At 61.2% G+C, this 56,431-nt stretch carries 53 protein-coding genes (2 of these 53 only partly in view); 14 read left to right on the forward strand and 39 right to left on the reverse strand.

What is annotated here, in order from left to right; translation table 11 throughout:
* Positions 1 to 335, forward strand: partial view of an alpha/beta hydrolase gene (locus WC421_03580; GenBank protein MFA5161305.1) — the 3' portion only. The gene continues 523 nt to the left of window position 1, outside the view; only the last 335 of its 858 coding nucleotides appear in the window; its start codon lies beyond the left edge, outside the window; the stop codon is at positions 333 to 335.
* 91 nt (positions 336 to 426) lie between these two features.
* The gene (locus WC421_03585; protein MFA5161306.1) at positions 427 to 1,077 is read left to right on the forward strand and encodes a ParB/Srx family N-terminal domain-containing protein; all 651 of its coding nucleotides are present in this window, start codon (positions 427 to 429) and stop codon (positions 1,075 to 1,077) included.
* Here the strand turns inward: WC421_03585 and WC421_03590 are convergent.
* Both WC421_03590 and WC421_03595 read right to left on the reverse strand, forming a co-directional pair.
* The gene (locus WC421_03590; GenBank protein MFA5161307.1) at positions 1,062 to 1,835 is read right to left on the reverse strand and encodes a glycosyltransferase; all 774 of its coding nucleotides are present in this window, start codon (positions 1,833 to 1,835) and stop codon (positions 1,062 to 1,064) included. The two genes, WC421_03585 and WC421_03590, sit on opposite strands and share 16 nt — an antisense overlap.
* Before the next feature lie 298 nt (positions 1,836 to 2,133).
* A complete protein-coding gene (locus WC421_03595) occupies positions 2,134 to 2,448 on the reverse strand; it encodes a hypothetical protein (protein MFA5161308.1) in 315 nt (104 codons plus the stop codon).
* A gap of 487 nt (positions 2,449 to 2,935) precedes the next feature.
* On the opposite strand from WC421_03595, the gene WC421_03600 reads away from it, so the two are divergent.
* The 4 genes from WC421_03600 (at position 2,936) to WC421_03615 (ending at position 8,069) form a co-directional block, all read left to right on the forward strand.
* Positions 2,936 to 4,315: a clostripain-related cysteine peptidase gene (locus tag WC421_03600; protein ID MFA5161309.1), complete on the forward strand. Its 1,380-nt coding sequence runs from the start codon at positions 2,936 to 2,938 to the stop codon at positions 4,313 to 4,315.
* A 110-nt stretch (positions 4,316 to 4,425) separates the two neighbouring features.
* Positions 4,426 to 6,069, forward strand: coding sequence for an acyl-CoA dehydrogenase family protein (locus tag WC421_03605; protein ID MFA5161310.1), 1,644 nt, complete (start codon positions 4,426 to 4,428; stop codon positions 6,067 to 6,069).
* Position 6,070: 1 nt separating this feature from the next.
* Positions 6,071 to 6,865 (forward strand): electron transfer flavoprotein subunit beta/FixA family protein, encoded by a 795-nt coding sequence (locus WC421_03610; protein ID MFA5161311.1) that lies wholly within the window; start codon positions 6,071 to 6,073, stop codon positions 6,863 to 6,865.
* Positions 6,858 to 8,069 (forward strand): electron transfer flavoprotein subunit alpha, encoded by a 1,212-nt coding sequence (locus tag WC421_03615; GenBank protein MFA5161312.1) that lies wholly within the window; start codon positions 6,858 to 6,860, stop codon positions 8,067 to 8,069. The genes WC421_03610 and WC421_03615 overlap by 8 nt, the downstream gene beginning before the upstream one ends.
* An 83-nt stretch (positions 8,070 to 8,152) precedes the next feature.
* On the opposite strand, the gene WC421_03620 is transcribed toward WC421_03615, so the two are convergent.
* From WC421_03620 to WC421_03665, 10 genes are read right to left on the reverse strand one after another with little or no spacing between them, the layout of a single operon-like run.
* Positions 8,153 to 9,409 carry a DUF1015 domain-containing protein gene (locus WC421_03620; GenBank protein MFA5161313.1) on the reverse strand — a complete coding sequence of 419 codons (1,257 nt, stop codon included), beginning with the start codon at positions 9,407 to 9,409 and terminating at the stop codon, positions 8,153 to 8,155.
* A 7-nt stretch (positions 9,410 to 9,416) separates the two neighbouring features.
* Positions 9,417 to 10,517 (reverse strand): hypothetical protein, encoded by a 1,101-nt coding sequence (locus WC421_03625; protein ID MFA5161314.1) that lies wholly within the window; start codon positions 10,515 to 10,517, stop codon positions 9,417 to 9,419.
* 4 nt (positions 10,518 to 10,521) lie between these two features.
* Complete coding sequence (locus tag WC421_03630; GenBank protein MFA5161315.1) at positions 10,522 to 10,998, reverse strand: hypothetical protein; 477 nt, start codon at positions 10,996 to 10,998, stop codon at positions 10,522 to 10,524.
* Positions 10,995 to 11,642, reverse strand: a complete 648-nt coding sequence (locus tag WC421_03635) for a hypothetical protein (GenBank protein ID MFA5161316.1) — start codon at positions 11,640 to 11,642, stop codon at positions 10,995 to 10,997. The genes WC421_03630 and WC421_03635 overlap by 4 nt, the downstream gene beginning before the upstream one ends.
* A complete protein-coding gene (locus WC421_03640; GenBank protein MFA5161317.1) occupies positions 11,639 to 12,652 on the reverse strand; it encodes a site-specific DNA-methyltransferase in 1,014 nt (337 codons plus the stop codon). The genes WC421_03635 and WC421_03640 overlap by 4 nt, the downstream gene beginning before the upstream one ends.
* Positions 12,653 to 12,658: 6 nt before the next feature.
* Positions 12,659 to 13,765, reverse strand: a complete 1,107-nt coding sequence (gene ftsZ, locus WC421_03645) for a cell division protein FtsZ (GenBank protein MFA5161318.1) — start codon at positions 13,763 to 13,765, stop codon at positions 12,659 to 12,661.
* A gap of 3 nt (positions 13,766 to 13,768) precedes the next feature.
* A complete protein-coding gene (gene ftsA, locus WC421_03650; GenBank protein ID MFA5161319.1) occupies positions 13,769 to 15,013 on the reverse strand; it encodes a cell division protein FtsA in 1,245 nt (414 codons plus the stop codon).
* An 11-nt stretch (positions 15,014 to 15,024) separates the two neighbouring features.
* Positions 15,025 to 15,819 (reverse strand): cell division protein FtsQ/DivIB, encoded by a 795-nt coding sequence (locus tag WC421_03655; protein MFA5161320.1) that lies wholly within the window; start codon positions 15,817 to 15,819, stop codon positions 15,025 to 15,027.
* A gap of 24 nt (positions 15,820 to 15,843) precedes the next feature.
* Positions 15,844 to 16,446, reverse strand: a complete 603-nt coding sequence (locus tag WC421_03660) for a sulfite exporter TauE/SafE family protein (GenBank protein ID MFA5161321.1) — start codon at positions 16,444 to 16,446, stop codon at positions 15,844 to 15,846.
* Positions 16,425 to 17,507, reverse strand: coding sequence for a 4Fe-4S binding protein (locus tag WC421_03665; protein ID MFA5161322.1), 1,083 nt, complete (start codon positions 17,505 to 17,507; stop codon positions 16,425 to 16,427). The genes WC421_03660 and WC421_03665 overlap by 22 nt, the downstream gene beginning before the upstream one ends.
* Before the next feature lie 25 nt (positions 17,508 to 17,532).
* Here WC421_03665 and WC421_03670 point away from each other — a divergent pair, with 25 nt between their 5' ends.
* Positions 17,533 to 19,524 (forward strand): hypothetical protein, encoded by a 1,992-nt coding sequence (locus WC421_03670; GenBank protein ID MFA5161323.1) that lies wholly within the window; start codon positions 17,533 to 17,535, stop codon positions 19,522 to 19,524.
* Positions 19,517 to 20,950 carry a tetratricopeptide repeat protein gene (locus tag WC421_03675; protein ID MFA5161324.1) on the forward strand — a complete coding sequence of 478 codons (1,434 nt, stop codon included), beginning with the start codon at positions 19,517 to 19,519 and terminating at the stop codon, positions 20,948 to 20,950. The genes WC421_03670 and WC421_03675 overlap by 8 nt, the downstream gene beginning before the upstream one ends.
* On the opposite strand, the gene hydG is transcribed toward WC421_03675, so the two are convergent.
* The 6 genes from hydG to WC421_03705 form a co-directional block, all read right to left on the reverse strand.
* The gene (hydG, locus tag WC421_03680) at positions 20,908 to 22,380 is read right to left on the reverse strand and encodes a [FeFe] hydrogenase H-cluster radical SAM maturase HydG (GenBank protein ID MFA5161325.1); all 1,473 of its coding nucleotides are present in this window, start codon (positions 22,378 to 22,380) and stop codon (positions 20,908 to 20,910) included. The two genes, WC421_03675 and hydG, sit on opposite strands and share 43 nt — an antisense overlap.
* Entirely contained in the window at positions 22,371 to 22,622 is a 252-nt protein-coding gene (locus tag WC421_03685; GenBank protein ID MFA5161326.1) for a TM1266 family iron-only hydrogenase system putative regulator, read from the reverse strand. The genes hydG and WC421_03685 overlap by 10 nt, the downstream gene beginning before the upstream one ends.
* A 140-nt stretch (positions 22,623 to 22,762) precedes the next feature.
* Positions 22,763 to 24,583 (reverse strand): NADH-dependent [FeFe] hydrogenase, group A6, encoded by a 1,821-nt coding sequence (locus WC421_03690; GenBank protein ID MFA5161327.1) that lies wholly within the window; start codon positions 24,581 to 24,583, stop codon positions 22,763 to 22,765.
* Positions 24,580 to 26,181: an NADH-quinone oxidoreductase subunit NuoF gene (nuoF, locus tag WC421_03695; protein MFA5161328.1), complete on the reverse strand. Its 1,602-nt coding sequence runs from the start codon at positions 26,179 to 26,181 to the stop codon at positions 24,580 to 24,582. The genes WC421_03690 and nuoF overlap by 4 nt, the downstream gene beginning before the upstream one ends.
* 2 nt (positions 26,182 to 26,183) lie before the next feature.
* Positions 26,184 to 26,612 (reverse strand): NAD(P)H-dependent oxidoreductase subunit E, encoded by a 429-nt coding sequence (locus tag WC421_03700; protein ID MFA5161329.1) that lies wholly within the window; start codon positions 26,610 to 26,612, stop codon positions 26,184 to 26,186.
* Complete coding sequence (locus WC421_03705) at positions 26,609 to 27,262, reverse strand: redox-sensing transcriptional repressor Rex (protein MFA5161330.1); 654 nt, start codon at positions 27,260 to 27,262, stop codon at positions 26,609 to 26,611. Before WC421_03705 ends, WC421_03700 begins: the two co-directional genes overlap by 4 nt.
* A gap of 53 nt (positions 27,263 to 27,315) precedes the next feature.
* On the opposite strand from WC421_03705, the gene WC421_03710 reads away from it, so the two are divergent.
* From WC421_03710 to WC421_03725, 4 genes are all read left to right on the forward strand, one after another.
* On the forward strand, positions 27,316 to 29,700 hold the full coding sequence (locus WC421_03710; GenBank protein MFA5161331.1) for an AAA family ATPase: 2,385 nt from the start codon (positions 27,316 to 27,318) through the stop codon (positions 29,698 to 29,700).
* 8 nt (positions 29,701 to 29,708) lie between these two features.
* Positions 29,709 to 29,999, forward strand: a complete 291-nt coding sequence (locus WC421_03715) for a hypothetical protein (protein MFA5161332.1) — start codon at positions 29,709 to 29,711, stop codon at positions 29,997 to 29,999.
* Positions 30,000 to 30,096: 97 nt separating this feature from the next.
* Entirely contained in the window at positions 30,097 to 30,819 is a 723-nt protein-coding gene (locus WC421_03720; protein ID MFA5161333.1) for a hypothetical protein, read from the forward strand.
* Positions 30,820 to 30,894: 75 nt separating this feature from the next.
* Positions 30,895 to 31,437 (forward strand): hypothetical protein, encoded by a 543-nt coding sequence (locus WC421_03725; GenBank protein MFA5161334.1) that lies wholly within the window; start codon positions 30,895 to 30,897, stop codon positions 31,435 to 31,437.
* Positions 31,438 to 31,665: 228 nt separating this feature from the next.
* Here WC421_03725 and WC421_03730 read toward each other — a convergent pair whose 3' ends face one another.
* Positions 31,666 to 31,821 carry a hypothetical protein gene (locus WC421_03730; protein ID MFA5161335.1) on the reverse strand — a complete coding sequence of 52 codons (156 nt, stop codon included), beginning with the start codon at positions 31,819 to 31,821 and terminating at the stop codon, positions 31,666 to 31,668.
* Between WC421_03730 and WC421_03735 the strand changes: the two genes are divergently transcribed.
* Both WC421_03735 and WC421_03740 read left to right on the forward strand, forming a co-directional pair.
* Positions 31,813 to 32,148: a hypothetical protein gene (locus tag WC421_03735; protein MFA5161336.1), complete on the forward strand. Its 336-nt coding sequence runs from the start codon at positions 31,813 to 31,815 to the stop codon at positions 32,146 to 32,148. The two genes, WC421_03730 and WC421_03735, sit on opposite strands and share 9 nt — an antisense overlap.
* Before the next feature lie 330 nt (positions 32,149 to 32,478).
* Positions 32,479 to 32,766, forward strand: coding sequence for a helix-turn-helix transcriptional regulator (locus WC421_03740; GenBank protein MFA5161337.1), 288 nt, complete (start codon positions 32,479 to 32,481; stop codon positions 32,764 to 32,766).
* A gap of 33 nt (positions 32,767 to 32,799) precedes the next feature.
* Here WC421_03740 and WC421_03745 read toward each other — a convergent pair whose 3' ends face one another.
* From WC421_03745 to WC421_03840, 20 genes are all read right to left on the reverse strand, one after another.
* Positions 32,800 to 33,366, reverse strand: a complete 567-nt coding sequence (locus tag WC421_03745; protein MFA5161338.1) for a hypothetical protein — start codon at positions 33,364 to 33,366, stop codon at positions 32,800 to 32,802.
* Positions 33,367 to 33,502: 136 nt separating this feature from the next.
* A complete protein-coding gene (locus WC421_03750) occupies positions 33,503 to 34,237 on the reverse strand; it encodes an OAM dimerization domain-containing protein (GenBank protein ID MFA5161339.1) in 735 nt (244 codons plus the stop codon).
* The gene (locus WC421_03755) at positions 34,234 to 35,787 is read right to left on the reverse strand and encodes a lysine 5,6-aminomutase subunit alpha (GenBank protein MFA5161340.1); all 1,554 of its coding nucleotides are present in this window, start codon (positions 35,785 to 35,787) and stop codon (positions 34,234 to 34,236) included. The genes WC421_03750 and WC421_03755 overlap by 4 nt, the downstream gene beginning before the upstream one ends.
* Positions 35,784 to 37,343 (reverse strand): hypothetical protein, encoded by a 1,560-nt coding sequence (locus tag WC421_03760; GenBank protein ID MFA5161341.1) that lies wholly within the window; start codon positions 37,341 to 37,343, stop codon positions 35,784 to 35,786. The genes WC421_03755 and WC421_03760 overlap by 4 nt, the downstream gene beginning before the upstream one ends.
* The gene (locus WC421_03765) at positions 37,321 to 38,163 is read right to left on the reverse strand and encodes a hypothetical protein (protein ID MFA5161342.1); all 843 of its coding nucleotides are present in this window, start codon (positions 38,161 to 38,163) and stop codon (positions 37,321 to 37,323) included. Before WC421_03765 ends, WC421_03760 begins: the two co-directional genes overlap by 23 nt.
* Entirely contained in the window at positions 38,160 to 39,704 is a 1,545-nt protein-coding gene (locus tag WC421_03770) for a fumarate hydratase (protein ID MFA5161343.1), read from the reverse strand. The genes WC421_03765 and WC421_03770 overlap by 4 nt, the downstream gene beginning before the upstream one ends.
* A complete protein-coding gene (locus WC421_03775; protein MFA5161344.1) occupies positions 39,701 to 40,468 on the reverse strand; it encodes an exodeoxyribonuclease III in 768 nt (255 codons plus the stop codon). The genes WC421_03770 and WC421_03775 overlap by 4 nt, the downstream gene beginning before the upstream one ends.
* Entirely contained in the window at positions 40,462 to 41,757 is a 1,296-nt protein-coding gene (locus WC421_03780) for a glycosyltransferase family 2 protein (protein ID MFA5161345.1), read from the reverse strand. Before WC421_03780 ends, WC421_03775 begins: the two co-directional genes overlap by 7 nt.
* Complete coding sequence (locus WC421_03785; protein ID MFA5161346.1) at positions 41,754 to 42,437, reverse strand: ATP-binding protein; 684 nt, start codon at positions 42,435 to 42,437, stop codon at positions 41,754 to 41,756. The genes WC421_03780 and WC421_03785 overlap by 4 nt, the downstream gene beginning before the upstream one ends.
* A complete protein-coding gene (locus WC421_03790; GenBank protein ID MFA5161347.1) occupies positions 42,434 to 43,594 on the reverse strand; it encodes a metallophosphoesterase in 1,161 nt (386 codons plus the stop codon). Before WC421_03790 ends, WC421_03785 begins: the two co-directional genes overlap by 4 nt.
* A gap of 8 nt (positions 43,595 to 43,602) precedes the next feature.
* Positions 43,603 to 44,169, reverse strand: a complete 567-nt coding sequence (locus tag WC421_03795) for a hypothetical protein (GenBank protein MFA5161348.1) — start codon at positions 44,167 to 44,169, stop codon at positions 43,603 to 43,605.
* A gap of 113 nt (positions 44,170 to 44,282) precedes the next feature.
* Positions 44,283 to 45,290, reverse strand: a complete 1,008-nt coding sequence (locus WC421_03800) for a phosphatase PAP2 family protein (protein MFA5161349.1) — start codon at positions 45,288 to 45,290, stop codon at positions 44,283 to 44,285.
* Positions 45,291 to 45,322: 32 nt separating this feature from the next.
* Entirely contained in the window at positions 45,323 to 51,259 is a 5,937-nt protein-coding gene (locus tag WC421_03805) for an MG2 domain-containing protein (GenBank protein ID MFA5161350.1), read from the reverse strand.
* A gap of 40 nt (positions 51,260 to 51,299) precedes the next feature.
* Positions 51,300 to 52,334: a tetratricopeptide repeat protein gene (locus tag WC421_03810; GenBank protein MFA5161351.1), complete on the reverse strand. Its 1,035-nt coding sequence runs from the start codon at positions 52,332 to 52,334 to the stop codon at positions 51,300 to 51,302.
* Positions 52,300 to 53,028, reverse strand: coding sequence for a hypothetical protein (locus WC421_03815; protein ID MFA5161352.1), 729 nt, complete (start codon positions 53,026 to 53,028; stop codon positions 52,300 to 52,302). The genes WC421_03810 and WC421_03815 overlap by 35 nt, the downstream gene beginning before the upstream one ends.
* Positions 53,025 to 53,408: a response regulator gene (locus WC421_03820; protein ID MFA5161353.1), complete on the reverse strand. Its 384-nt coding sequence runs from the start codon at positions 53,406 to 53,408 to the stop codon at positions 53,025 to 53,027. Before WC421_03820 ends, WC421_03815 begins: the two co-directional genes overlap by 4 nt.
* Positions 53,398 to 53,913: a gamma carbonic anhydrase family protein gene (locus WC421_03825; protein ID MFA5161354.1), complete on the reverse strand. Its 516-nt coding sequence runs from the start codon at positions 53,911 to 53,913 to the stop codon at positions 53,398 to 53,400. Before WC421_03825 ends, WC421_03820 begins: the two co-directional genes overlap by 11 nt.
* On the reverse strand, positions 53,913 to 54,977 hold the full coding sequence (locus tag WC421_03830; protein MFA5161355.1) for a lysylphosphatidylglycerol synthase transmembrane domain-containing protein: 1,065 nt from the start codon (positions 54,975 to 54,977) through the stop codon (positions 53,913 to 53,915). The genes WC421_03825 and WC421_03830 overlap by 1 nt, the downstream gene beginning before the upstream one ends.
* 221 nt (positions 54,978 to 55,198) lie before the next feature.
* The gene (locus tag WC421_03835) at positions 55,199 to 55,591 is read right to left on the reverse strand and encodes a hypothetical protein (protein MFA5161356.1); all 393 of its coding nucleotides are present in this window, start codon (positions 55,589 to 55,591) and stop codon (positions 55,199 to 55,201) included.
* 267 nt (positions 55,592 to 55,858) lie between these two features.
* A protein-coding gene (locus WC421_03840; GenBank protein ID MFA5161357.1) for a glycosyltransferase crosses the window boundary here: on the reverse strand, positions 55,859 to 56,431 show its 3' portion. Its footprint extends 525 nt past the window's final position; the window shows 573 of its 1,098 coding nt (coding positions 526–1,098); its start codon lies beyond the right edge, outside the window; its stop codon occupies positions 55,859 to 55,861.

Raw genomic sequence — 56,431 nt, forward strand, 5'->3', positions numbered from 1 at the left:
CTGAGATTTACGCGGAAAGGCCGGATTTCGCCGAGGCCGCCGTAAAGGCGGCCAGCGGCTATCAATACCTTCCCTCGCCGGATAAGTTCGCAAGGCAGGCCGGGCTTGCCGCCGCGTTCAACGGCGCGGGCATTCTGAAAAAGATAAAAGCCCCGGCTCTGGTCATCTCAGGGGAGCGGGATATTCTGATAACCCCGCATGAAAGCCGCGCGCTGGCCGCCGGCATCGCTAAAGCGCGTTTTACGCTTATGCGCGGGGCGGGGCATATTCCCCATCTGGAGCGTCCCGCCGCCTTCTGCCGGCTGCTGTCGGATTTCCTGGCAAGGCATCCCTGACCCCCTCCGCGCCGCCGTCCAACCGCACTTTCCGAATACATCGGGACTTTGGACCCATGCGCCGCCCGCGGATTTTTGGGAAAATATTGCCATGAGATATATAGCGGCAATACTACTGGCGGCGCTTCTCCCCTCCCGCGCGCTGTGCGGCGGCATTGAAAAATGCGACATGGCGGACCTGCGCCCTACGCAAATTTCAGTCGGCATGAAGGAAGTCAAAAAGAAGGCGCGCAAGCTGGCCGAACTGGGCAAACAAGAACTGCGCGGCTTTGAAAAGGAAAACCCGGAACCCGCAGTGCTGGGACCGAAAGGCAAATACTATATCGTGGACCACCATCATCTGGCCCGCGCGCTTTTTGAAGCCGGGGCGGATTCCACTTATTGCAGTATCATAGCGGATTTTTCGGAATACGATAAAGACGCCTTCTGGAACGAGATGTCCGCCAGGCGCTGGGTGTACCCGTACGATGAAAACGGACACCTGCGCCCCTATTCCGACATACCCAAACACATACAAGGGCTTAAAAACGACATTTACCGCAGCCTGGCCTATTTCGTGCGCAAGGCGGGCGGCTACGATAAAAGCGACAGGCCCTTCGCCGAATTCCGGTGGGCGGATTTTTTCAGAAGCCGCATTTCGCGCGGCGAGCTTGAGGATGATTTTGACGGCTCCGTGGAAAAAGCCGTGGAGCTTGCCCATTCCCCGCAGGCGCGGGAACTGCCGGGCTACCGGGAGCGATAACCCCCCCGCCCTGAATTTGCAGTTGGACAGCGGGATTTGCCGGCGGGGACGCGGCGTTTTAGCGCGCGCATGGCTTTGAGGTATTCCAGCGAGAGGGGGATTACGTTCACGCGGCTGTCGCTGCTGTCGGTCCAGTCAACCGGCAGCTCGCACATGCGCAGTCCGGCGCGCTGCGCGGCCATCAGCAGCTCGGTGGCGAAAAACCAGCCGTCGCTTTGCGCGCCCGCGCCAAGCAGGGTTTCATAGACGGAGCGTTTCAGGAATTTGAAGCCGCACTGCCCGTCCGAGAATTTCGCGCCCAGATAAGTCCTTAGCAGCAGGTTGAAAACGCGGGATGTTGTCTCGCGCCAGAGGCTGCGCCCGTATACCCTGCTGTCCCGGTGCAGCCGCGTGCCATAGACCAGGTCACAGCCTAATTCTACCGCCTCCACCGCCTGGCGGACATGGCGCAGGTCCGTGGCAATATCCAGGTCGAAATAGCCGATTATATCGGCGCGGGAGGCGCCCCAGCAGGTTTTCAGCGCAAGCCCCACCCCCGCGCGCTCCACCCGCACAAAGCCGACCCGCACCGGAAAACGCGAGGCAAGGCCCGCCGCTATCCCGGACGTGCCGTCGGAGGAGCCGTTGTCGGCTATTATCAGCTTCCAGTCATGGCGCTTGTAAAATTCCTCGCCTTCCAGCCGGGACAGCATTTTAAGAATGCTGGGTTCCAGTTCCCTTTCCTCGTTAAGAACGGGGACGGCTATTTCTATTTTCATCCAAGACAGGCTATCAAAAAGCGGCGCACACTTACAAAAAAGCGGATTCGGAAACACCACAGAAGCATCCGCAGAGTGTTGTTTATAAAGAAAAGTCCGGATAATCTGTGAAAATCTGTGATCAATCTGCGGATTGCCCGTTAACCTGAAAGTTTCAGTTGGCGCGAGGACCGAGGCGAAAAAGCGCGAAATAATACCGAGCAAAATTATCCGCGCGCGCCTCACTGCGCGAAGGGATAATTTTGTGAAGGCAGTATGAAGCGATTTTTCGCCGAATTCCGCAATCCAACTGAAACACTCAGTTTATGCCCTCAAAGCCGAAATCGCAATAGGAGCGGATATTGGCCAGTTCCGAGGGCGACATAACATTGAGCGAGCTGTCATTTTTCTGAAGCTGTAGCGCGCGGTAGTAAAAAAGCGCGGCGCTGTAGAGCATGTCGTCGCCGTCCCCTATCGCTTCCTCGACTTCTTTCAGTTTCGGCTCGGCTCGCTTGAAATAGCGCGTTATCATGTCCTCGTCCGCGCGATAGCCGCTCAGCGGCGCGCCGTCGGAGAAGGCCAGATAGCCCTCGCCATCGATTACCGGCGCGGCAGTTTCGCCGGCCAGCGCCACGCAAGCCGGCAGGCTCAGGCACAAAAAAACCGCGGGCCATGCCCGTTTGGATATTCCTGTTATTGTGTTCGTGTCGTCTTCTCCCTCAGACGGACTCTGACCTGAATGTTTCAGTTGGATTGCGGAATTCGGCGAAAAAATCGCTTCATCTGCCTTCATAAAATTATCTTTTCGTGCGATAAGGCGCGCGCGGATAATTTTGTCCGGCATTATTTTGCCATTCCTCGGCTCTCGCAACCAACTGAAGCATTCATGTAAATGAATTATCTCACAAAGCCGCTTTTTGCGCATGGACCAAAGGACCCGGAAAAGTAAAATGGATTTGTTCCCGAATAAGAGGATTTCCGGCCTGCCGACAATTTCCGGCAAAAATGCGCGTTTTGCAACAGGCCCGGCTTATGAACTTGTTTTTGAAGCGGAAGCCGCGTGTCGGGCGCCAACTGTATTCGGATGATGAACAAAAGCGGCATGTTTGCTATAATGAGCCATGCTCAACAAAGTCTCCAAGACGGCGGCATTATGCTCCGCCGTTATCGCATTGTGCGCGCTTTCGGCGCGCGCCGGCGGCAGCTTCGGACTGGACAAGCTGTCGCTCAAAGACATGAGGCAGGGCCGCGTGGCGCTGTCCGATGTCGCTACTCCGCAGCAGTCGGACGGCAGGACCTTCACCGTAAACCCCAAACCGCTTCCCGCCAAAGACCTTACGGTGATGATATTCCTCAACGGCAAGAACAACCTGGAGCAGATAGTCTCCACCCACCTCGACAACATGAAGCAGGTAGGCTCCACCGACAAGATGAATATCGTGGTAGAGGCCGGCATATTGTCCAATAAAACGGTTAGAAGAATACTAATCACCAAAGGCGGCGAGACGGTGTACGAAACCCAGCAGGCCGATATGGGCGATTACAAGGAAGCCGGCGATTTCATACGCTGGTCCAAGGCCGCCTTTCCCGCCAAGAAATACATTTTCATAATATGGGACCACGGCATCGGCTATCTGGACCCCAAGCCCAAGAAAGGCGAAATGCCGGACAGCAGAGGCATTTCCTTTGACGACGACACAAAAAACTATATCCGCACCAGCCAGATGGGCGAGATATTCAAAATCGGCGGACATGTTGACATTTTCGCCGGCAACTCCTGCCTGACCCAGATGGCCGAAGTCGCCTACACCATGAAAGACGGCGTGGACCTTATCATAGGCTCGGAAGAGGTGATGTCCGGCATGTGCTTTGAGTACCAGAAAGTTCTCGGCTGGCTGGCCGAAAACAGCGGCGCCAGCAACGAGGATTTCGGCAAGCAGATGAACGTCTTCTACGGCGAGGCTTACGAAACCTGCCTGTGGGGCGTCATCTGCCCGCTTAAAGACAAGGGCGGCACGTTGTCCTCCATCCGCTCCGACAGACTGGACGCGCTTCCGGGCAAGCTGGACGCCTGGGCCAAGGCCGTGCAGGGCGGCAGCGAGGAAGAGGCCGTCAAATACGCGATGGGCTCCGTCATCCGTTTCGCCATAATGCCGGACAAGGACAATGACAAAAAGCTCACCCCATACGCCGATCTGGGCGATTTCGTGCTGCGCGTGGATTCCAAGGCGAAAAGCCAGGCCGTCCATGAGCAGACCGAACAGCTTATGAACTTCATAGACACCGAGCTGGTGTCCAGCAAAATCGGCGTCCACTCCGACAAGCACGGAGACGATTACAGCAAGACCCACGGCGTCGCCATCAACATGGCGATGGAAGCCAAGCCCGTGCCGGACAACCTCAAGAATGCTTTTGAGGGCAAGTATTCCGACCTGGCTTTCGCCAAGGCGGGCGGCTGGTCGCAGTTTGTGGACTGGGTCTCGGCAGTCTGGAACAAATAACGCAATACGCGCCATTCAACCGCCCCGTCCATCCGGACGGGGCGGTTTTTTTTGCGCCGAAAGCGGGCAATCTGGTATCATAACGGAGTGCCGTATTTACGGAGGCTTTGATGCCGGCTTTAGACACCATTTCCCGCGGGCTTATGCTGGACAGCCTCCGGGAATACGCAAAACGCAAAATCCCCTTTGACCTTATAAGGGAGCTGGACCAAAAAAACGAATTCCCCGCCGATATTCTGGAGGAGATGTATAACCACGACATACTGGGGATACATCTGCTGCTCATCCCGCGCGAGCATGGCGGGCTGGGCGGCTCCACGGTGGATATTTACAGGGTATGCGAGGCGCTGGCCCGCATTGACCTGGGCATAGCCACATCGGTTTTTGCCACATTCCTGGGAACCGACCCGCTGCGCGTCGGCGGCACCGAGGAGCAGAAAAGCCGCTGGATGCGCCGCATAGCGCAGGACAACCTGCTTGTCGCCTACGGCGCCACCGAGGCGGACGCGGGCAGCGACCTGGTCAATCTGCGCACCCGGGCCGAGCATGTCATCACGGACGGCAAACTCTCCGGCTACAAAATAACCGGCAACAAGCAATGGATTTCAAACGGCGGCGTGGCGGACCTCTACACCATACTGGCGCTGACGCCGGGCGGGCCGTCGTGGTTTCTGGTGGAAAAAGACGCGCCCGGCTTCTCCACCGACAAGCACGAGGACAAGCACGGCATACGGCTGTCCAATACGGCGGGCCTTTCTCTGGACGAGGTGGTGGTCCCGGCGGACCGGATTATCGGCGGGGTTGAGGGGCAGGGGCTTGTGCAGGCGCAGGCGGTGTTCGGATACACGCGGCTTATGGTGGCCTCCTTCGGGCTGGGCTGCGGCTGCGAGGCGGTGGAAACCGCAATCCGCTACAGCCAGCAGCGCATACAGGCCGGCGGGCCGCTTTCCAAAAAGCAGGGGTACACCCACAAGCTGATAGTGCCGCACATGGTGAAGCTGGAGGCCGCGCGCGCCTTCATCCACGAGACCGCGCTGCGCCTGGACGGCGAGGAGCACGGTTTGCAGACCGAGGGCGCAATCGGCAAATACTACGCCACCGAGGCCGGCAACGCCGCCGCCGAGGATTCCATTCAGGCTTTGGGCGGCTACGGCTACACCCGCGATTTCCCGGTGGAGAAAATCAAGCGCGACGTCAAAATCGCCTGCATTTACGAAGGCACCAGCGAGATAATGGAGATGACCATTTACCGGGGCCGCTGGCAGGAACATCTCAAGAGCCGGGGGCAATTTTATATCGGAATGGCCGCGGAGATGGACGCTCTCCACTCGCGGCAGCCGGACTGCGGCGCCGACAGCGCCGCGCTGGGGCTGCGCGCATTGTCGGTTGTGCTGGAGGAATGCCGCGCCCAGCGGCTTACCCGCCACCAGCATGTAACCTTCAAGCTGGGCGAAATAATAGCGGGGGCCGAGGTGGCCGCCGCCTTCTGCCGCGCCGCCGCCGCTAAGGAATACAACGAGGGCGTCCGTTTTGACAGGGAAGCCGCGCTGGCCATGTCGCGCGTCTGCGCGCGGCAGACGGCCTTTGACACCGCCTCCCAGGGCATGAAGCTGGTGCTTGGAGCCGGAACCGGCAATGCGGAAGAGCTGTCCCGCGCGGCGGGCTTTGCCGCCATAATGGACAAGACCCGCGGCATAACCGACGACATGGATTTAATCGCCGCCAAAATAAACGAAACGTTCAGGCCCAAATAACATGAATATCACAGTCTGCCTAAAGCAGGTGCCGGATTCGACGCAGGTCAAGGTTGACCCGCAGACGGGAACCCTCATCCGCGCCGGGGTGCCAAGCATACTAAACCCTTACGACCATTTCGCGCTGGAAACCGCGCTCGCGCTTAAAGAGAAAACCGGCGCGCAGGTAACCGCCATCACCATGGGGCCGCCACAGGCCAAATCGGTATTGCGGTTGGCGCTGGCGCTGGGCGCGGACCGCGCGGTGCTGCTGTGCGACCGGGCTTTTGCCGGCTCCGACACCTGGGCAACATCGTATGCGCTGGCAAAGGCCGTGAAAAAACTGGGCAAAACGGATGTCATCCTCTGCGGCATGATGGCCATAGACGGCGACACCGCCCAGACCGGCCCCGGCATCGCGCAGCAATTGCGGCTGCCGCAGATAACTTTCTGCGAATCCGTGTCCGTAACCGGCAGAAAGCTGGCCGCCCGGAAACTTATAGACGGCGGCCACGAGATAGCGGAGGCGAATCTTCCCGTGCTTTGCACCATGGTGATGCCGCACGGCTACGCGCCGGCGCAGCCGTCTTTCCTTAAAATCGCGCAGTCGCAGGAAAAGCCGCTGGAAAGCTGGACCGCCGCCGACATCGGCGCAGACGAAAATTTGACGGGCCTCAAAGGCTCGCCCACGCGGGTGGACAGGGTTTACGCCCCCCCGCAGCGCAAACGCGGCGAGGTGTTCCAGGGAACGTCCGCGGAACTGACGGAGAAGCTGCTGGCCATACTTGAAAAGGAGAATTTCATCAGCCATGATTGAAATATCTGCATCCTGCATCGGCTGCGGCAAATGCCTTTCCGCCTGCCCGTTCGGCGCGTTAAGCATGGACGGCAAGCTCGCCAAAATAAACGAAAAATGCACGCTCTGCGGCGCCTGCGTTCAGGCCTGCCCGGTTGCGGCCATCACCATCACCCGCAAGGATGAGGCCGCCGACCTCAGCGCATACAAGGACATCTGGGTATTTGCCGAGCTTTCAGATTCCCCCGGCGGCAAGACAGTCCGCCCGGCAACTCACGAACTGCTCTCCTGCGGCAGGCGCCTGGCCGACGAGCTGGGCCAGAAGCTCTGCGCCGTGCTGATGGGCCACAACGTATCCGCTCTGGCGGACACGCTTGCCTCCTTCGGCGCGGACAAGGTGTATCTGGCCGAGCATGAGGCGCTCTCCGAATACAGCACCGACGCCTGTTCCACCGTCATGGTCGCGCTGATTTCCAAATACAAGCCGAACGCGGTGCTTTACCCGTCCACCTATATCGGGCGGGACCTGGCCCCCCGCGTCGCCAGCGAGCTTTATGTGGGATTGACGGCGGACTGCACCGGCCTTTCAATAAAAGACGGCAATCTGCTGCAAACACGGCCCGCCTTCGGCGGCAATATCATGGCCGATATTCTAAGCCCCAGCACCCGCCCCCAAATGGCCACGGTGCGCCCCAACGTGATGAAAAAAAACGAGCCCAAGCCCGGCGCGAAGGCGCAGGTGATACGGGAATCCGTCGCGCTGGATAAAAACGCCGCCCGCGTCAAAACCGTGGAACGTTGCGTTGACCAGACGCACGGAACCGGCAGCATAGCCGGCGCGGGCATAATAGTTTCCGGCGGGCGCGGCATGAAAAACAAGCGCGGATTTGAAATGCTCTCCGAACTGGCCGAGGAGCTGGGCGGCGCGGTGGGTTCTTCGCGCGCGGCGGTGGATATGGGCCTTATGCCCAAAAGCCATCAGGTGGGGCAAAGCGGGACAACGGTTTCGCCCAAGCTGTATCTGGCCTGCGGCATTTCCGGCGCGGTGCAGCATATAGTGGGCATGAGCTCGTCCGAGGTTATCATAGCCATCAACAAGGACCCGTCGGCGCCCATATTCAATGTCTGCAAATACGGCTTCGTGGGCGACGCGGCGCAAATCGCCCCCAAACTGGCCGAGGCCGCCAGAAAACTCAAAAAAGGCAAATCCTGCCGCCCGGCCTGAACCGGCGCGGCGCGTCCGCGCAATTGCGGACTGTCAGAAAGGCAGGAGTCAACAGCTGCAATTTCCGGGCGGTAACACCCGTGTTATACCAGCGGGTTGGAGACCAGGCCGTCGGCCAGTTTCGGCTCGAACCAGGTGGATTTGGGCGGCATCACTTGATTAACGTCCGCCACGGCCACAAGCTCGCCCACCGACGTGGGATAAAGCGCGAAGGCGGCCTTCATCTCGCCGCTGTCAACGCGCTTTTCCAGCTCGCCCAGGCCGCGTATACCGCCCACGAAATCTATTCGGTCGGATTTGCGCAGGTCCTTTATGTCCAGTATCTTGTCCAGCACAAGGCCGGAGAGCACGCTCACATCCAGCGACAGCACTGGGTCGCCCTCCGGCGTATGCACAGACGGCTTGAGCAGATACCATTTCCCGTCCATGTACATGCCGAATTCTCTGCGGGCGGCGGGCTTTGCCCGGCCCTGCGCCTCCTGCACCGAAAAGCTTGCGCGCAGCTTTGCCATAAACCCGTCCGGCGTCAGGCCGTTTAGGTCGCGCACCACGCGGTTGTAATCCCAGATTTTCATCTCGTCCACCGGGAACGCGGCGGCCAGAAAACAGTTGTAGGGCTCCGCGCCGGTGTGCGCGTCCTCGCGCTCCTGCGCCATCATTTTTTTAACTCGGGACGCCGCGGCGGAGCGGTGGTGCCCGTCGGCTATGTATACGGCTTTCTGCCTTTCAAACGCTTCGGATATGGCGGCAATGTCGCCGTCGCCGTCAATAATCCACATGGTGTGGACTACGCCGCCCGGCCCGGTGGCTGAAAAAACGGGCGCGCCGGCAGAGACCCTCTTTATTATCGCGTCCACCTCCGGAATCTGCCTGTAGGCCAAAAGCGCGGGGCCGGTCTGCGCCCGGACGGCTTTTATCTGGCTGACGCGGTCGTTTTCCTTGACGGGGCGGGTGAACTCGTGCTTTTTTATGCGGTTGGAATCGTAATCGTCAACGCAGGCCCCGGCCACAAGCCCGGTCTGCACATGGCTGTCCATCTTGAGGCGGTAGACGTAGAAGCAGGGTTTTTTCTCGCGCACGAGAATGCCCTCGTCCAGCATCCTGTTGAAATTTTCCGCCGCTTTCGCGTATACGGCGCCGGAGTAGGCGTCGGTCCCCTCCGGCAGGTCTATTTCCGCCTTGGAGACATGCAAAAAGCTGTGCGGCCTCCCCCTGGCAAGCTCGCGCGCCTCGGCGGAATCCAGCACGTCGTAGGGCGGAGCGATAACGTCCTGCGCACGGCCTTTGGCGGGCCGGATGGCGCAAATCGGGCTGAACAGGGGGAGCTTTGTTTTTATCATAAGCACCTCAGTAGTTGGCTTTAAGAGCAAGCTCGCGCTGCGACATGCTCTGCATGTATACCGCAAACGGCGGGTTCTGGCGCAGCAGCATGGCCGCTAGCTCGTCGCCGGACAAATCGCGCGCCCGGAGCAGGAAACGGGCGTCGCCGTTGGAATAGGATGTGAGCGATATTTTCTCAAGCCGCGGCACCGCGCGCAGCATGTCCTGGAAGCGGCGCAGCTGCTCCAGCCCCGTCAGCCCGGTGATTTTCAGGGTGATGGACGGCGTTTCGGCGGCGGCGCGCTCCAGCCGGGCGGGTAAATCCTTTGCGGCAAGCTCCGCGGCGGCGGCGGCGGCCCTGCGCGCGGCAACTGCGGGCGCGGCGTCCAGCGCGCTGGCTTCTTTGACGGATTCCGCGACCAGCTTCCGGGAGGCAGCCGAATAAACCCTCACCGCCGCCCGCGCCCGGTACGGGGCCAGCCCGCCGCCAAGCTCCGGCATAGGCTCCACCTTATATGAATCCGCCGCAACCGTAACGGCGAAATCCGCATTCGCGGAGGAGGCGGCGTCCAGCGCGGAGGCCGCGTCGGCGGCGTTTGCCGGCGCGTTGGCGGCCACAATGTCATAACCCGCCTTTGAAAGCGCCGCGCCCGCGGCGGAGGCCGCGTCGGAAGAGGAACCCGGCCTGCCGTCCATTGTCTCAACCGAAAAAACGGCGGCTGTCCGCGCGCCGTCGCGCATTTTATCCAGCGCGGAACTGATATCGCTGACTTTCACGACGGCCTTTATTTTGACGGTGTAATACCCGGCTTCCTGGCGTTCGTTGAGGATTTTATAGCGTTTTACAAAGCCCTGTGTCCCCGCCATCAGCTTGCGGCTTACGGCGACGGCGTCCTGCACCCGCGTGCTGCCTGAGACGAAAACGCCCACCACCTGCTCCACCGCGCTTTCCTGCGCGGCGGCTATGGCGTTGGCGCGCGCCAGCGCCATGTTGCCATTGAAGGGGGCCATCCCCTCGGCAATGACCTGTTCGCCGTCCTTGTCCGGGCCGGTCTGCACAGAGGCGCAGCCGCCCAGCGCCAGAGCCAGCAAAACCGCCGCCGCGCGCGCCTTCAGCGTGAAAGACATGCCGCTATTTCCCGGCGGGGCAGCCGGCCTCGCCTTCCTGGCAGAGCGTTATCCCCAGGCCGCTTAACGCAGAGCGCGGCAGCCGGATGATGACGGTGCAGCCGTCGTCGGACATATACTCGGACGAGAAAACCTCCGCCCCGCGCACCGCGCCGTTGACGCGGGTTTCAAGCGTGGAATCGCGGGAAACGGCGTCTATCACCCTGGCCTGGGCGATTACGCCCGCGCCCTTTATATATTCCACCGCGCGCTGGTAGCCGTTGGCTATGGCCGCCTCGCGCGACATCGCCATGCGCTGCGTTTTGCTGGTATGCTCCGGGTTGGCCGCGGCTATGCCACGCACCCAGAGATAATTCTTGTCAACTTTCGTGTCGGCAAATGCCGGGGCAAGCTCGCCTTTTACCACCGCGCTTTTAAGCCCGCCCGAACACCCCGCCAGCGCCGCCGCCAGCAGCGCCGCCGCAACCAGTCTGGTTTTCATGCGACCTCCTGTTTAGCTTCCCAAAGCCTCTTCACTTTATCAAAGTGCCTTTTGCGGTGTCTGATTTTTTCCACTTCCTTTGGATAAAAAGTAAAAAGCTTGTTGCACAACTCCAACATCCATGCTTTGCGACGATTACCAGGATTGATATTCACACAACAGGCATTGGCAATTTGAATCTGTCCCCACCCCAAAGCTCCGATACGAAGACAGTCCCAGCAGAAAAATTCTATCGGCGCAAGTGCAACGCTCCTTACGACTATTTGGCGGGGGCCCGCATTCTCATAATCAATATTCAAAATGAGGAAATAATTCTTATCGCTTTGTCCATAGAATTCCGCCAACCGTTTGACTGAAGTCAGATTAGGCATGTGAAACCCTTTTTCCAGCAAATGGGTTTTCACATCCACATGGTAAACGAAGCCATCTCGGTCAGTAAAGGAAAAATCCGCCATTGCTTTGCGTGAAAGGGGATAGTGGTATTCTGCCGCAGGGCTGCCGGCAGCGTCAAGAATTTCTCTGAATTCCCGTCCGACCATGTCCGCCAACCTGTCGCCGACTTCGCGGGGAGTTCCTGCGCTAATATTTCGACTGCGCATCAATTCCAGCAGGCGCCCAGAAAGAACGTCATAGCGGATGGTCATAATGGCATGGCCGTGAACAAGCCCTCGGATAGTTCGGGAGTGTTTTTACCAACGCGAACGCCGGTCCGCGGGTTAAGGCTGTTTCGCTCCCAGAACATCCCATCGGAATAACCCTGTATAGTTTTATCATGCTCAACTACGGCCAGCCTCTTTTCGGCCAGCAGGGCGTAGCGCTCGTCTATTTCTATTCCGGTATATCTCCGTCCAAGCTTCTTTGCAACCACCGAGGTGGTGCCGGAACCCAGGAACGGATCAAAAATCATATCGCCCGGCTTTGAACTGGCCAGAATTATTTTCGCGGCCAGTTTCTCCGGTTTCTGGGTTGGATGCTCTGTGTTTTCAGGCATTGACCAGAAAGGAATCGTTATATCGGTCCAGATATTTGACGGATGGGTAATGCGGTAATTTCCATTTGCGGTTTTAGTCCAGTCTTTTGGTTTGCCATATTCGTCTTTGTAAGGAGCAATTACTTTTCGCCTTATTTTAACGGCATCAACGTTGAAATAATACTCGTCGGACATTGTGCAAAACCAAATATCCTCCGAACAGTTCTTCCAATTCGTTTTTGCGCCGCGGCCTTTTTCTCTTTCAAAGGTTATGCGGTTTAGTATATGAAAATACTTCTGCGCGACGTTAAACACCAACGACGAAGACTTCCAGTCTCCGCAAATATAAACCGACGCATTGGGTTTAAGCAAGCGGACAACCTTTTTTATCCAGGAATCCAGCCACTGCGCATACTGCTCCGATTCCATAGCCTTGAACGCGGTTTGGTTAAATGTCTTATTCAGGTTATATGGCGGGTCGGCAAACAATAAATCAACAAACCGGTCCGGCAGATAATCAATTGCCTCAAACACATCCTGATTGATGGTCTTGTTTTCAATTTGGGCAAGACTGACCGGCGAAGTCAGTTTCAGGAGATTATGCCGCATAGCCAGGCAATCTGCTTCGGACAATTCAATGCTTCTGTTGCGCGACGCTTTTTGCTTAAATGCTGGTGACGTCATACAATTTCACCGTATCCTCCGCCGGCGGATGTAGGCGGGAATCAGAATGTTGTCGGCGCCCTCCCCGGCCTCGCGCACGGGCGAGAAGTCGTCAAAACCGGGCGTCATCGGCAGGCGGCGCTTTTTTGCGGCGGAGGCAACGGCGTCCGCGCGCTCGAAACCGGTGGCTATGACGGTTATGCGCAGGGTGCTTCCCATCGTATCGTCGTAGACAAGGCCGTATTTTATCATCGCGTCGCGGCTGGCGCGCTCTTTTATGAACTCCACCGCCTCGCGCTGCTCGTAGGCTTTGTGCTCGCTCGCGAGAAAGTGGACTATCAGGCCCTTTGCGCCCTCCAGGCTGGCGTTTTCCAGCAGCGGAGACGAGACCGCCATCCGCGCCGCGTCTGTATGCCTGGTGGCCGAGGCGGACTGCCCTATGCCTATAAGCGCCTCCCCCGACTTGGACATAATGCGCCGCACGTCGTTAAAGTCCACATTCACCTCGCCGGGCGTGGTGATGACCTCCGATATGCCCTGCACCGCCTGGCGCAGCACATCGTCTGCCATCTTGTAGGCCTCTTTGGTGGGGGTGTTGCGGTCTATGATGTCAAAGAGCTTCTCGTTGGGAATCACCAGCAGCGAGTCCACATGGCTGCGCATGGCGTTTATGCCTTCCTGCGCCTGGCGCATGCGCTCGTGCCCTTCAAAGTCAAACGGGCGGGTTACCACGCCGATAAGCAGCACATCCGCCCCGGCAGCCTCGCGCGCCACGCGGGCGATTACCGGCGCGGCCCCGGTTCCGGTGCCGCCGCCCATTCCGGCGGTGATAAACAGCAGGTCGGCGTCGCCCACCAGCTGCTTTATCTGCTCCATGGATTCCTCGGCGGCGGCGCGGCCCCGGTCGGGGTCTCCGCCCACGCCCAGGCCCTTGGTGAGATTTTCGCCCAGCTGGCAGCGGTAGGGGGCCAGGTTGCGCCGCAAATCCTGCGCGTCGGTATTGAGGGCCAGAAAATCCACCCCGCCGATTTTGGCGTCCACCATCCTGTTGATGGCGTTGCCGCCGCCCCCGCCCACGCCGACGACCTTGATATTGGCCCGCTTGCCGTTAAACCGCGCCTTTAGGTTTGTCATATTTCAATCCCTTCCGAATATTTCCAGCCCCTTGAAGAGGCCGCACACCTTCTCCAGCGGCGAGCGGCGCGACACGGGCCTTTCGGTTATATTGTCGGTCCGTATGGCCGGGTACACGGCAAGCGACAGCGCCGAGCCGTAGGAGGGATGGAAAAATTTCTCGTCGCCGCAGGCGAGGCTGCGCTGCACCCCAGCCCGGCGCGCCTCGCGCAGGCTGAGAGACTGGCAGCACAGTTCCGGCAGTCCTTTCAGCAGCGAGCCGCCGCCGGTTATAGCGCCCACGCCGGGAATGTCGGCGTATCTGGTTTTCTCTATCTCCTCGCGGACTTTTTCCAGTATTTCCTCGGCGCGGGGCTGTATTATCTCCAGCAGGAAGCTGGGCTTCACATTATGGACGGCGCGCCCGTCCAGGCCGGGGACGGGAATCTCCTCGTCGTCGGTCATCATGGCGGGCCAGGCGGAGCCGTACTTTTCCTTGATTTCCCGCGCGCCCTCGCGCGAGGTGTGCAGTCCGTAGGCGATATCGCGCGTGATGAGGTCGCAGCCGTAGGGCAGGTCTCGCGAGAACTTGATTCCGCCCTCGTGGTAAAGCGCGATGGAGGTGGTCTCCCCCCCGAAATCTATAAGCAGCGCGCCCAGCTCCTTTTCCTCCGGCGTAAGCGCGCATTCGCCCAGAGTGATGAGGCTGTAGAACGGCTCCTCCACCGCAAAGCCGGCCTTGGCGACGGACTTTATGAGATTGTTGAGATGCGAGGAAGACGCGCTCACTATATGCACGTCCACCTCCAGCAGCGAGCCTTCCATCCCCTCGGGGTTGGGCACGCCCTTCTGCCGGTCTATGGAAAAGCCCTGCGGCAGGACATGCAGAATTTCCTTGTCGCTTTCCAGCGGGAAGGCCTTGGCATTTTCTATGACGGAATGCACATCCTCGGAGGTGATTTCCTTGTCGGCGCGGGCGATATTGTATGCGCCGTGCCCGTTGGCCGATTTCAGATGCGCCCCGCGCACGCCCAGGCAGACGGTTTCCACCTCGGCTCCGGCGTCGCGCTCGCACTGCTCTATCAGGCGGGCGACGGTGTTGGAGGTCTCTTTTATATCCACCACCACCCCGCTTTTAAGCCCCCTGCACGGCGCGGACGCGCCGGAAAGCACCTTTACCGCACCGGTTTCGCAGTCACGCTCCGTAACTACGGCGGTAATTCTGCCGCCCCCCATGTCCAGCCCCGCGGCGATTTCGTTTTTCGGCATTGCAGTCTCCTTTACCGGCTCAGCAGTATCCTGCCGTCCTCGAAATATTTCATGTTGATTTTGTACGGCCCCGCAAAACGCTCCCTCGCCTTGCCGTAAACCTGCGCCAGGCGGGCAATTTTCTCCGCGGTGTGCGCGCTGCCGCCCCATTCCACAACCGCGCCGTCGGCCAGCCGCAGCCGGAAGGAGGTTTCGCCCCTGTCTGCGGCGACAAGCACCGGTTTCGCGGGCAGTTCGGATTCAAATGCGCTTATGCTTTTAAGCATGGCGGCGGTTTCCGGCCTGAATACGCGCGCGCGGCTGCCCGCCGGCAGCGCAACTGCCAGCAGTTCCGGCGGGGGCGACGGCTCCGCCCCGTAGATTTCGCCGCGCTCGTCCATATAGGCGGTGGATGCTCCCAGCAGCACCCTGGCGCAAGGCTGGCGCCGCCCGGCGGAAACGGAAAGCGTGCGCGAAGCCCATCCCCTGCGCACCGAAACGCCGCGCAGTTCCGGGAACACGGAAGCTATTTTCCCCTCCAGCCCGCGCGCGTCGGAGGAGGTAACCTCGCTGCCCTGCGGCAGCGCGGCCAGTTTCAGCACGGCCTGGCGCGAATCTTCGGGAACGCCGCCCGCGTCAACCGCCGCCAGCCGCCATTTGGCCCATTCCACGGAATTCACGGCCCGGCCCGCGGCGTCCGCCGCCTTGCGCGCGGCGAAAAAACAGAACACGGCGGCAACCGCCGCCACCGCCGCCATCCTGATGCGCGCGGTTCTGCGGCGCACTGTCTGCGGCCTTGCCGTAACTTTGTATTTTCTGACCCGCATAGCGCGCCTCTGTATTTTCAGTAATTATAATAACTTGAGCAGCCCCGCACAAATCAGATAAACCGACATGGCGGCCAGCGTCAGCCTGCCGATATTGGCCGCCCGCTCCGAGCGCAGAAACGGCTGCAAAGCCGCCGCCGGCAGCACGAAAAGCGAACTTGCCGCGAAAAACCCGCCAAACATCAGCAGCGCCGCCGGGCCGGGGAGGCCGGCAGCCTTTATGACCGCGCCCGCAAGCGGCGGGCAGGGCGCAATTCCCGTCATAAACCCCAGCGCAAGCGGCCCCGCGCGCAGCGCGGCGGCCCTTTCGCAGCCGGACCGGCACTGCCACCTGAACACAAAAAACGCCGCCAGCATGTAAGCGCCGGAGGCTATGGAGACGAAAGCCGCGGTTTGCGGCCCGGCGGCCTTTTCCAGATACCCGCCGGAAAAAGACGCCGCCAGCGCCGCCGCAGCATAAGCCGCCAGCCTGCCGCCCAGAAACAGCGCGGTGATGCGCGCCGTCCCCGCCTCCGAAAAAGCCAGCAGCCAGGGCAGCAGCGCCGGACCGCAGGCGGCGGCGCAGTACGGCCCGGTGGCAAAGCCCAGGGCCGCGCCTTCGGCGATTACCTTAAAATAAGCCGCCATAACCCATATAACGCTCCGGGAACAAAAAGCGAGCCCAAAGCCCCGCCAACAGCCAGCCCGCAGAACACAAGCAGCGCGCGCGCGTCAACCGGCGGCTTGCGTCCCAGCACGGTGTATGAAATCGCGCCATGCGGGCATTCGTCAATACACCGCCCGCAACGGTTGCAGTATGAAGTTATAGCGGGCTTGCCGCCGGCGGCCTCTATCGCCAACACCGGGCAGGTTTGCCCGCACTGCCCGCAGCCGGCGCAGGAATTTTCGTCCCTGCTGACGCGGAACGGGTTTATTCTGCCGAAAAAAGACTGCCATGCGCCGAAAGGGCATATCAGCCCGCAGAAACTGCGTTTGCCGCTTAACACCGGCAAAATCACTATGAACACAACGCCGAGAATTATCATCGCGGCGTTCTGTATTTTCCCCGCCATTCCGGTTTCCGCGAAACCGCATGTCATTTTAAGCGGGCAGCCCCACAGGCAGAAAAGCGGATACATCGCCGCCAGCGAGGCCAGCAGCCACAATATCAGCAAAGCGGCGGGAATATCGCGCAGCGGCGGCGGGATTTTCAGCCGCAGGGGCCGCCATCTCTCCGGCAGCAGCCGGGAAAACCCCTCGTCCAGCCCGCCGTAAAAGCATGCCCAGGAGCACCATGCCTGGCCCAATACCAGCGTCGCCGCCAGCCACAGCCCGCCCAGAGTAAGCGGCCCCCACATTTTCCAGCCGCCGGAGAATGCCAGTTGCTGCTGGTAAACGAAATCCAGCGCGTTGGCCGACATCGCTATGTGGCAATACGGCGCTTTTCCCGGCCCGCCCAGCCCCAGCTTGTGCCGCAAAATGAAAGCCGCCGCCAGCGTGATGAAAAAAACCGCCCGCCAGGGCGAAACCTTCCCCGTCCTGATTATGAAAAACCCGCACAGCGCGCAGAACCCCGCCCATGCCGCCGCGAAAACCCGCTCATGCGGCGGCGCGACCGGCACGGTAACAAGCAATGCCGCAAGCACCGCCGCCGCGAACATGGCGGACTGCGCGGGCGTCTTTGCATGCTGTCCGTTCGGAGCGTCCATGATTTTTATAGTATATCAATTGGAAATGAGGGCCGCGTATCTTTCATACGGTTTCTGCGCCGTGATTTTTCAACTCGCGCTGCTGCGCGAGCTGGCCGCGCTTATGACCGGCCACGAACTGATGATAGGCCTGTGCCTGTCGTCCTGGCTGGCCTGGTCGGCGGCGGGCTGCGCGGTGCGCGTTCCGGCCTCCGCGGCGGCGGTTTTCGCGGTTTCCGGCGCGGCTTCCGTCGCGCTGTGCAGAATCGCGGGGGGCTTCATAGACCCCGGCATAATTCCGGGAATATTCCGGCAGGCGTTTTTTGCGGTTGTCCTGTGCGCGCCGGCGGCGCTGGCCTCCGGCATGGCGGCCCGCGCGCTGCTGGGGAAACCGCGCGAATTCTATTGCTGGGAAGCGGCGGGGGCTTTTATCGCGGGGATAATTTACTCCGCCTTTCTTGCGCCGGTTCTGCGCATTGAGATAATATGCGCCGCCGCCGGAACGGTGTTTTTCGCGGTTTGCGCCCGCAAAAATCCGATAGCGATTGCCGCCGTGGCCGCGACCGCCGCGCTCGGCGCGTGGCTGGCCGGGCAGACCGTCGCGCTGCGCTACGGCGGCTTTGCCGTCGCCGAAATCGTCCAGACGCCCTATTCCAGAATTGCGCTGGCCGGAAACTATTCCGCCGGAACCCTGTTTGAAAACGGCCTTGTCTCCGCCGCGTGGCCCGCGCCGGAGTATTACGAGCCGCCGGTGCACATCCCGCTTCTGGCCGTGCGGCAGCCCCGGAAAATACTGCTGCTGGGCGCGGGCGCGCCGCTTGCCGCGCGCGAGGCGCAAAAGCACGGGCCGCCGGAGATAGACATCGTCTCCGCCGACGCCGCCTGGCTTGAAACCGCGCGCGCGCTGGCCCCGAAGGAAAAAAACATCTCTTTCATCGCGGCGGACCCGCGCGCCTGTCTGCGCGGCGGCGCGCGCTATGACGCGATAATAAATCTCTCCGGCGAGCCGGCCAGCGCCGCGCTGAACCGGCTCTACACGGCGGAGTTTTTCCGCGCCGCCTCCGCCGCGCTGACGCCCGGCGGCATTCTGGCGTTTGAGCTGGCCTCCTCGGAAACCTATATTTCCCCGGCGGAGGCGGGGCTCAACGGCTCGGTCATTTCCGCCGCGGGAGAGGCGTTCCCGGAAATAAAACTCGTGCCTGGGGCGAAAATGCTGGTTCTGGCCTCGCGCGAAAAAATAAATCTTTCGCCGGAGCGGCTGTCCGCCGCGTGGAAGGCGCGGAAAATCCAAAGCTCTTTTGCCAGGCCGGAGACTTTTCCATTCCTGCTCTCGCCGGAGCGGATGAAATGGCTTGCCAAAACCCTGCCCGCCGCGCCGCCCAATACAGACGAAAAGCCCGCCGCGTATCTGCATTCGCTGAAGCTCTTTTCGGACAAAAGCTCCGCGCCCGCCGCGCTGGCCTGCTGCGCGCTGCTGGCGGCGTGCGCGTTTTTCGCGCGCGGGAAAATAATCGCCGCCGCAAAATACCTGAAGGAGCCGGCCCACGCGGCGGTTTTCGCGGCGGGGTTTGCCGGCATGGCGGTTGAAACCGCGCTGCTGCTGCGCTATCAGCCGGTTTACGGCGCGCTTTACCGGCAGCTGGGGCTGCTGTTTTCGGCATTCATGCTGGGGCTGGCGGCTGGCGGGCGGCTGGGCGGGAGATTTGAAGGCCGGGCCTGGCTGCCCTGCCTGTGCTGCGCGGCCTGCGCGGCGGGGGCGGCTTTTTATCCGAATCAGTGGCTGCCGCAGGGACTTGCGGGCGGGACCGCCGTTTTCTGCGCGCTGCTGTTTGCGGCGGGGGCGTCCGGCGGCGCGGTTTATTCCGCGCTGGCCTCCGGCGGAGCGAAGGTCTACGCCGCCGATTTATGGGGAGCCTGCGCCGGGGCGGTAATGCCCGCGCTGGCCGCTCCGGCATTATCGGTAAAAGCCGCGCTGCTGATTGCGGCGCTGGCCGCGGCGTGCGGCGCGGCGGCGGCGCGGAGCGCAAGGCATGAATAAACCCAAATGGCCGTATGCGGTTATAGCCGCCGCAATCGCGGCGGTGTTTTACCCCTGCCTTTGCGCCGGATACGTAAACTGGGACGATTTCAAGACCGTGGTGGAAAACCCGCTGCTGCAAGACCGCTCCGCGCGCGGTATCGGCGCGCTTTTCTCGTCTTTCACCGCGGGGCATTACCAGCCGCTGGCGCTGCTGTCATTCATGGCGGAGCAGGCGGCGTTCGGGACCGGCGCAGCCGTATCCCATGCGGTCAATCTGGTTTTGCATCTGCTTAACTCGTGGCTGGTTTATATGCTGGCAGTCAGATTGCTGGCGGATTGGCGAAAATCGCTTTTTGCCGCGCTTTTGTTCGCCATACATCCGCTGCATGTGGAATCCGCCGCGTGGATAAGCGAGCGCAAGGACCTCGTCTACTCGTTTTTTTATCTCTGCGCGCTGCTGGCGTATCTGCGCGGCTGGTACTGGCGGACGCTGGGGCTGTTTGCGCTGTCGCTGCTGGGCAAATCCATGGCGGTTACGCTGCCGCTTGTCCTGCTGCTTGTGGACTGGCGCGCCGAAGGGAAAATAACCGCCCGGCAGCTGGCGCGGAAACTGCCTTTCGCCGCGCTCTCGCTTGTGTTCGGAATAACCGCGGTTGTTTCCCAGCACAAGGCGGATTTCGCGGCGGCATATTCGTGGGACAAAGCTGCGGGCGGGTTCTTTATCGCCTGCGGAAACCTGCTGTTTTATCTGGCGAAATTTATCGCCCCTCTGGGGCTTTCGGCCTTTTATCCGTTTCCCGGAAAAGGCGAGTTCGCCGTGCCGGGGCTTTATTACGGCGCGCCCGTGCTGATAGCCGCCATACTCTGGTTTTTACGCGGGCATTTGCGCGGCATGGCGGCATTCGGCCTGCTGTTTTTCGCGGCGGCGATAGCCCCGGCGCTGGAATTTGTGCCGATAGGCCGCGCCATCGCGGCGGACCACTTCACCTATTTGCCGTATATCGGAATCATCCTCTGGATTTGCGGCGCGGTCCCGTCCGGGAAACGGGCCGCGGTTTTTGCCGCGCTGTGGCTGGCCGGGCTGGGCGCGCTGGCGCATCGGCGCTGCCATGTCTGGCAGGACAGCGTTTCGCTCTGGACCGACGCGGCGGAAAAATTCCCCCTTTCCCCGGTAACGCGGATTAATAAAGGCATCGCGCTGCGCCGCGCCGGGCAGAGCGATGCCGCGCTGTCCGAATTCAGCGCGGCGCTTGCGCTGGACCCGCGCTCGGCGCTGGCGCATTCAAATATCGGGATAACGCTCGCTGAAAAAGGCGATATTCCCGCCGCGCTGGAGCATTTCCGCATCGCCGCGGAAACGGAGCCGCAAAACCCGGATTTCCGGCGTAATCTGAAAATTATTCAGAAGCACAAATCGCGCTCGCCGGAAGAGACGCGGCGGTAATAATCACTCAGGGTATTAAACATCTCCTCCGTGAACTCGCCCGGCATTCTGGCCTTTATTTCCGCGATTTCCTTTACGATAAGCGCTTCCCCGGCGGTTTTGGTTTCCGGCGAGGCGAAATCGTCCAGCCATTCGCGGAATGTGAGAACCGCGTTGAGCTTGCAGAACCGCCCCTCCCTGCCGGAGCGCAGCATTTTCATTATATGGTCGCCCGTCCTGCCGCAGCGGTAGCCCGCAGTGCAGAAAGACGTTATATACCCCATCCCCGCAAGCTCGCGGATAACCTCGTCCAGGCTGCGCGTGTCGCCTAGAATAAACTGCTGTCTGCTGGGCTGCTGGCCGCCGCGCTCGCTGTAGGAGCCTATGCCGATTTTGGTGGAGGCGTCGCGCTGCGTGCAGACCGGGATGACGGAGCGTATAATCTCCGCCCGTTCACGCGCGGTTACAATCATGCCGGCATACGGGATTGAAAGCCGGATTACCGACACCAGCCGCTTGAAATCCGCGTCGGAAACCAGATGCCCCGTCTCCTCAGCATACGGCGTGTTGGCCGCCGCTTCCAGCCGGGGAAAAGAGACGGTGTGCGGCCCTATGCCAAAGCACCGCTCCAGATCCCGAGCGTGGGCGTTTAGGCCCATGACCTCGTATTTCCAGTCGTAAAGCCCGAACAGCGCGCCCACGGCCACATCGTCAATTCCGGCTTCCTGCGCGCGGTGCAGCGCGTAAAGCCGCCAGCGGTAATCGCCTTTGATTGTATCCGCCGGATGCGCGGCGGAATAGGTTGTGCGGTGATAGGTTTCCTGAAACACCTGATAGGTGCCTATGCCCGCGGCCTTGAGCTTTTTCAAATCCTCAACCGTCATCGGCGCGGCATTTACGTTGACGCGGCGGATTTCGCCCGTGCCGCGCCGGGCCGGAACCTTCACGGAATATATGGCCCTTATGGTCTCGGAAATATAATCCGCGCCGGTGGAGGGATGCTCGCCGTAAACCACAATCAGCCGTTTGTGGCCGATTGCGCCGGCAAGCACGGCGGCCTCTTTTTTAACTTCGTCTATGGTCAGGACGCGCCGGTTTATGGCGGAGTTCTCCCGCCGGAAGCCGCAGTAGCGGCAGTTGTTGACGCACAGGTTGCCGCAGTAAAGCGGCGCGAAAGTAACGACGCGATTGTCGTAAACCTTGCGCTTTACTTTTGACGCCGCGTCAAACATCTCGGCCAGCTGGCCGGGGTTTTCAACGGCAAGCAGCGCGGCGGTTTCCTGCGCGGAAAGAGTGTTTATCTCCAGCGACTTGGCCAGAATATCGCGCAGCCTTGCATCGTCGGGCGGGGCGGCTTGGCGCAAAAGCGCCTCCGGCGCGGAATTTTCAATGAAATCCTTCCCGCCGGACAGGTATTTTTCGTATTCCTGCGGCTTTATGTCTAACTGCATTTGGCCAGCGCGCTTTTGACCGTTACGTCTTTTACCGCGCCCAGCTTGCCGGTCAGCGCGCCGATTTCGTCATTCGTGCCGTCAACGATAAGCGTGATGACATGAAGGTCGCGCTGATGGTAAGGCATCCCCATCCGCCCTACGATAATATCGCCGTGCTTGGTGAGGATTTCGTTCACCTTCGGCGCGCTGTGCTTGCGGTCCGCCACCAGAACAGCCACCACTCCCACATGCTTGCCCATAACTCCTCCTTTTCAAAACGAAAACCGGCCCAAAGGGCCGGTTTTGTGTCGGCTACCCTTGGCTTCAGAAAAAATTCCTGACCGCAGGCTGTCAATTTGCCGCCTTTGCGCCCGAAGGGCGCAAAGGCGGGTTAATCAGGCTAATGCGCGCAAACGTGCTCTTTTTTGCACGCGGGTTTTTCCGCTTTGACATCGTCCGGGTGAACGCCGCGCGGCGTGTAATGCGTATGCAGCAGCTCGTGCGACTTGTGGCCCAGCGGCTTTTCCAGAAACTCCGCATACAGCTCTTTGACCGCCGGATTTTCATGCGATTTGCGCATCGGCATGTCCTTATCCTCTGCGTAAATGGCCTGCGCGCGCTTTTTGCGCGTCTCGGCATTGGTGGTGAAAGGCTGTCCGCCGCCGCCGAGGCAGCCGCCGTCGCAGGTCATTATTTCTATGAAGTGGTAGGGCGACTTGCCGTCCCGGATTTGTTCCAGCAGCTTTCTGGCATTGCCCAGGCCATGCGCCACGGCGACCTTCACTTTGAGGCCGTTGAGGTCAACCTCGGCTGATTTTATGCCTTCCATGCCGCGCACGGATTCAAACTCCAGCTTCGTCAGGGTTTTGCCGGTTACCACCTCGTAGACGGTGCGCAGCGCGGCTTCCATGACGCCGCCGGTGGCGCCGAATATCACACCCGCACCGGTGCTGATTCCCAGCGGCTTGTCAAAATCCTCGCCGGGGATGGCCGCGAAGTCTATGCCGGCCTCTTTAACCATGCGCGCGGCCTCTCTGGTGGTCAGCACGTAGTCCACATCCTGGAAGCTGTCGCCGTCCTTGAGGTTGAGTTTCTTTTTCCAGTACTGGAATGCCGAGTTCATCTCCGGCCTGCGGGCTTCGTACTTTTTCGCCGTGCAGGGCATCAGCGAAACCACCACTATATTGCGCGGGTCAACGCCCAGCTTTTCGGCGTAGTAGGTCTTTGCCAGCGCGCCGAACATCTGCTGCGGCGACTTGCAGGTGGACAAATGATCCAGCACGCCGGGGAAGAAATGCTCGGCGAACTTTATCCAGCCCGGGGAGCAGGAGGTTATCATCGGCAGCGTCCCGCCGTTTTTGACGCGGGAGAGCAGCTCGTTGCCTTCCTCCAGTATGGTGAGGTCGGCGGTGAAATCCGTGTCAAAGACCTTGTCAAAGCCCAGCGCGCGCAGCGCGGCGGCCATTTTGCCGGTCCAGGCGGTTCCCGGCTCCAGCCCGAAATCCTCGCCGATTGCGACGCGCACCGCCGGCGCGGTCTGGACGATAACAGTCTTTTTCGGGTCGTCTATGGCTTTCCAGACGTCGGCAACCTCGGATTTTTCCATGATGGCGCCGGTGGGGCAGACAAGCGCGCACTGGCCGCAGTTGGCGCATTCCACGCCGCCCAGGCCCATATCGCCGAAAGTCGTTACCACCGACTCCTCGCCCCGGCCCGCAAGGCCGATGGCGCAGACGCTCTGCTTCTCGGCGCAGACGGCCACGCAGCGGCGGCAGAGAATGCACTTGTCCGGGTCGCGCACCAGAGAGGGCGAGGTGGCGTCCTGCTCATGTTTTTTGGCGGTGCGCTCGTAGCGGGATTCCTTGATGCCTAAATCCGCCGCCAGGAAACGCAGCGAGCAGTAGTCGCTCTTCTGGCATACCAGACAGTCCGCCGGATGGTTGGCAAGCAGCAGTTCCACGTTTGTTTTGCGCGCGGCGCGGACGGCGGGGGTGTTGGTGGAAACCTCCATCCCGTTTGCGGCTTTGGTGATGCAGGCGCGCGCCAGCGTGCGCTGGCCCTTGACCTCCACCACGCAGACGCCGCAGGAGCCTTCGTCGTTTACGTTCTCAAGATAGCACAGCGTCGGCACCTTCACACCGGCGGTTTTGCACGCCTCCAGCAGGGTGGCGCCGTCCGCCGCGCGGCAGTCTTTTCCGTTGATTTTGAGATTGACGGTCATTTCTTGTTTCCTCCGCAGGCGCAGCCGGCGCAAAGGCAGGCTTCCCATTCCCCGGCGAACTTTTTAAGGGACTGGGAGAGTATATTTGCCGCAGTCTGGCCCAGCGGGCAGAACGAGGTCTGCGCCATCACCCTTGCCAGGCTTTCCAGCTTGGTTATATCGTCTTCGGCGGCCTTGCCGTCCCGGATTTTCTCCAGGATGCGCACGATTTGCGCCGTCCCCGCGCGGCAGGGCGTGCAGCGCCCGCAGGATTCATGCTTGAAAAACCGCGCAATGTTGAGTACGGCCTCCACGACGGAGCGCGTCTCGTCCAGCACGATGACCGCGCCGCTGCCGGGGCCGGCTTCAATTTTAGCCAGCGAGTTGAAATCCACCGGCGTGGCAATTTCGCTGTCCGTCAGAAGCGAGCCGGAGACGCCGCCCAGTATGACGGCCTTGAGCTTGCGCCCGCCCTTGACCCCGCCGCCGATTTCGTTGATGATTGCAGACACCGGCGTGCCGAACGGAATTTCCACCACGCCTTTCCAGTTGAGGTCGCCGGCGATGCTGAATATCTTTGTGCCGCGCGCGCCTTCCGCGCCCAGCGCCTTGTGCCAGAGCCCGCCGTTGAGGATTATATGCGGCACAGCGGCCAGCGTTTCCACGTTGTTTACCACCGTCGGCTTCTGCCAGAGGCCTTTCTGCGCCGGATAGGGCGGCTTGCGGCGCGGCTCGCCGCGTTTGCCTTCTATGGATTCTATGAGCGCGGATTCCTCGCCGCAGATGTAGGCGCCCGCGCCGCGCGCGATTTCAATGTCAAAGGCGAAATTGCCGCCCAGCACTTTTTCGCCCAGGAACCCCTTGGCGCGCGCCGCCTCCGCCGCCTTCTCAAGCCGCGAGATGGACAGCGCATACTCCCCGCGGATGTAGATATAGCCCTTTGAGGCGCCTATGGCGTATCCCGCTATTATCATGCCTTCTATGAGTTTGTGCGGGTCGCCTTCCATTATTTCGCGGTCCTTGAAGGTCCCCGGCTCGCCCTCGTCGGCGTTGCAGACTACGTATTTGATGTCGGCTTTTTCCTGCGCCGCGGAGGCCCATTTAGTCGCCGTCGGGAATCCCGCGCCGCCCCTGCCGCGCAGCTCGGAAGTCTTTATTTCCGCGATAACCTCTTCCGGCTTCATGGCCAGCGCCTTTGCCAGCGCGCCGTAGCCGCCGGCGGAGACGTATTCGCCGATATTTTCCGGGTCTATGACGCCGGCATTGCCCAGTATTACGCGCTGCTGCGCGGCGGCCAGCTTTTCGGCATGGCTGCCGGAGGCCGGCATCTTCCAGCTTTTGGAAACCGGTTTTGCCAGCCGCTCAAGCGCGCGGCCTTTGGAGGCCGCCTCTATGATATCGGCAGCGTCCGCCGCGGTTACCGGCGTATACACCACGGCGAGCGGCATCACCAGGACGCAGGCCCCGCCCGCCTCGTAGCCGAGGCTGCCGGTCGCGGACACGGAAATATCTTTATCCAGCCCGCGTTTGGAAATTTCCGCGCGCAGGGCGGCTTCCGCCGCGGCGGCTCCCGCCGCCATGGCGCGCCTGTCATGCGAGACAAGAATTGTGGTTTTCATGGTTATTCCCCCTTTCTCACGCGGCGCAGAATCTCTTTTACGCCGGCGGCGGTAAGGTTGCCGTACTGTTTGTCGTCAATCATCATGGCGGGCGCGGCGGCGCACATGCCCAGGCAGCTGGATTCTTCCAGCGTAAACTCGCCGTCGGCGGTGGTGCCGCCGAGTTCCACGCCCAGTTCCTTTTTCAGGGCGTCCACGATTTTGCAGGCCCCGTCCATATGGCAGGCGAGGTTGCGGCATATCCTTATGACATGCTTCCCGCGCGGCTTGACGGAAAACATAGTGTAAAAGGTGGCCACGCCGTAGACCTGGGACGGCGGCGCGCCGCAGTCCCGCGCGGCGTCGCGCATGGCGTCCGCGCTGAGGCTGGTATGGCTTTTTTTGTCCGCCTGCGCGCGATGCAGTGTTTCCACGACCGAATTTTTCTTCATGCAGTCTCCTTATTGATTCTATACACCAGAGTTTCAAGCTCGCACGACATGTCCATATCCGAAACATGCACACCCGCCGGCAGCTTCAGGCTGACCGGCGCAAAATTGAGTATCGCCCGTATCCCGCTTTTGGCGGCCAGCTCCGCCGCCTGCCGGGCGGAGGTTTCGCCCACGGCCAGAATGGCCACGGTGATGTTTTCGCGCCGGGCCACGGCGGGCAGCTCGCCCGCGGGATAGACCCGTATGCCGTTTATCCGGCGGCCCGCCTTGGCGGGGTCGCTGTCAAAAGCGGCGCGGATGCGGAGGTTGAAATCCCAAAACCCCCTGTAGCCGGTAAGCGCCGCGCCCAGCCTGCCCGCGCCGATTACGGCCACATTCCACACCCTGTCGGTTCCCAGTATGGCGCGTATGGCGGTTGCCAGCTGCTCCACATTGTAGCCCACGCCCGTCTTGCCGAACCTGCCGAAGCAGGAAAAATCCTTGCGCAGCTGCTCCGCCGAAAAATTCATCGCCGCCGCCAGGTCCGCGGAGCTTACCGTCTCCACCCCCTGCCCGCGCAGCCGGACCAGCATTCTCAGGCACAGGCTCATTCTGCGTATGGTGTCCAGCGAAATGGCGGGACGGCGCAGGGTGTTTGTTACGGATTTCACAATTGAATTATACCATAAACCGCGCGATTGTAAAATATGGTATTTTATAGCTGATGAAGAACATGTCCGAGGTGGCGATGCTGGCGTGGAATATCGCCGGAGCAGAGGCTATAAGCGCGAATTTCGAGCTTATAGAGCGCGAGCATTTCTTCATCAGCCTGACCGAAATAAACAAGCTGCTGGCGCACACCGCCGCCAAATTCAATTTCACGCCGGAGCAGACGGCCTCCGCCGCGGCGGAGTTCGCGCGGCTGGAATCGGCTTTCAAAAAGCTGAACCTTGATATGGTGACGCTGCGCCGCGCGGTGCGCCAGAAACTGGGCGAGGGGACCTATTTCCTGCGCCGCGGCGACATACACCGCAGCGCCGACAGCCGCAAAGTTTTTGACCGCGCCAAAGACCTCTGCCGCCCCGGAAAAACCACCGGCGTCGCCATCATGCGCGCGCTGATGGAAAATCCGGGGCCCATAATAACGCAAGCGCTGGAGAAAAACGGTTCCTCCCCCGGCGCGGTGCTAAAGGAGATGGAGGAGCTTTCCGCCCCGCCGGAAATAAGACTGGCCGCGCAGCCAAAGAAGCAGCCCGACCCCCGCCCTCCGGCGGACATGGGCGCGCTGCTCAAATACGGGCGCGACCTGTCCGCGCTGGCGGGCAAGGCGCAGATTTTTCAGTGCGCGGGCCGCCTAAAGGAAATGGAGCGGCTGCTTGCGGTTCTGTGGATAGGCCCCAAGAAAATACCCGTGCTTATCGGCCCGCAGGGAGTTGGCAAAACGGCCATGGCGGAAACCCTGGCCGTGCGGATATTTGAGGGCAAGGCGCCTGGCCATCTGGCCGGCAAAACCTCCGTGGAGATAGACACACCCGCGCTGCTGCGCGCGTCGCCGGAAAATAATTTGCAGGCCAAGCTGGGGGACATAGCCGCGGCTGCCGGCGCCGCGGCGCAGGAAATTATGCTTTACATCCCAAGCGCGCCTCAGCTGCTGGACGCGGAAAAAGGCGCCTGCGCCGCCAGGGGCGGGCCGCAGGAACTGCGCGCACTGCTGCTGTCGGGCGCGGTCAGGGTCATATTATCCGCCGACGAGGCTGGCTTCGCCAGAATGGCCGCCGATGCGGAACTGGGCCCACGCCTTGAAAAAGTGCCCGTGGCCGAAACCGGCTCCCAGGAAACTCTGGAAATCCTGCGCGCCTGGAAAGCCAGGCTGGAAAAGACGCACGGGGTCAGGATAAACGACAAGGCGCTGCCCGTGGTACTCAGCCTGGGAGAGGCGTTCCGCTCTCCCGGCGCGCAGCCCCGCAAGGCCATAAAAATTCTTGAACGCGCGTGCGAGCGCGCCGCGTCCGCCGCCAAGGACCCCAAAGGCGTGGCGGCGGTCCAGTACGCCGAGCTGGCGCGCAAATACGGCGTCACCGTCTCCGGCGAAATAGACGAGTTGCGCGTGGCCGGCGCCGTGGCCGAGGCCGCCGGCATTCCCGCCGGGCAGGTGGCCGAAAAGCTGGACAATGCGGTGCAGTCCAGGCTTGCCAATCTGGAACGGATAGTCAAGGAAGGCTCGGTGGGCCAGGCGGAGGCGGCGGACATTCTGGTCAAACGGCTGACCGCGCTTGTCTCCGGCACGATTACGCGGCCCTCGGTGCCTTTCATATTCCTGTTTCTGGGGCCGGAAGGCGCCGGCAAGGACGAGCTGGCCCGGCAGGCCGCCGCTGGCATGTTCGGCTCGGAAAGCGAATTTGTTTCCTACGACATGTCCCAGTACAGCCGCGAGGAGGGGGTTAAAAAGCTCTTCGGCAACCAGTACTCCGCCGGAATACTGGTGGATTTCCTTTCGCGCAAGCCTCTCAGCGTGGTGCTCTTTGAAAACGTGGACAAGACCCCGCCCATATTTTTTGAGGAATTCTGCCGTTTCGTCCGGCGCAACGACATAACCGGCGACAACGGCAAGCGGATAGACATAAGCCTGCCGCTGTTCATACTGTCCTCCTCGCTTTTCTCGCAGGCGCAGCTGGACCAGAAAAAACTGCCTGACGCCGCCGAACGCGAGGTGGCCAAACGTTTCCGCGGCCAGTTGCCGCGCAGCTTTCAGGAAATCATAACCGAAATAATAGTGTTCAAGCCGCTGACAGAACAGATAGCCGCCCGCATACTGCTGGGCTGGATTGAGCAGGCGCGCGCCATGGTGCGCGAACGCTGCGGCGCGGACATGCGCATCGGCCGGGACGTGGAACGACTGCTGATGGAAAAAGGCTTTTCCAAATCCTTCGGGCTGCGCCACCTGCGCGTGGCCTACGACGAGTATTTCTTTTCCGCGGTGCAGACCGCGCTCAACAGCCGCGAGATGTTCTGCAGCCCGCTGTGGAACATGACTGTGGCGGATGGGCGGGTAACAGCCTCGCCCAGACAGCAGGACAAGCCGCCGTATTCCACAAATCCCACCGGCTAGGGCCGCCCATGAACACGCCCCCGGAACCCCGCGGCGGCCAGCCGCAGGTCATAGAAGCCGAAATAGTCTCCGGCCCGCAGGATGGCGGCAACGTCAAGGCAAGGCCGCCGAGGCCGGCGCCGTTGCGCGCGCTGGGCTGGATTCTGGGAACGGCGGGCGCGGTGGCGGGCGCGGTTCTCTCGTTGATGTTTGCCGGCGTGTTCATAGTAGCGGCGCTGGCGCTGCTTGTTGTCGCCCTGGCGGTTTTCGCTGTATGGCGGCTGTTCGGCGGCAAATACTTCATCCGCATCCGCAGATAGGCCTTTGGGCCCTGTATAAATCTCCGCATCCCGTTAAACTGTTATAGTCGCAGGCAGAACACGGTTATGAATCCCGCCTGGCGATAAGGACGCTAAAATGACGCGAAAGCTACTGTACGCCATTGCGGTTGCGGCCATATGCGGCGCAGCCGTGCACGCGGCATCGGAAACTCCCCAAAACACGGCCCCCGCGCCGTCCGCACAGCAGGAAAACGAGAGCCCGGATGCAACCGCCCCCGCGGAAACGCAGGGCAACGGCCCCATGGATGCTATGGAGCTCGCTTCCAACCCAGAAGACGAGGCCTCGCTGAACGCCGGAGAGGACAATGAATTCTCCGAAGCGGCGGCGCGCCCTAAAAAAGACCCCTGCCGCGCCTACGGCCAGTATTATGCCGGCATAAACCCCAAAAACGGCAAGATTCTCTGCTGCCACAAGGGAGAACACATAAAGCCCGGCACCCTCATGTGCGTGGGAGGACACCATGGCGGAGGGGGCGGCGGTGGAATTGCCCCCCCCGGCAACTGCTACAGCCAGCCGTGCCCTGCCGGTTACTACTGTAATGGCCAGCATTGTATTTCCACCGGCGGCCAGTGGCACAAAGGCTGCTACACGGATACGGACTGCCGGCCGGGATATCGCTGTGATTCCAGCAGCGGGAATTGCTACCAGGAAAGGTCCGCCGCGCAGCAGGACCGGGGCGGGAACAGAGGAGGGTGTGATTGCAATTCATATACCGGCACATCACCGGGCAATTGCTTCTCCCATTATGGTTGCGCGTGGAATTATGAGAGCCACGGCTGTTCCGGCACCTGTGATTAAAAATCAAGGCGGCGGGCGGCGCATTGCGCGCCGCCCGCCGCCGGACCCAGTTGTTTGGCGACAAGTGAGGATAAAATGACACGGAAACTGTTATCCGCAATTGCGGTTGCGGCCATATGCGGCGCAGCCGTGCACGCGACATCGGAAACTCCCCAAAACACGGCCCCCGCGCCGTCCGCACAGCAGGAAAACGAGGTCCCTGATGCAAACGCCCCCGCGGAAACGCAGGGCAACGGCCCCATGGATGCTATGGAGCTCGCTTCCAACCCAGAAGACGAGGCCTCGCTGAACGCCGGAGAGGACAATGAATTCTCCGAGGCGGCAGCGCGTCCTAAAAAGGACCCCTGCCGCGCCTACGGCAAGTATTACGCCGGCAGAAACCCCAGAAACGGAAACATTCTCTGCTGCAACAAAGGCGAATTCATCGCCCCCGGCACCACCATGTGCGCGCGCTGGTCTCACGGCGGCGGCCACCATGGCGGGGGAGGAGGAGGCGGAGGCCATCATCCCCCTGGCGGAGGGATATGCAGCGCATATGGCGCATCCGCAACCCTTTGCAACGCCCACGGATGCTATTGGGACGACCGCAGCCGCAGTTGCTCCGGCACACCCAATTAACCTGAATGTTTCAGTTGGCTGCAAGAACCGGCTGCGGGCGGCGCACAATGCGCGCCGCTTCTGCTCCATTTTCCTTACTATAGACTTGTCCCCCAATAGCATTTACGGCATAAATTTCGGTTTTTGGCCCGCAGCTTCGCGGTGTTCGGCTTGCACACGCCCGTCGGTAGTGTGCGCGCCTCACACCGCTGCGCTGCGGGCCAAAACCCTGTATTTCTGCCATAAAGCCTATTGGGGGACAAGTCTTATGAAGGTGGCCACGTCGTCGACGCAGGCGCCGGAGCCGAAGCCCGCGTCGTAGCCCAGCTCCACCGCCAGCTTGTTGCTTATCCGGGGGCCGCCGGCTATGACTAGACTTGCTCCCGAATAAGGTTTATGAGGCAAAAAGACAGGATTTTGGCCTGCAACGCAGCGGACAGAGGCGAGCACACTCCGGCGGGGTGTGTAAGCCGATGGCCGCGAAGTTGCAGGCCAAAAGCCGTGATTTTTGCCCAAAAAATTATTCGGGAGCAAGTCTACTATGAATTTGTCGCGCAAATGCCCGGCTTCCAGCAGCTCTATCAGATTGGTCAGGTTCCGCACATGCACTTCCTTCTGCGTAACCACCTGCGACACAAGCAGCGCAAAGATGCCGGGGATATAGGCATTGCTTCAACAGTATATATCATGTATACTATTAACAGGAAGACATGGCATGGAATATTTGATTGAGATGTATCAGACGCCCGGCGGGAATTATCCTGCGGCGGATTTCCTGAAAGAGTTACCGGTAAAGGTCCGGGCCAAAGCGGCGACATGGATAAACCTTTTGCAGAAGGAAGGTCCGAATCTTAAGCGGCCTTATGCGGACAGCCTTCAGGGAAGCATACGGGAATTGCGGGTTTCATTCGGAAGACTTGAGATGCGGATACTTTATTTCATTCACGACCGGCATATTGTCCTGACGCATGGCTTTTTGAAAAAAACAGCGCAAACTCCGCCCTGCGAAGTTGAAAGGGCGCAACGCTATATGGCCGGCTGGCTCCGGCAAGCGAGGCGGTTATGAAAGCTAAAAAACTTCTGTTCAATGACTGGCTCAAGGCGGAGATGAAAGACCCTGAGTTCAAGAAGGCGTATGAGGAAGAAGACATCAGAACTCGGCTTGCCTATCTAATCGCCGAAAGACGGCAAAAAAAGCATATAAGCCAGGCCGAGCTTGCGCGCAGAATACACACCAAGCAGCAGGTGATATCGGATATAGAAACGCTCAAACATCCGAATATCACGCTAAACACTTTGCAAAAAATCGCCCGCGCGCTGGACACGCAGCTTCGCATTTCGCTGATGTGACAGTGGATTGTTAAGTCTTTCGCTATCGTCCATTTATGCAGCCGGTTTTAAAATATCCCAATTGCTTTCATGCTTTTTAAAATCTTTCATGAAGTTTCCCTGCTCAGATGATATTTTGAGAGAATACCACCCTTTCTTGACCCATGATTCTGTTTGCAATTTATCATCCAAAAGATCGACAGCATCTTGGTAATCCAGCAAAAAAATTCTTTGACTGCCTCCTATTGTCCATATATACACAAGCAATAAATTTTCAATTCTCTCCCACTCCTTTTTAACTACAAATCGTTTTTCGGATGCGGTATTAATTCTAACAGGTCTTTCCCAAGAGTGTTGTTGGGAAACGATATAACCACTAACGCTGTTTCCATGAAGTGATTTTTTGAAACTAAATCCATGCTGTACCAATTCACGTTCAAAATAATCCATTCCCGTTTCCCTTATGGTCCCTTTATTCATCATGTATCCCTTGTCTTCCGAACTAATTTGGTTTTCTATGGCAACACTAATAAAGCTTGCCATATTTGGATATTTACCAGATTCAACCATGGAATTTATCTCCTTAAATTGACGCGGTGTAATCTCTGTGTATAGTTTCATAGCAACGTCCTCCTTGTTACAGCATACACCATTTTTTAAGATTAGTCAATACCTTTTGCAATAATAGTATCTCATTTCACACTATTAGCACATTGATTGTCAGCGACACTAAACACTGCGCCACAAGCTTATTCGCTCAACGCCGTATGCTTTCCTCCATCTTTTTTACTATGAAGGTGGCCACGTCGTCGGCGTAGGCGCCGGAGCCGAAACCCGCGTCGTAGCCCAACTCAACCGCCAGCTTGTTGCTTATCCGGGGGCCGCCGGCTATGACTATGAATTTGTCGCGCAAATGCCCGGCTTCCAGCAGTTCTATCAGATTGGCCAGGTTCCGCACATGCACTTCCTTCTGCGTAACCACCTGCGACACAAGCAGCGCGTCGGCGTTGACCTGGAGGGCGAACTCTATCAGCTTTTCGTTGGGGACCTGCGCGCCCATGTTGTGCGCCTCTATCATGGGGTAGCGCTCCAGCCCGAAATGATGGTTGAAGCCTTTCATGTTCATGATGGCGTCTATGCCCACGGTGTGCGCGTCCGTGCCGGTGCAGGCGCCCACCACCACCACATGCCTTTTGAATTTTTCTCGGATAAAAGCGTTGACCTCGTCCATGCTCAGGCGGTCCTCGCCCACGGCATCGGTGTAGTCAACCCTGTCGTAATCAATGGCGGCGTCGGTTCTGCCGTAAGCCACAAAAAACGTGAATTCATCCGAAAGCGGGGCGGCCTCCACAATCTGGCATTCCCTGAAACCGAGTTTCAGCACATACAGCCGCGCGGCCTCTTTTGCCTTGCCGGAGCATTTCACCGGCAGGGTGAAGGAAAGCTGGACCGAGCCGTCGTTAAGAGTATCGCCGTAAGCCTTGACCATCATAAGCCAAGCTCCTTTTTAAGATAGTCTTCAAACGGATTCCAGTAATCGGGGCCTTTTTCAACCACGCCGTCAAAGCCCTTGCCGCCGTTTTTGGGGCGTTTTATGTCGGCGAACATCCCTTTTTCTATCGCGCCGAAAAGGCCGGTTTCCGCGGTCTGCTCCAGGAAATCAACGGTTTCATCCAGCACCTGCGCCGCGCGCTTTGCGATTATGCCGCCGCGCTTGAACTCTATTTCCCCGGCCAGGCCGTCCATCGCGTTCATCACATACAGCGCGTTGGTGACAGCGAGGTAGCGGTCCTGCAGAAACGGCGTGTGTATCGCCTCGGTCAGCATTCCCAGCAGATGAATGCTCTGCCCCGTCGCCTTTGAGACGAAGTTAAACATCGCGTTCATCGCGTATCCCTTGAACACGTCGCCTGTCATAAACTTGGTGGGCGGCATGTATTTTAGCGGATGTTCAGGGAACACCTCGCGCGCCAGGCGGGCCTGCGCCAGCTCGTAGAGGAAGCCGTTTTTGAGCGAAGGGTCTATTTCAAAGGCATGGCCAAGCCCCATAAAGCGCTTTTCCATCCCGGCATTGAGCGCGAAACGCTCGTTTATAAGCTGCGAGGCCAGCACGGTATGCGCCTTTTCCACGGCGTCGGAGGTGGTGAGGTAATTGTCCTCGCCGGTGTTGATGATTATCTCGGCGCGGGCGTTTATCATGCGCGAGAAATTCTGGTCCACGAAGGTGCGGTACATGTTGATGTCGCGGAACAGGATTCCGTACATGGAGTCGTTTAGCATCATGTCCAGCCGTTCTATCGCCCCCATGGCGGCGATTTCCGGCATGCACAGCCCGGAGGCGTAATTGACCAGCCGGATATAGCGGCCCGCCTGCGGCTCCACCTCGTCCAGCGCGGCGCGCATGATTTTGAAATTCTCCTGCGTGGCGTAGGTGCCGCCGAAGCCTTCCGTCGTCGCGCCGAAGGGGACGTAGTCCAGCAGGCTCTGCGCCGTGGTGCGTATTACGGCTATTACATCCGCCCCCTGCAAAACGGCGGCCCGGGCCTGTTTTACATCCTCATGGATATTGCCGGTGGCCACGATTACATACAACAGCGGCGACTTCGCGTTTTTCCTGTAGCGGTTCAGCCGCCCGTTGCGGCGGGCGACGTGGGCGGATACTTTCCTGTCAAACTGCGCGGCCAGCCCGGAGGCCGCTTTTTTTATCGCTGAAAAATCCGCCAGCGGCAGTTTTGAGATGTCCAGCCCGCCGGCGATATCGGCGTTAAGCTCCTGCGGCGTCTTGCCGGTTTTGAGCAGCGCGCTTATATACCAGCGGGAAACTCCGCCGGACAATTTGTCCCTTAGCGAATCCACGGCGATATTGGGAACCGGAACGCCGCCGGAACTGACCATGTCCGCGCCCATCAGGCGCAAAGTGGCGCGCTCCACCGTTGTGGTGGTATGCCCGGCTATGAATTTCTGCACCGGCGCGGCTATTTGCGCGGCCAGCCTGCGCGCTTTGGCTATCTTTGCCGCCGAAATTCCCAGCTTGCTTTTCATTTTCCCTCCAGAACAAATTTTGCCCGCGAAATTATGCCGCCGTCAAATCCCAGCAGCCGCGCCACTTCCAGCGCATCGCAGTTGGCGGCTTTTCCCGAATCCGGCGCAAGCTCGTAGCGCATGAACCTGTTTATCTGCCTGAGCCGCCCGCGCAAATCGCCCGCCGCGCCGCCGTGGCCGGAAAAAGCCGCGCCGTCAAAGCCTTTCATCCGGTAATACGCCGCCGGCGCGCGCAGCCCGGAAAAATGCGTGGAGACAAAGGCGTAAACCCCCTGCTTTGCGCAAAACGCCGATATTATGGCCGACAAAAGCGCCCCGCCCTCGCGCGAGTTGGTGGCGCGGGCAAACTCGTCCATCAATATGAAGCAGCCCCTGTCCGCATCCTTCCACGCCGACATGAAGCCGTGCAACTCCAGCCCGAAGCTGCTCAGGCCGGCAACCTCCCCGCCCCCGCCGCCGGCAAAATGCGCCGCCGCAAAAACCGGCGCGGAGTATTTCTCCGCCGGGACGAAAAACCCGTGCTGGAGGCAAAGCTGGCAAAACCCCAGCGTTTTAAGCGCGACGGTTTTCCCGCCCATATTGGAGCCGGAAATCACGGCCACCCGCCCCGAAAAACCGCAGGACAACGGGCTGTAACGCAACTTCTCCGCCGCAAGGCGCGCCTCAAGCGGGGGCAGCCTGCCTTTTTTTATGACGATTGCCGCGCCGGGTTTGAGAATAACCGGCCTTGTCAGGCCATGCGCCGCCGCCAGCCGGGCTTTTGCAAGCAGAATATCCGCGCGCTCCACGGCGGCGGCGCAGCGGCGCATTTCCGGCAAATGGCGCGCGGCCCCGCGCGCAAGGGCGGAAAGAATTTTCGCCTCCTCCCGCTTTTCCGCGCGCGCAAAACCGTCCCGCTTCGCGCATAATTCCAGATATTGCGCGCCGAAGACCGGCCTGACAACCACATGGGACGAATCATGCGGCTCTATGAAAAAATCGGGATTGCCGAAGAGTTTCGCGGCGGAGGACTCCTCAATAACTATAAATTCCCGCGCGGAAAAATCCAGTGAATGCTCCCGCTTCAGGCGGGCCAGCGTCCGCCCGCGCAGCCGCGCGATTTCCGCGGACACCGCCGCGATTTCCCGCCGGACCGAGACCAGCTCCGGCGAAAACGAATCGTCTATATGGAAATTCTCGCCCCCTTCGCCGCGCGAGAGGGTTTTCAGCAGCCCCTCCAGCCGCCAGTCCGCGCCAAGCGCGGCGGCAAGCGGTTTGGGCAGCAGCGCAAAAGCCGCTTTTGCGTTGAGCAGGAATTTTTTCAGGCAGAACAACGCCGCGCAGTCCGGCGGCGCGTTTTCGTCTATAAAAGGGATTCTGGCGAGGTGGAATTCCAGCTTGTCGGCGCGGACGGGGAATTTGGCGGCGAAAGAAATAAAGGCTTCGGTCAGGCCGAACTCGCCTTCCAGTTCTTTCGGCGAGGAATAAAACAGCAGCCTGTCCTTGGCGGCGCGGCCATAGGGCGTCCGCGGCAGGAAACGCCCGAGCAGCCAGTCAAACTCCGCGAATGTCTTCATAGGGGTTGAAAACCAGTTTTTCAGGCGGAAAATCCTTCAGCATCTCCGCAAACCGCCCGCGCGAAATATCATACAAATTAGCGACGGCGAAAATAAGCCCGAACCTGCGCCGGAAATATATTTTCCGCCCCCGCGCGAAAGCGCGCCACTGCGGGAGATTCAGGAAGACTTTAGTGCAATCCTCCAGAACAATCCTCTTTTCCTTTTGCGGAACAGCCTGCGCCCTCTGCGGCGTCAGCGCGCCTTCAATAAAAAGCCCGCGCATCCCCGCGCGGAGTTCCGACAGCTCCCGCAGCAGCGCCAGCGCGTCGGCTACCGCCTGCGCGCGCAGCCGCTCCACCTTCGCCACATAGACAAATCCCGCCCCGTCCGCCGCCGAAAGCTGGGTAAGCCGGTTTGCCGCGCCATCCACCAGCACGGTCTGCGCGCCGAAACCGCCGCGCAGCGATGCGATAATTTCCGCCAGCCGGGCATTGGAGGCCGGGCCGGAAAGCTCCATAAACCCGCCGCGCAGTATGCGGACAACGGCCATTTTCCCCAATGCCGTGGCCGCCGGGAAAACCTCCAGCACCTCGCAGCCCGCATCCGCCGCGGCAAGGGAGGACTGGGAAGTGGCTATTATCTCTCCGGGAAAAACCGCCACGCGCGGCTTGCGCCCGCCGAAAGCCATATCCTCGCTTTCGCCGTCCAGCCCGGAGGAAAGAAAAGCCAGCCGGGTCCTGCCGCGCAATTTATTCAGAGCGTAATTGAAAAAACAGGTTTTGCCCGCGTTTTTTTCCGAACCGGCGATGAAAACCGTTTTGCCAAGCAATGCTTTCATGTCCGCGCTATGGAAAGAACGGCGGGCAGATTTTCAAACCGCAGCAGCCGCACCGCCTCCATCCCCAGTTCGGGAAAATCAATCACGCGCGACTCGGTTATAAACCGCCGCGCCGTAACCGCCGCCGCGCCGCCCATCGCCGAAAAATAAACCCCGCCGGCGCGCTTTATGGCGGCACGGGCCTGCGGGCCTCTTGCGCCCTTGCCTATGGTTACAAGCCCCGCCCCGGCGGAAAGCAGAACCGGCATATAGTCGTCCATGCGGGAGGAGGTGGTGGGCCCGAAAGAGCCGCAAGCCAGCCCGCGCGGCGTCCTGCACGGGCCGGCATAGTATATCGGATAACGCAGGTAGTCCGGCTTTTTGCCGGATTGCAGCAGCGCGGCGAATCCGGCATGGGCCAGGTCGCGCGCGGCTATGGCATGGCCGCTTAAAAAAACCCGCGTCCCCGCCGGAACCCCGTCCAGAGAGCGGAGCAATTCCCTTGCGGGCAAATCCAGATTCAATTTCAGGCGGGAAAATTTTTCAATCAATTCCGTCCTGCCGGGCGGGAGTTGCGCCCGCCGCTCCAGCCAGATGCCGCGGCGGTTTATTTTCGCAAGAACCATGCGCGGCGCGCAGCAGGAAACCGCCATCGCTATAAAAAGCGAAGCGCCATGCCGGGACATTCGGACCGCCCGTACCGAATGCGCCTGATATTTTCCGCCGAACTGCGCGCCGGCGCCGGTTTTTTCCGCGGCGGCAAGCAGCCGTTTTTCCAGCGCGGCGTCGCGGAACATGGCGCACGGCTTGTGCGGCAGGAAATCCAGCAGGCCCGACGCGGCCAGCGAGGCGGTTTTGACGCACAGCTCCGGCGAGGTTCCGCCCGCGGCAAAACCAAGCGAATACGGCGGGCAGGCCTGCGCGCCCAGCGCGGCTATGCGCGAGGCCAGAAATTCCTCCAGCCGCCCGCCAGACAGGAAATAGCCGGGTTTTGCATGAAACTCCGTCCGGTTGGAGGAGCCGCCGCCTTTTATTATGAAGGCAAGCAGGTATTCCGCGCCCGGAACGGCCAGTATTTCGGCCTCAACCGGCATATTGTCGCCGCTGTTTTTTTCGCCGCGCGGGCCCGGCAGCATCTGGGAAAAGCGGAAATCGCCTTCAATATAGGCGTCCCGCGCGCCCAGCGCGAGATATTGCGCGTCGTCGGCGCCGGTAATCACGCGCTCGCCTTTCAATGCGCGGATTATTACGGTGCCGGTGTCCTGGCACAGGGGCAGCCTGCCTTCCGCGGCGACGGCGGCGTTTTCCAGCAGCATGGCGGCGGCGAATTTATCGCCGGAAGAAGCGCGCCGGTCCGCGCTGATATGCGAAAGCTCCCGCAAATAGCCGCGCGGCAGGAAAAACTGCGCCTGAGCTACCGCCGCTTTTGCAAGCGCGCGCAAACTCCGCGCGGAAACGCGCACGGAGCCGCCATCAACGCGGACATCGCCGGCTTTTGCGAACTCCGCGGATTTCACGGCTTTGGCCAGGACGGACAAGTCCGGCAGATAAAGTTTTTTCACAAATCCATCGTTATTCCGACGGGGCAATGGTCGGAGCCCTGCGCGTCCGCCAGTATGAAGGCGTCCTTTAACTTTGGCAGCGAAGGCTTGTCTATCAGGAAATAATCCAGCCGCCAGCCGGAGTTGCGCTCCCGCGCGCGGGTTTTCATGTCCCACCAGGTGTAATGTCCGCCGTCTTTGTTGAAAACGCGGAAGGTGTCGGCAAAACCGGCGGCGAAAAATTTATCCAGCCATTGCCGCTCCTGCGGCAGGAAGCCGGAGACGGCTTCATTCTCTTTTGGCCGGGCAAGATCCAGCTCGGTATGCGCCGTGTTCACATCGCCGCAAACGATGACGGTTTTGCCGGAGGCCAGCAGCCCGCCCGCATGTTCAAGGAATTTCGCGTAAAAACGCAGCTTGAAATCCAGCCGCTCCGGCCCGGAGCCGCCGTTGGGAAAATAGAAATTCAGGAAATGGAAGCGCGGATACTCAAGGGCCGTCATGCGCCCCTCGCCGTCAAATTCCGGCTCGCCAAATCCGTATCTGACAGACAGCGGCTCCTCCCGCGCAAAAACCGCCGTGCCGCTGTAGCCGGGCCTTTCGGCGGCGTTCCAGTACGCAAACCAGCCCGGCGGGGCCGCTATTTCCGGCGGCAATTGTTCCCGGCGCGCCTTTGTCTCCTGAAGCGCGCAAATTGCAGCGTCCTGCAACAGAAGCCAGTCCAGCGCGCCCTTTTTAGCGGCGGCGCGCGCGCCGTTTACGTTCCAGGAGAGGAATTTCAGCACCGCTTGCCCTCCACCAGTTCCGAGATAGAGACGGCGCAGCCATGCTCGGTGCGGTACCAGTGGGAGGAGCGTTTATAGCTGAATACGCTGGCCGCGAAAATCGGTATTCCCAGGAACAGATAGAACCAGGGCATGACGATGTAGGTCGCGTAATCCCGCCAGCCGGAACGCTCGCGGTAGAGCGCGTAGGCGGGCCAGAGGTAAACGGGAATCCAGTTCATCAGCTTGACCGAAAACCTCGCGCCCGACGGATGGTCAAAAATCCAGTACAGGAGGTTGAAGGCGTCGCGGTAAATATATATCAGCGCCGCCGCGCTGCCGACGAGAAGCAGCCGGTAGCACATGGAAAACCGGCTAAACGACTCCAGCGCGCGCAAATCGCCGTGCATCAGGAAGCGGCGGAATGTGCCCCAGATATGCTTGTTGGCGGCGTAAAGCGCGCCCTTTGTCCAGCGCAGGCTGCGCAGCACCATCTGGCGCATGGTAACGGGGGATTCGTCAAACACCACCGCCTGCGGCGCGTAATAAATCGGCACGCCGTGGCGGATAAGGCGGGCCTGCAATTCTATGTCCTCTGTCAGCGCGCGGGGGTCCCAGGGGAAACGGCGCACGATATCCGCCGAAAAGCACATCCCCTTGCCGTGCAACGTGGCCGACAGTCCCAGCCGGTATTTAGGCAGCTGCCCGTAGTAAATCTGCATGACCTTGCCGACATGGCAGATGCGCGAGAGGAAATTGAAATCCGGGTTTTTGGAACGTTCCATCCCCTGCATGGCCTGATGCCCGGCGTTGAGGTGGTCGCTCATCGCGCGCAGGAAACCGGGATGGGCCAGCGAATCGGCGTCAAAATAGCAGAACGCGTCGTACTTGCCGGTTTCAAGCAGGCTGCGGTCCAGCGCCAGCAGCGCGCGGGCCTTGCCGCGCGGCGAGTCGCCGTCGTTGAGGAACACATTCGCGCCGCGCGATTTGGCTATCTCCGCGGTGCGGTCGGTGCAATGGTCGGCCACCACCCAGACGTCGAAGAGCTCGCGCGGATAGTCCAGCTTGAACAGGCTCTCAACCGCGTGGCCGATGACCTCCTCCTCGTTATAAGCGGGCAGCACCACGGCAAAACGGTTGAGCCTGCCGCCCGGCGCGGGAAGCGGCACCCGCTTTTTAAGCCCCCAGAAACTCATCACGAAATACGAGGTCCAGACCGTGAAAAGATACATCTGCACGGTGTTGGAGAAAATGACCAGCGCGTCGCGCGCCGCCGGATGATAGAAAAACGAGGGTATAATGCCGTTCATAGCGGAATCTCAACCCGGACGGCCATGCCGCCGGCGGAATTTTCGGCGCGGATGGAGCCGCCGTGCGCCTTCACGGCCAGCAGGCAGTAGCGCCGGTTAAGCCCCGCGCCGCGCCGCAGCCGGCGCAGCGCGGAGGGAGGATGCTTGGCGAAATAGCTTTTCAGCAGCGCAGGCGGGCAGCGCGGCCCGCTGTCGCTTACGCAAAACACGGCGCGGCCCCCGTTTGCAAAAGCCGACAGCCTGACACCCGCGCAGTTCGGGGAATATCTGGCGGCGTCAAGCAGCAAATTAACGATAACGTTGCGCAGCATGTCCGGGTCCGCGCATATTTCATGGGGAAGCCGGGGAGAAATTTCTATTTCCGCCCGCGCTCTGGAAGAACCGCAAAGCGGGGCAGCCTCGCCCGCAGCCCGCTCCAGAAGCGGGCGCAGCTCAACCGCGCGCCGCTCCGGCGCGAGGCGCCCGTCCTCCAGCGCGCAGGCCCGCTGCGCGCAATCTACCAGCCGCTGCACGAGCAGCGCGCTTGAATAAGCCATGCCCAGCATCCCGCCCAAATCCGGCGGCAGGCCCGGCCTGGACTGGGAAGAGGTTACAGCCAGTATGACCGAAGCCAGCGGGTTCTTGATATCGTGCATCAGCGCGTCCATGACGGCGGAGGAGAGCCGGTTTTTTCGCATCATTTGGATATAGCCACGGAGTCTATGACCTTGTTTTCGCGGTTGTAAACCGTGAATTTGAAACCGGAGCCGTTAATTTCCCCGACGCCGAAATGGTATTCGGACGCGAACTTGTCGGACCAGGGGTTTTCGCTGCATTTTATGTAAAGCGGGCTGCCGCCGCCGCCCAGGGTGATATATATGACCCCGTATTCCTGAGAAACGGCTCCGGCTTTGAGCGGCTGGGTGCGCTCGTAATCGTGGTCGTGGCCCTGAAACACAATGTCCACGCCGTATTTTTCAAACAGCGGGGCCAGCGCGGCTGTCAGCGCCTTGCCGGAGCCGTGCCCCCCGCTGGAATAAAGCGGCACATGCAGGAACACAAATTTCCACATGGCGGCGCTTTTGGCAAGCGTCTGCTCCAGCCAGAGATACTGCGGGCTGCCTCTGGCGGCGGAGGGGGCGTATTTCACCACGGGATAATTGGTGTCAAGGCAGACAAAAAGCGCGTTTGCGCTTGAAAAAGAATAATAATGCGGCGAGCCGGGGCTTTGCGGCATCCGGTGATACCGCGCGTAGTTGGCGGAGAAAAAATTGCGCGCGGCCTTTGCCGCAACCTTGGGCGGGGCGTATTCATGATTTCCCGGAGAGATGAAAAACGGGGCCTTGCGCATGACGGAGGCAAATGGCCGGAAGAATTTATCGTCCGCGGTGGAATCCAGGCCGTTATCAGTCAGGTCGCCGGTGTGTATGACGAAATCGGGATTGTATTTTTCCAGCCGGGCGGCTATTTCGTCCTGCGCCCCCTCGCCGGTGCCGGAATCGCCCAACGCGGCGAAGGAAAGCATTCTCTGGTCCGGCGGGCGCAGCGTGCGGAAAGAGCCGGTGGACGCCGCCACCGCGCCATCGCTCTCCGGGACATAAACCTTGTAACACAACTGCCCGCCCGGCACAAGGCCGTAGAGCGAAACCTCATGTTCCATGCCTTCGGGGGAGATTGCCAGGAACTGCCCGCATTCCGGCGGCGGGCCGTAATTCAGCCAGGCCACGGTGGATATGTCCGTGCGCCAGCGCACCTGCGCGGAGTTGACCGACACATCCTCCACATACGGCCCGCGGGAAAGCGACGCGGCCCCCGCCGGAGCGGCCGCAGTCAGCAGAATGATAAACGCAGGGAACATAAGGCGCGTCAGGGATACGCGCCGTAAGAGGATGAGTCGGGAGCGTTTTCCTGCTCCTCGCCCTGCTCCTGCCCGCCGGACGCAGCGGCGTCCTTTCCGCCGGGTGACGCGGGGACCTCTTTGACGGGGGCACAGTTCTGGACCGGGCAGGGCTGGGGATTCAAATAACCGTCGTAAATCATCTTGTCCAGCCTTTCCCGCTGCAGCGGAGTCAGGAACTCCCGCACTGCGGCGGCTATGGCGAATTTATGCTGAAAAATGCGGAAATTGACGTCTCCCAGAACATAGCGCAATTTGCGCGCACGGCGCTTGCGCGCCTGGTATTCGTCCTGGGCGCGCTCTATCACCGTATCCGCTTCGTCGGAGAGCGCATCCTCTATCCGTTTGCGTTGATTGCGGCTGAAATGCAGCGGCGCATACAGCTCCGCCGCCAGCGAAGCGCCCACACGCTCATGCGTGGGCAGGGAAATTTCCTCCACCGGAAAAAGCTTGGCTTTGCCGGAAGGCTGTTCCCCCGCCCCCAGAGCGGACGAGGCCGCCGCAAAAAGCAACATGAAAACCAGACTCGCTGTCATATGCGCAATCTCCATCCTGCTGTCTATTATGATACAAAGTTTGGCGGCAGGCAGCCGACTCATTTTCCGGCAATTGCGCGGCGGAATTTCCCGCTTTTTCCGCCGCCCCGAGCTCAGCGCGGGGAGAGCAGAAAGATTTTCGCCTGCGCCATATCCCGCCGGTAGGCTTCCGATTTCAGCATTTCATCATGGAACATGACGCCGAATTTTTTGCCGGCGGAGATGTCGGAGGGATAATGAACGCCTATCACCACCCTGTCAAAAGCAATGCCGTCTGCCGCAGCGATGAACTCGTCCCGCCGTTTCGGGACCAGGTCCGCCAGCGCCTCGGCAAAAACTCTGGAGATGGCGGCATGTGTGCTGGGATACGAATACCCGCCGCCCCCGGGCCGCCCGTCCGCGGCGCGCGGGTCCGGGCAGGGATTTTGGTTGTCAGGTCTGGGGCGGCGGTAGCGGTTTTTCATCATTCGGGCGGCTGTTCCGATATCCGAATCCACGCGGCTGAAAAAATCCCGAACCTCCGGGGGGAGCGGCTGCGGGAAGGGGCTGTTTTCCCCCCACAAATGAGCGAATGTGATATAGAAGGTCCGGTTGGCGCGCAGGCAGTCCGCATCCGTGCGCTTTTTGCGCCACTGCTCCAGAACGGCGTCGTCTGCGCGCTGCTCTTCGGAATCCACAGACGGAGGCGGCGGAAAGGCTGCCTGCGTAAACCGCTCCGCCGGCACATAGTATGCGGCTGCGGCCCCATCGCGCGGGCCGCCGGCGCAAATTCCGGCGCACTGGGCCGCCGCCAGAATCAGCGCCGCCGGCAGCAGGCGCAATCTCCCCGATAACCCGGAAATTGCAGTTGGTTGCGAGAACCGGGACGAAAAAGGGCGAAGCAGATTCGGCACAAAAAAGTGCGGGCAGGCCCGCAGGCCTGTAAACCCGGAAATCGCAGTTGGATTGCGGAATTCGCCGGCGGCTGGCGGGACATTCCTGTGCAGAATTTTCCTTACATACCCGGCGGGTATGCTCGTCAAATTCTGCGTCGGACTGTCCGCGCCAGCCACCGCCTCGGTTCTCGCAACCAACTGCGATTTCAGGGTAAACGCTTTTTTGTGCCGGAGATGCGAAGCCATTTTTCGTCGAATTCCGCTACTCACCTGCGATTTCAGGGTTTAACCTCCAGCCGGAACTCGTCCGAATGGGCCGAAAATTCCGGCGCGTACATGGACTGGATTTCCGCCGGGCCTATGGTGTAGACGCCGGGCGTGGCGGGACGCATGGAGTATTTCAGCGTGTATTCGCCCTGCGGCAGCCACTGAATGAAAAAGTCCGTCATGGAATCTCGCGGCTCCTCGTAGCGGGACAGCAGGTCCCATTTCCAGCCGCTGGAGAGGCCCTCGTTTTCAAAACCCGCGCCGCGCATATCGCGCGCATGGACATATTCAAACTGGCTGCGGGCGGTTATCACCAGATGAACTTCTATAAGGTCGCCCGCATTGACTTTCGCGCCCGGCAGCAGCCTGCGCAGTGTATAGCCGCCGCCGTCTTTTACCCGCGCAAAGAACCGGCGCGATATGTTTAGCATTCCCAGCGGCGAGGAGGCAACCGGCCCCTCCGGAGTATACACGGCGTTAAGCCAGCAATAGGCCGTGCCGGGGCCGGTTTTGGCCACGCGGGCGTCCGCGCCGGAACGCGCGCCCGCTCCCGCCAGCGCATAGCGCAGCGGTTTGGCAAGCCAGTCATAGGGGCCGATTTTTTCCGTCACATCGGTTCCGGCCCAGTTGACGCTGAAGGTTTCCGCTTTTTCCAGCGCGCCGCGCTTTTTTAACAGGTCTGTCAGCGCGAACACCGCCGCCGCCGCGGCCTTGGGCGATTTCCATTCATTGTTTTTGCGGTTCAGCAGCAGCCAGCGGGCAAGGCCATTGATGTCGGGCGAATCGGGCCGCAGCGCAAGCAGCGCGCGCAGCATGAATGCGTGTTTTTCCGTGGTGTCGTTGTACCAGAGCCAGGAATTTTTCTCCTGCGCCCAGTGCGTGCCGTATTCGTCGCGGATTGCGCCGTCCATCGCGGCGGAAAGGTACCGGTCCGCCAGTTCGCTGTTGCCCAGCCGTAGCCAGGCATAGGCCAGCCGCGCCTTGCCGTAGGCGGTGAGCATATCGGAGAATTCGCCGGCGAAACCGGCCCATTTCCGGGCCAGGGCGAACCCCTTTTCGTAATCCGGCCACTGCTCAGGGAAGGAACTCATCACATAGGCGGCATACACCGCCAGCGCAAGGTCCGGCGGCTTTGTATCGTCGCCAAGCAGCCGCGGAGCAGCGCCGGCGACGTAGCGCGCCGCTCTGGCGGTTATTTCGCGCGGGGCGTCCACACCGTGCGCCTCCGCCTGCGCAAAGCCGTCCAGCACGTAGAGCGTCATGTACAAATCCGCCTGGCCGCCGGGGAACCAGGGGAATCCCCCGTCCTCCAGCTGGTACTGCGCCAGCTTGTCCAGGGCGCGCTTGCGCTCGTCCTCCACCAGCGCGGGGTTTAGCAGGTCAACCGCGTTTGCACTGGCGGGGCGTCCGCGCGCAACCTCGGCCCAGGGCGTTTCCTCCAGGCTTATGCGCCTTGCGGGATTGTCGGTTTCCCAGGGCGGGGTTATGGAGCTTCTGGACGGGATTTTTGCCGCGGACGCGGCCAGATTCAGGTATGAGCCGTACAAGGCATTCACCACCGCCAGCGGCACATACCGGTCCACAAGCTGTTCCACGCAGTCGTAATCGCGCTTTTCCAGCGCGGGCAGGCTGTTTAGCAGCGTAAGCGCAAGCTGCGGCTCTATCTGCAATTGGGCGTATTCCGCGCCGGAGGAATTGGCCAGTTCCGGCAGCTCAAGCCGCGCGGAGGCGTCGCCTTCCAGCACCGCAAAAGCCGACGCCGCCTGCCGCGGGCGCGACGGCAGCACCGGCAGCTCGTTTTCCTGGGCGTCTGCAAGCCCGCCCGCCCGGGCCGAGGCCGCGACCTTGTATATCCGCGGGCCCTGCGGCGCCTGCACTTCCCACTCCAGCGAGACTGTGCCCAGCGGCTCCAGCGCGAATTTCTTCGGCGCGGCGTCAAGCGAAAACGCCTCGCCCGCCTCCGCGCCGCCTTCCGCCGTAATGGACAGCGCGGCCTCTCCCGCCAGCGGGTTATTCCCGCCGTTGCTGACGACGGTTTTTATAACGCTTCTGTCCCCCTCGCGCAGGAATCTGGGCAGTTCCGCGCGCGCCATCAGCGGCTTTACGGTGGCGGTGTTGAAGGAGACGTTCCCCGTCTTGACGTCGCGCGTCATAACATAAGCCGAGGCCTTCCAGCTTGTAAGCCGCTCCGGCACGGTGAAAGCGAAATCCGCCGCGCCGGAAAGCACCTTAAGCTGCGGGTTGTAATACGCCGTCTCGGAAAAATCGCGCCGGACAGGGGCCGCTAACCTGCGCGGACGGGAGGGCAAAGACTCGCTTTTCGCGGTCATTACCGCCGTGCCCGCTCCGGCGAAGGACTCCAGCATGACCGCAGACGCGGCCTGCGGCGCGGCGGCTAAATTCACGGCGGCGGCATCCATTGACTTGACCGCGCCGCCGGCGCTCATCGTCCTGAACACCCTCCCGCCCCAGGCGCGGGTCATAAAGGGCCGGACAGCCTCGCGCGCGAAACGGGCCGCCGCCTGGAAAAGCGCCGTAAGCGGGCCGCTTTCAACCGGCATGTCCCAGCCGCGAAACTCAAGCAGCGAATTGCTGAACCCGGACTGGGAATCGCGCGGCGGATAGAGCATGGCGGGCCACGGCTGCGCGTCCCGCCCGTAGTATTCCAGCGAGCGGTCGTAAACTTTCACCAGCGCCTCGCCGGAGACGGGACGCCCTGTCCCGTCCGACGCGCGCAGCTTCCACTCCGCCTTCTGGCCGGGGGAAAAGGAATCCTCATGCTGCACCGTTACGGACAGCTCCCTGTCCGCGCGGGGGACCTCCGCCCTGGCCGACGCGGAATAAAACCGGAAATCCGAGGCGCCGAACCAGCCCAGCGCAAATCCGCCGGCATGTTCCGCGCCGATTTTTATATCCACCACGCCCGCGCCCGCCGGCGCGTTAAAGCGCGAAAGCAGGTTCCGCCCCGCCCGCACCTCCACGAATTTGGGGCCTTTGAGGCTGCCGCAGCCGACAAGCGCGCGCGCCGTGTCCCCCGGCTTGTAGGAGGAATGCTCAAACACCGCCGCCGGCGGCAGTTCCGCCGGGGCCGCGCCGGAATCGTCCACAAAAACCAGCACCGCGCTGTCTGCGGCGGCGCCGCCCCAGCGGTCCGGCGCGGACAGGGTGAGCCGGTACACCCCCTTCGGCAGCGGCGCAAACGCGATTTGCGACGGCGCGCCCGTGCTGAAAACCACTTTCCCGGAGGCCGCCTCCGCCCCGTCTTTTACGGAGCGGTATATTTCCTCAAGCGAAGGAGAACGCTGCCCGCCGTAAAACGGCGCCATGGCCGGTTCCGCGCCGCGGAAGCCGCCGGGTTCCGGGCCGGCGGAAGTCCGCTCATAATCCGCTGGCGGGGGGCCGAGTCTGTATATTTTGTAGGAGCCTTCGCCGGAAAGCGGCTCCCCGTTCACATTGGTCATGCCGGCGGAAAACCCGGCGGCGGCCCCGGCAAAGAAAAATCCGGCGTCCGGCTCCGCCCGCACCACGGCGGACTGCGCGGCGGCGCGATAGGTCCGCGAGTCGGCTATGGTGCGCCCGCCGGCGTCGCGCGCAAGGACCTCAACGTCAAAGTAGCAGGGAGCGTCGTCTTCGCCGGAGGCGGGCGACGGCGTGAAATCAAAAAAGAACCTGCCGTCCGGCCCCGTGCGCGTTTCGCCGGAGGCGGCCTCCTCCGGCGCGGCGGCCTGCCAGCCGCGCCACGGGAAAACATATCCCGCGCGGCGGACCGTGTACTTCACCGAAGCCCCGGGCACGGGCGAGCCGAAATAGTACCGCACGCCGCCTTCCACCCTGGCCGGACTGCCGTACCTGAAGGAAGCCGCGGCGGAGGCCAGCTTAACCTCAAATTCGGGACGCTTGTATTCCTCAACCGAAAATTCCGCCTGGCCGGAAAATTCGCGCCCGTACTCGCTTACCGAAGCCGACACCCTGTACTGCCCCAGCAGCTTGCCCGCCGGCACGGTAAACGCGCCCGCCGCGCTGCCCATGTCGTTTACGGACAGCTCCTTATGGTAAAAATTCTGCCAGCCCGCGTCCGAGACGGATATTTTCACCCGCGCGCCGCCGCCGTATACCCGCCAGCCGCCCTTGCGGCGGGAGAGAACCGTAACCTTGAACTTGACTTCCTGCCCGGGGCGGTAGACGGGGCGGTCGGTCTCGGCGAAGACGCCAAGCGGCTCCGGGGAGGAGCAGTCCGCGTACAAACCGCCCTGCCACCAGCCGTAAGAGCCGTTGGCGTAAAGCAGCGGGTCTATGAAAGCGCCGCAGCCCCCGTCCGCGCCCGGCATGATGCCGGCGGCATAAGAGGCGGCGCCGTCCTGCCCGGTGAAAAGCCCGCCGGTCGCGGGAACCGAGTTTGCCTCCGCGCGGTAGCTTATCCGCGCGCCGGGGACAGGCTTGCCGGTAACTGCGTCAAGCGCGTAGAGGCGGAACAGCTCCGCGCTTATCCTGCGGCGGGGCTGCTGCGGGTCAAACAGAAAATCCTCCGGGTCGCCCTTGAGGCCGCCGCTGCCCGCCAGGAAAACGGAGGTTATATTGGCTATCGCCGCCGACATGGGCGCGCGGCCCTTTTCGAATTTCGCGTCGCCGCAGGCGGCGGTTACATATATCCCCGCCCCCAGCGCGGGCGACGAGGAGAGGAAATTTTTGTATCCGTGCGGCGCGGGGTAGGACACCGCGTCCGACCATTGCGCGTCCGGCCTGCGTCCGAGGAAATGGTCAACCGCCTGCGGCGTCAGGAAACGCAGCGTCTCCGCGCCGCCCTGTCCGATACCCTGGCCGGAAACGGAGGAAAGCTCCTGCGGTGTGGTCTTCCAGGCGCGGAAATGCACCTTCTCCAGGTTGCGCGCGGAAACCTCCGCGAAACGCCCGCCGGGCGGCGCGCTCCGCGCGGAAAATTCCAGCCGGGGCAGCCGTATCTCCGCCGACAGGCGGGCGCAGTTTTTTCCGTAATACGAATCCGGCGCGGCGGACTGCGCTTTTTTGCAAATCTCCACCGCGTCGCCGTATCTGCCGGCATCGTTGAGCAGAGAGGCGGCCTCGAAAGCGGCGCGCGCGCCCGCCGCCCCCGGCAGGGCGGACCATTTCTGCAGAACTTTCAGCGCGGCGGCCCCGTACTCCTTCTGGTTTGCGGACACCAGCCAGCCGTATTTCACCGGCAGCAGCAGCCGGTCCATTTTCCAGTTGTCGCAGGCGGGCTGCCTGCCGGCGCAGGGCGCGCCGGCGCCCTCGTATACGGCGGCGGCCTTAAGCGCGGCGGGGGCGGAGCCGTCGTAATCGTGTTTGTACTGCTCCGCCGACAATGCCCAGACATCGGGTTTTGGCCCGGCAGCCGGAGCGCCCTCCAGCAGAAAAGACGTCCAGCGCGAGACGGCGAAATCCCACAGCGAGGGCATGTCGCCCAGCTCCGCGTTTTTGATGTTTATGAAATACCCCTCGTCTTTGAGCGGGGCGGCGGCCAGCTTGTCGCGCAGCGGCCACAGCGCGTCGTAGGCCGCGTCTATGCGCGCGCGCCACTGCGCGGCGGTGCGGTGGGTGATGTCGGCGGACTGCTCCTGCGCGTCCTCCGGCAGGCCGTAGCCGTAATGCGCCAGATAGGCGCGCCCGGCCTCGGCCTCCAGCAGCAGGAATCTCGCCTGCCACAGCGGCGCGGAGGGGCGCGGCATGGCCTCCAGCCGGCGGACGGCCTCGCCGCAGCGGTCCAGCAGGATTTCGCAGTAAACGGCGCGGTAGGCGGCCTTCAGCCCGTCTTCGGACGAGGGGGAGGCGGCTTTTCCGTAGGAGGAAATCGCCTCGTTGTAAAGCCCGCGCCCAAACAGCGAGTCCGCGCCGTCAAGCGCGCCCGCGGCGGCGCAGGCGGCAAAAGCGGACAGGAACAACCCGGACACGCCCGTGATTTGCAATTTCATGCAGCCTCCGGCAAAGCCGCGCCCGGCGGGCGCGGCGGTTTCAGGTGAAAGTTTCCAGATACGCGCAAAGGCCGCAGGATTTCGCGTCCGCGACGGCGCGGTCGTACTCGGCGACGGCGCGGGGCTTGCGGCCCAGCAGGTACAGGCATTGCGCGGCGGAAAGCCGGCTTAAAATCTCGCCCCGCTTCTCGTCGGAGCCGGAGAAAAGCGCCCGCGCCTTCATAAACTCCGCCAGCGCGGATTTCACCGCGCCGCGCTTTAGCAGTATGTTTCCGATTCCCCAGCGCACAAAGCCCAGGTCCGGCCTGTCGCCTATGCCGGAATACAGCCTGTCCGCCTTCCGGTACAGCCGCAGCGCGGCGGAGAGATCGCCTTTCTGGCGCAGCGCGTTGGCCAGGCCGCAGCTTGCATAGGCTTTGCCAAAAGCATCGTCGGAGCCGCGGAAAATTTTCTCCGCCATGCGGTAGTATTTTTCGGAAGAGGCCACGTCGCCGGCCACCCGGCACACCCCGCCCAGCCCGAACCACGCGTATCCCAGCGCGGCCCTGTCGCCCGCCGAGTATTTGGCGGACAGCCCAAACTGCGCGATTGAGCGCCCGAAATCCCCCTCCAGCCGGTAAATGCCGCCCCGCGCCCAGCAGACATAGCCCATGGCGGAATAATCTTTTTCCGCCGCAAAACGGGAAAACAGCGCGTCCAGCAGTTTCATGGCGGGCCTGAGTTCGCCTCTGGCGCGCAGGGCCAGCGCAAGCTCCAGTTCGCACTGGGTTTGAAGCTGCGCGTCGCCGCGCGCGGCTTTGGCGGCGGCGCGGCAAGCGGCAATCGCGCGAACGGCAAGCCCGGATGCGCGCAGGCATTTGGCAAGCCCCAGCAGACAGGCGGCGTTTTGGCCGCCGCGGGCCAGCTTCCGCGCGCTTTCGTACTGCGCCGCCGCCGGGCCGAAGCGGCCCAGCATTCTGGCCGCCTCCGCTTTCAGATACCGCGCCTCAAAACCGCCCTGCCCGTCCAGCAGCTTCAGCGCGGGAGAGGGTTTGTCCGCGTCAAGAAGCCGTTTCGCTTTTTCCGTTTTTGTCATAAAGGGGGCACCCGCCGCAGCGCGGCTTTTTCCTGCAATAATTCTTTCCCAGAGCCACCAGCAGCGCGTGGAATTCGTTGTAAACCCGCGCGCTGCGCGGCAGGCTTGCCTCCAGAAATTCCTGCGCCCGCGCATATCCCGCGTCCGGGCCGAACCAGCCCAGCCTGCCGCCCGTGCGCAGCGTGTACGCGTCAACCACGAAAACTTTTTTTTCGCCGGCGTAGAGCAGAATGGAATCCGCCGTTTCCGGCCCTATGCCCCACAGCGACAGCAGCTCCTCCCGCAACGCGGCGGCCGCGCCGCCGCCAAGCCAGGCGGCCATGTCCGAGCCGGGCTTTGCCGCCAGATGGCGGCAGAACAGGCGCAGCTTTTTCTCCTTCTGGGCGAAATAACCGGAAGGGCGGATAAGCGCGCGCAGCCGCGCGGGCGGGGTTTTCAGCAGCCGCCCCGGCGTCCTGACGCCGGCGCGGTTGAGGTTTTCAAGGGCGCGCTCCGCATTGGCCCACGCGGTGTTCTGTGTCAGTATCGCGCCCAATGCCATTTCAAAGCGGGCCGCGCCGCCGCCGGCGGAATAATCCCCCGGATGATAGCCGGGGCGCGCCGCGCCCTTTTCCGTAACCGGCCACCAGCCCTGCGGCCCGAAAAAATCCAGCAGCCTGCGGTACACGGCGCGCGGCGCGCCGGAACAAATCATTTCGGCAGAAAACGCAGCGCCTCGTCCAGAATGGCGTCCAGGTCGTAGGGCTTGGCCACGAAATGGTCCGCGCCCGCCTCTCTGGCGCGGTCCACCTGCTCCGGCCTGGTCAGCGTTGACATGATTACAATCGGGATTTTCCAGGTGGCATTGTCGGTCTTGAGCGTTTTGCACACGTCGTAGCCGCTTATCTTGGGCAGCATCAGGTCCAGCAGCACCAGCGCGGGCTTTTCGCGGCGGGCCAGCTCTATGGCGGCGACGCCGTCGCGCGCCAGAATCACTTCCAGCCCTTTCAGTTCAAGAACGCCGCAGAGCGCGGTAGCAAGCTCCTTGCTGTCTTCCACCACCAGAACCTTGTGTTTGGGTTTGTCAGCCGTCATGTCCGGCCTCCTTGAACGCCGCCGCAAGCTCCAGATAGGCGGTGTTCGCCCTGCGCAACTGCGCAAGCTCCTCCGGCGAAAGCTGGCGCATTATCTTTGCCGGCACGCCCATGACAAGGCTGCGCGGCGGGATTTTCTTTCCGGGATTTACCACCGCGCCTGCGGCCACGAGGCAATCCTCGCCAATCTCGCTTTCCATCACCACGGCTTTCATGCCGATAAGGCAGCGGTCGCCCACCTTCGCGCCGTGGACCACGGCGCCGTGGCCTATGGTAACGTCCCTGCCGATTATGCAGGGCGCGTTTTCGTTGACATGGATTACGCAGCAGTCCTGAACGTTGCTGTTTTCGCCTATGGAAACTGCCGCGACATCGCCGCGGATTACGGCCATGGGCCACACGGAAACGTTGGCGGCAATATCCACATCGCCTATGACGACGCTGGTCTGGTGCAGGTATGCGCTTGCGGCAACGCGCGGCGAGGCGCTTTTGAATTTCTGTATCATCAGGCCTCCGTTTCCATGGCGATGCGGCGCTCCTGCTCGCGCTCCTCGGCCAGGTCCAGCGGCTCGGAAAGTTTAAGCCCCCAGTAGATGAACACGCTCAGCAGCGCGGGAACCGCGTAATAGGCCAGCCGGAATATCAGGCAGGCCACAAGCGCGGCGTCCCAGGGAACGCCGAATTTGGCGTAGGCGGCGGTCATGGTAAGCTCCATCGCGCCCAGCCCGCCGGGGAGCACCGGAATCAGTGTCATCACCTGCCCCATGGCAAAGCCGCTTATAAGCGGGCCAAGGGCTATATGCTCATGCACCGCCAGGAAGCCCATGTACACTGCGATTATGGTGAAAACCCAGTCCCCGCACACAAGCAGCACCAGCCCCGCCAGCCGCGGCCCGCAACCCTTGATGGTGCAGATGCCATGCTCCAGCTGGTCTTCGAACCGGGCGAAACTCTCATGCGGCACCTGCCCGCCGGAGAACCAGTAAATCACATGGTTGAGGCCGCGGAACATCATCCGTATCCACCGGGAGCGGAAACCCTGGTCAAAAAACGCCTTGAAAAACGCGGAGCACAGCAGCGCGAGAAACGCCGCCCCCAGCCCCGCCTGAAGCGCGTCCAGCCGGCTGGTGCCGGGGCTGAACACTATCCACAGCGCGCCCTCCAGCACTATAAGCGCCAGCGCGGAATAGAGTATCACGCTTATGATGACGCTGCTGGTTACCGCGGCGGCAAAAGGCACGTTGCGTTTTTTGAGCAGATGGGCGCGCAGCGCGAACCCGCTCATCCCCATGGAGGAGACGAAATAATTCACCGTGGTGGCCACCACCGCTATGCAGGAAGCCTCCGCCACGGTTACCTTGTGGCCCAGCAGCCGCAGCGCCTCGCGCAGCGAAAGGCCCATGCACACGTATGCCGACAGCGCCGCCAGCACCGCGCCGAACAGATACCCGTATCTCACATGGGCGATGACGCGCGTCAGCCCGTCATAGCTGCTGCCCACCAGCAATGCCAGCAGGCACAGCGACAGTATCACCCCGCCGGAGATAACCAGAGTCTTCTTACTTGGCATGGCAACGCCATTATATAAATATTACGCCTGTCACGGATGAGCCCGCGCCCGGTTCCCGCGGCTGGCGGCAGGGGGCGCGTCTTTTCATCCGCAGCGGACGAACGAGGAGTGTATGTCGTAGGCGGCTTCGTGCTGCGCCATTATTCTGGCAAGCGAAAAATCGTTTTCCGCGCGGCGGCGGGCGCGGATTGTCTGCGCCCGCCGCCGAGCTCCGGTTGCGTTTAGAAGGGGTTGACGCGGCAAGTCATGCTGTCGCCGTAAGTGATGGTATCCGCGCGAACCTGTATGGATGCCGGCGCGGAGGTGTTCCCGTCAAAAAGCGTCGCAGGCAGGCCTATTACAAATTCGGTGCTGTGTTTCTTTTCCGACCGGAAAACAAGCGCTTTCTGCGAACTCGTTCTGGTGCAGGGATAGAGTCCCATCTCCCGCATTTCGCCGGACCTGGGATTGCGCTCAAACAGTTTGAGCATTCCGGAATCGCGGTTGATGACGCCGGCCACGGAATAGGTTTCGCCGTCGCATATTAATTGCACGCGATTGGCCGGAGCCGCATCCTCGGCGCGGGCCGCGCACGCAAAAACCGCCAGAACCGCCGCTATTGCCAGTTTTTTCATATCATGTTCTCCTTTGCGCCAGTAATTCAATCCTTCTATATTTTCCCAATAAACCGCGCCGCACGCATGAGCCAAAAGTCCCAGACCAACAACTGGCGAAACATTCCAGCGCAAAATCTTCATATGGGGAAAAGTCCGGATAATCTGTGAAAATCTGTGCTCACTCTGCGGATGAAACGCCGTTAAATTATAGAGAAGACGACCGCTTGCCGCGGAGAAGTTTTATCCCCGGATTTGCGGGATTTTCCCTTCGCAAAATAATTCGCGTCATCCGCAGCGGACGAACGAGGAGTGTATGTCGTAGGCGGCTTCGTACTGCGCCATCATTCTGGCAAGCGAAAAATCGTTTTCCGCGCGGCGGCGGGCGGCGGCGCCCATGGCCTGCCGGAACTCCGCCCCGGCGGCAAGCTGGGCCAGCGCGTCGGCCAGCGCGCCGGTATCTGCGGGGGGGACAAGTTTCGCGGTCTCGCCGTCCGCGGCGATTTCGCGGACGCCGTCCACCGCGCTGGCGACCGAGGGCAGCCCCATGCTCATCGCCTCCATCAGCGCGTTGGGCGTGCCCTCCCACAGCGAGGGCAGCGCGAATATATCCGCGGCGCACAGCCAGGGGCGCAAATCCTCCTGCTCGCCGGGCAGGACGTCGCCGCGCAGGCCGCGCGCGCGGGCGCGGGCCTCAAGCTGGGCGCGCAGCGGCCCCTCGCCCAGAATTACCAGGCGCAGCTTCAGGATGGCGGCGGCGTCTATAAGGTAGCGGTGGCCCTTCTGCTCGTCCAGCCGGCCCGCCGCGACCACCAGAACGTCCTGCGGTCCCAGCCCCAGTTCGGCCCGCTTGGCGTCGCG

Source organism: Elusimicrobiales bacterium (assembly GCA_041651175.1).
In the GTDB taxonomy this organism is placed as follows: Bacteria; Elusimicrobiota; Elusimicrobia; order Elusimicrobiales; family Elusimicrobiaceae; genus JAQTYB01.

What these genes read in the sequence shown, in the direction of transcription:
- WC421_03585 (MFA5161306.1), top strand. Translation starts at nt 427, where the DNA reads ATGAGATATATAGCGGCAATACTACTGGCGGCGCTTCTCCCCTCCCGC.
- WC421_03590 (MFA5161307.1), bottom strand. Translation starts at nt 1,835, where the DNA reads ATGAAAATAGAAATAGCCGTCCCCGTTCTTAACGAGGAAAGGGAACTG.
- WC421_03600 (MFA5161309.1), top strand. Translation starts at nt 2,936, where the DNA reads ATGCTCAACAAAGTCTCCAAGACGGCGGCATTATGCTCCGCCGTTATC.
- WC421_03605 (MFA5161310.1), top strand. Translation starts at nt 4,426, where the DNA reads ATGCCGGCTTTAGACACCATTTCCCGCGGGCTTATGCTGGACAGCCTC.
- WC421_03610 (MFA5161311.1), top strand. Translation starts at nt 6,071, where the DNA reads ATGAATATCACAGTCTGCCTAAAGCAGGTGCCGGATTCGACGCAGGTC.
- WC421_03615 (MFA5161312.1), top strand. Translation starts at nt 6,858, where the DNA reads ATGATTGAAATATCTGCATCCTGCATCGGCTGCGGCAAATGCCTTTCC.
- WC421_03620 (MFA5161313.1), bottom strand. Translation starts at nt 9,409, where the DNA reads ATGATAAAAACAAAGCTCCCCCTGTTCAGCCCGATTTGCGCCATCCGG.
- WC421_03625 (MFA5161314.1), bottom strand. Translation starts at nt 10,517, where the DNA reads ATGTCTTTCACGCTGAAGGCGCGCGCGGCGGCGGTTTTGCTGGCTCTG.
- WC421_03630 (MFA5161315.1), bottom strand. Translation starts at nt 10,998, where the DNA reads ATGAAAACCAGACTGGTTGCGGCGGCGCTGCTGGCGGCGGCGCTGGCG.
- WC421_03635 (MFA5161316.1), bottom strand. Translation starts at nt 11,642, where the DNA reads ATGACCATCCGCTATGACGTTCTTTCTGGGCGCCTGCTGGAATTGATG.
- WC421_03640 (MFA5161317.1), bottom strand. Translation starts at nt 12,652, where the DNA reads ATGACGTCACCAGCATTTAAGCAAAAAGCGTCGCGCAACAGAAGCATT.
- ftsZ (MFA5161318.1), bottom strand. Translation starts at nt 13,765, where the DNA reads ATGACAAACCTAAAGGCGCGGTTTAACGGCAAGCGGGCCAATATCAAG.
- ftsA (MFA5161319.1), bottom strand. Translation starts at nt 15,013, where the DNA reads ATGCCGAAAAACGAAATCGCCGCGGGGCTGGACATGGGGGGCGGCAGA.
- WC421_03655 (MFA5161320.1), bottom strand. Translation starts at nt 15,819, where the DNA reads ATGCGGGTCAGAAAATACAAAGTTACGGCAAGGCCGCAGACAGTGCGC.
- WC421_03660 (MFA5161321.1), bottom strand. Translation starts at nt 16,446, where the DNA reads ATGGCGGCTTATTTTAAGGTAATCGCCGAAGGCGCGGCCCTGGGCTTT.
- WC421_03665 (MFA5161322.1), bottom strand. Translation starts at nt 17,507, where the DNA reads ATGGACGCTCCGAACGGACAGCATGCAAAGACGCCCGCGCAGTCCGCC.
- WC421_03670 (MFA5161323.1), top strand. Translation starts at nt 17,533, where the DNA reads ATGAGGGCCGCGTATCTTTCATACGGTTTCTGCGCCGTGATTTTTCAA.
- WC421_03675 (MFA5161324.1), top strand. Translation starts at nt 19,517, where the DNA reads ATGAATAAACCCAAATGGCCGTATGCGGTTATAGCCGCCGCAATCGCG.
- hydG (MFA5161325.1), bottom strand. Translation starts at nt 22,380, where the DNA reads ATGCAGTTAGACATAAAGCCGCAGGAATACGAAAAATACCTGTCCGGC.
- WC421_03685 (MFA5161326.1), bottom strand. Translation starts at nt 22,622, where the DNA reads ATGGGCAAGCATGTGGGAGTGGTGGCTGTTCTGGTGGCGGACCGCAAG.
- WC421_03690 (MFA5161327.1), bottom strand. Translation starts at nt 24,583, where the DNA reads ATGACCGTCAATCTCAAAATCAACGGAAAAGACTGCCGCGCGGCGGAC.
- nuoF (MFA5161328.1), bottom strand. Translation starts at nt 26,181, where the DNA reads ATGAAAACCACAATTCTTGTCTCGCATGACAGGCGCGCCATGGCGGCG.
- WC421_03700 (MFA5161329.1), bottom strand. Translation starts at nt 26,612, where the DNA reads ATGAAGAAAAATTCGGTCGTGGAAACACTGCATCGCGCGCAGGCGGAC.
- WC421_03710 (MFA5161331.1), top strand. Translation starts at nt 27,316, where the DNA reads ATGAAGAACATGTCCGAGGTGGCGATGCTGGCGTGGAATATCGCCGGA.
- WC421_03715 (MFA5161332.1), top strand. Translation starts at nt 29,709, where the DNA reads ATGAACACGCCCCCGGAACCCCGCGGCGGCCAGCCGCAGGTCATAGAA.
- WC421_03720 (MFA5161333.1), top strand. Translation starts at nt 30,097, where the DNA reads ATGACGCGAAAGCTACTGTACGCCATTGCGGTTGCGGCCATATGCGGC.
- WC421_03725 (MFA5161334.1), top strand. Translation starts at nt 30,895, where the DNA reads ATGACACGGAAACTGTTATCCGCAATTGCGGTTGCGGCCATATGCGGC.
- WC421_03735 (MFA5161336.1), top strand. Translation starts at nt 31,813, where the DNA reads ATGAGGCAAAAAGACAGGATTTTGGCCTGCAACGCAGCGGACAGAGGC.
- WC421_03740 (MFA5161337.1), top strand. Translation starts at nt 32,479, where the DNA reads ATGAAAGCTAAAAAACTTCTGTTCAATGACTGGCTCAAGGCGGAGATG.
- WC421_03745 (MFA5161338.1), bottom strand. Translation starts at nt 33,366, where the DNA reads ATGAAACTATACACAGAGATTACACCGCGTCAATTTAAGGAGATAAAT.
- WC421_03750 (MFA5161339.1), bottom strand. Translation starts at nt 34,237, where the DNA reads ATGATGGTCAAGGCTTACGGCGATACTCTTAACGACGGCTCGGTCCAG.
- WC421_03755 (MFA5161340.1), bottom strand. Translation starts at nt 35,787, where the DNA reads ATGAAAAGCAAGCTGGGAATTTCGGCGGCAAAGATAGCCAAAGCGCGC.
- WC421_03760 (MFA5161341.1), bottom strand. Translation starts at nt 37,343, where the DNA reads ATGAAGACATTCGCGGAGTTTGACTGGCTGCTCGGGCGTTTCCTGCCG.
- WC421_03765 (MFA5161342.1), bottom strand. Translation starts at nt 38,163, where the DNA reads ATGAAAGCATTGCTTGGCAAAACGGTTTTCATCGCCGGTTCGGAAAAA.
- WC421_03780 (MFA5161345.1), bottom strand. Translation starts at nt 41,757, where the DNA reads ATGAACGGCATTATACCCTCGTTTTTCTATCATCCGGCGGCGCGCGAC.
- WC421_03785 (MFA5161346.1), bottom strand. Translation starts at nt 42,437, where the DNA reads ATGATGCGAAAAAACCGGCTCTCCTCCGCCGTCATGGACGCGCTGATG.
- WC421_03790 (MFA5161347.1), bottom strand. Translation starts at nt 43,594, where the DNA reads ATGTTCCCTGCGTTTATCATTCTGCTGACTGCGGCCGCTCCGGCGGGG.
- WC421_03795 (MFA5161348.1), bottom strand. Translation starts at nt 44,169, where the DNA reads ATGACAGCGAGTCTGGTTTTCATGTTGCTTTTTGCGGCGGCCTCGTCC.
- WC421_03800 (MFA5161349.1), bottom strand. Translation starts at nt 45,290, where the DNA reads ATGGCTTCGCATCTCCGGCACAAAAAAGCGTTTACCCTGAAATCGCAG.
- WC421_03805 (MFA5161350.1), bottom strand. Translation starts at nt 51,259, where the DNA reads ATGAAATTGCAAATCACGGGCGTGTCCGGGTTGTTCCTGTCCGCTTTT.
- WC421_03810 (MFA5161351.1), bottom strand. Translation starts at nt 52,334, where the DNA reads ATGACAAAAACGGAAAAAGCGAAACGGCTTCTTGACGCGGACAAACCC.
- WC421_03815 (MFA5161352.1), bottom strand. Translation starts at nt 53,028, where the DNA reads ATGATTTGTTCCGGCGCGCCGCGCGCCGTGTACCGCAGGCTGCTGGAT.
- WC421_03820 (MFA5161353.1), bottom strand. Translation starts at nt 53,408, where the DNA reads ATGACGGCTGACAAACCCAAACACAAGGTTCTGGTGGTGGAAGACAGC.
- WC421_03825 (MFA5161354.1), bottom strand. Translation starts at nt 53,913, where the DNA reads ATGATACAGAAATTCAAAAGCGCCTCGCCGCGCGTTGCCGCAAGCGCA.
- WC421_03830 (MFA5161355.1), bottom strand. Translation starts at nt 54,977, where the DNA reads ATGCCAAGTAAGAAGACTCTGGTTATCTCCGGCGGGGTGATACTGTCG.
- WC421_03835 (MFA5161356.1), bottom strand. Translation starts at nt 55,591, where the DNA reads ATGAAAAAACTGGCAATAGCGGCGGTTCTGGCGGTTTTTGCGTGCGCG.